Here is a 57,671-nt window from a genome sequence, read left to right as displayed (position 1 = left end):
TGTCCCCGGTCCGGGACCGCATGTCCCCGGTTCGGCACCGCACCTTCCCGGCTCGGCCCCGCACCCCACCGGCTCAGGAACGGAATTCCCCCATCCCGCCCCGGACCGCACCGTCCGGAACGCTCATCCCCGCCTCATGGGCGACGACGGCCGCGGCCGCCCGGTTGTCCACCCCCAGCCGGGCCAGGATGGAGCTGACATGCGCCTTGACGGTGCCTTCCACCACGCGCAGCCGCCGGGCGATCTGCCCGTTGGACAGCCCGGCGCCCAGGTGGGCCAGCACGTCCCGTTCCCGGGCGGTCAGGGCGGCCACCCGTTCCCGGGCGGCGGCGCGCCGGCCGGCGGCGGCCCCGGCACCGCCGCCGGCGAGGTGGGCGACCACCCGGGCGGCCACCTTCGGTGACAGGTAGGCGGCGCCCTCGGCCACGGCGCGCACCCCCGCGATCAGCTCCTCGGGTGCGCCGGACTTGACGAGGAAGCCGGTGGCGCCGCCGGACAGCGCCCGCAGGATGTAGTCGTCCTCGCCGAACGTCGTCAGCATCACGACCCCGGTGCCCGGTACGGCCTCGCGGATCAGGGCCGCCGCCTCGATGCCGCCCGTGCCCGGCATCCGGATGTCGAGGACGGCCACGTCGGGGCGGTGCCGGCGGACCAGCTCCACCGCCTCGCGCCCGTCCGCCGCCTCCGCGACGACGTCGAGCCCGGGGTCGGTGGAGAGGACGGCCCGGACCCCGTATCGGATCATCGGCTCGTCATCGGCGATCAGTACACGGATCGTCTCGTCCGTCTCGTTCATCCCGCGCTCACCCCCGGAGCACCGCGAAGGACGCCAGCCGGCCGTCCCGGAAGCAGAGTTGGTACGCGTCGCCCGAGGCGTCCACGAAACGGTCGGCCGTCACCGCGTAGTACTCGCACTCGACCCCCGGTCCCTTGGGCTCGGCCGCCCGTGGCCGGTAGGGCAGCTGACGCTTCGGCAGCAGCGCCGCCACATCGGAACGATTCTGTCCCACGCGCAACGCCGCGTAGGCGCCGGGGTCGAGCACCGAGTCCGTGACCGTCAGCGAGCCCCACACCGTCAGACCACCGCTCAGCACGGCCAGGGCCAGCACCGGCACGGTGACCGCGGCGGCCAGGGTGCGGCCCGCCCGGCGACGGGCCCGCCGGTGCTCCGGGGGCAGCGGGACCGCCGCCGGAAGCTCCGCGGCCGGCTGCGGCGGCGCCGCGTGCGGCAGCCGGGCCGTCACCGTGAAACCGCCGGCACCGTCCGGGCCGTGGCGGAGCTCACCACCCGTCAGCCGGACCCGCTCGTCCAGCCCGATGAGCCCCCGGCCCCCGGTGGTGAGCCCCTCCGCGGCCGCCGGCGGCGCGGTGTTCCGCACCGACACCACCGTCTCACCGGTCCCGTGCACCACCCGCACCTCCGCCGTCGCGCCCGGCGCGTGCTTCACCACGTTCGTCAGCGCCTCCTGGACGACCCGGTGGGCCGCCCGCTCGACCGGGCCCGGCACCCCGTCCGCGCCGTCCCCGCCCCCCTCGACCCGCGAGGTCACCGCGAGCCCCGAGGCGGCGGCGTTCGCCACCAGCCGCTCGACGCCGTAGTCCGCGGGCCCGGTCGGGGCCCGGTCCGCGTCCTCCCGCAGGATGCCGATGACCTCGCCCAGCCGCTCCACCGCGGCCGCCGCCCGGGCCCGGACGTCCTCGGCCGCCGCCCGGTGCGCCTCCGCCAGCCCGGGCGCCAGCTTCAGCGCCCCCGCCGACAGGGCGACGAGACTCAGGTCGTGCCCCAGCGCGTCGTGCATGTCCTGCGCGATCCGGGCCCGTTCCCGCAACCGGGCCTGCTCGGCGACCAGCCGCCGCTCGCGCGCCAGTTGCTCGGCCCGCGACCAGCCCGCCCGGGCCAGCTCCTGGTACTGGCGCCACACCCGCCCCGCGAACCACGGCAGCAGCGCCGCCCCCACGACCAGCGTGATGAACACGCTCCCCAGCGGAAACAGGGCCGGTACCGCCAGCACCGCCACGGCCCCCGCCGCCACCAGCCCGCCGAGCGCGGCGGCCATCGGCCACGTCCGCCCCGAACGGTGCCCCGCCAGAAAGGCGCACACCGCCCCCGGCAGCGCCCACCACAGGGAGTCGGCCCCCATCCCGGCCGCCAGCACGGCGGCCGGAGCGAGCACCGTTCCCGGGTCGCGGAGCAGCGGGGGCTTGTCGATCGTCGTCGTTCCGTACACCCGACGCACCGTACGCGGCCGGCGGAGCGCGCCGGAACTGCCGGAAGTCGTATGGACAGGCGCGCTTCGGGAGGCTGTGGGGGTGGACGGGTCGGGGGCCGGCCGCGCCGTCGGAGCCGGAGCATGAGCCGGGAGCCGGGAGCCGGGAGCCGGGAGCCGGGAGCCGGGAGCCGGCGAGTGGCGCCCTCACGCCGCCGGGTACCGCGGCGGCAGCGGCAGGAGACCACCCGTCAGGGCGTCAGGACCAGTCGCCCGCGCAGCCCGCCCTCGGCCAGCCGGTGATGGGCCCGCGCCGCCTCGGCGAGCGGGAGGACGCCGGCGACGCGGGGGGTGAGCCGGCCGGTGTCGGCGAGGGCGGACAGCCGGGCGAGGCCGGCGGCGTCGGCCGCGACCCAGAGCTCGGTGACGGCGATGCCGCGCAGCGGGGTCGGCGCCGCGCCGCCGACGACGGACACGAAGGCGCCGCGGTTGCGGACCGCCCCCAGGGCGGCCACGCCGAGTACGGCGGCGTCGAGGACGGCGTCCGCGCCGCCGGGGACGAGGGCGCGGACCGCCTCCGCCGGGTCGGCCGAGCGCGGGACGAACCACTCGGCGCCCACCGAGCGGACGAACGCCTCGTCCTCCTCCCCGGCGGAGGCCACCACGCGCAGCCCGCGCCCGGCCGCCAGTTCCACGGCGTAGCCGCCCACCGCGCCGGCCGCCCCGGTGACCAGCAGGGTGGCCCCCGCGGCCAGGCCGAGGGCGTCCAGGGCCTGGTCGGCCGTCAGGCCGTTCAGCGGCAGGGTGGCCGCCTCGGCGGCCGGGAGGCGGGCGGGGGCCGGTGCGACGGCGGCCGCGTCCAGGACGACCTGGTCGGCGTAGGTGCCGAGCGAGAGGTCGAGCCGGTCCCGCAGGCCGATGACCCGGTCGCCCGGGGCGAACTCCGTGACGCCCGGGCCGACTTCGTTCACGCGCCCGGCGACGTCCCATCCGATGCCGGTGACCTCTCGCGGTGCCACCAGCCCCGCCGCCGCCAGGGTCCCGGCGCGGGTCAGCGCGTCCACCGGGTTGACCGCGGCGGCCTCGACCCGCACCCGCACCTGCCCGGCACCCGGCCGGGGCATCGGCACCTCGACGAGTTCCAGGGCCTCCGGTCCACCCGCCGTCCGTACGACGATCGCCCGCATCCTCGAACACCTTCCGTTCCGTTCTCGCGTTCGGCTGAACGGTCACGACCCTAGGGAGAGTTACTCTCTCTGAGGAAGAAGGCACTTCACAGTGGCCACCGCACCCGAAGGAGAGCCATGGGGACCACGACCACGAGCACGGCCACGACCACGAACGCGGCCGTCGAGGCGCGGGCCGCGTACGACGCCTACCTGGCCGAGTGCCCCGCCCGGCAGCTGCTGGACCGCATCGGGGACAAGTGGGTCAGCCTGGTCGTCAACGCGCTCGCCGAAGGCCCGCAGCGCTACTCCGACCTCGCCCGCCGCCTGGTGAGCGTCAGTCAGAAGATGCTGACGCAGACCCTGCGGAACCTCGAACGGGACGGCCTGCTCACCCGGACGGTCACCCCGGCGGTGCCGGTCCGGGTCGACTACGCCCTGACGCCGCTCGGCGAGACCCTGGTGCCGCTGATGCGGGCCATCAAGGCGTGGGCCGAGAGCAACATGGACGACGTCCTGGCGGCGCGCGCCCGTTTCGACGGAGCCGCGGACTGACCCGCGCGGACGAGGGCGGCATGCCGGGAACAAGATCACCGAGGCGGCTGTTCAAACCGGTCATGACAACGCATACGCAGTGGGTGGCCGGTTTCCGTTCCGCCGTGGTCAGCCCGTACGAGAGCTACGTCCTCTTCCCGTCCCGCGCCTTCGCCGACCAGACGGTCCGTCAGGTCATCCGGCTGAACGGCGGCGGCGAGGCCGTCCGCGTCCGCCTCAGCAACAGGTTCGGAAAGGAGCCGCTGACCGTCGGCGCCGCGCGCTGGGCGAGACACACGGGCGGCTCCGGCGCCGATCCGGGAACGTCCGTGCCCCTCACCTTCGGCGGCCGGGAGACGTTCACCCTCGCGGCCGGCGAGGAGGCCGTCAGCGACCCGGTGGCCGGCGCGGTGGCCGCGGGCGACCGGTTCGCGCTCAGCCTGTACTTCCCCGACGACACCGGGCTCGCCACCTTCTCCGTGGTCGCCTCCGAGACGGGTTTCGCGGCACCGGGCGACGTGACCGCGGCCGCCGCCCTGGAAGGCGCGGAGTCCCTGGAGCCGTCCCGGTACTTCGTCTCCGGCGTCGACGTCCTCGCCCCCGCGGGCACCGCGATAGCCGTGGCCTTCGGCGACTCCTGGCTGGAGGGCGCCGGCACCACCCCGGGCGCCGACGCGCGCTTCCCCGACCACCTCAACCGCCGGCTGTCCCACGGCTGGGTGGTCAACCAGGGCATCTCGGGGAACCGGCTGCTGACGGACGAGATCGGCGAGCACGGCCTCGCCCGGCTGCGGCGCGACGTCCTCGACGTCCCCGGCGTCACCCACGTCATCCTCAACTTCGGCCTCAACGACCTCGGCACCCCCGGCAACCTCGACCCGGCCGCACCGCTGCCGCTGCCCACCGCCGACGACCTCATCGCCGGTTACACGGAACTGGCCCGCAGGTCGCACGAGGCCGGCCTGCGGGTCATCGCCCATACGATCGGCCCCTACGCCGGCACGGTCTACGAGGGCTACGACTCGGAGGAGGGCCAGGCCGTACGCCGCCAGGTCAACGACTGGATCCGGACGACCGACGTCTTCGACGCCGTGACGGACGTGGCGGCGGCCGTCGCGGACCCGTCCCACCCCGAACGGATCCTCCCGGCCTACGACTCCGGCGACCATCTGCAACTCAACGACGAGGGGGCCCGGGTGATGGCCGAGGCGGCAGACCCGGCCCACCTGCGACTCTGACGGGCCACCGGCCCTGAGGCGACGACAGCCCCGCGCCCTGCCGAGCCCGAGGCCCGGTAGGGCCGGGGGAGGGGGCGGTGTGGATCGCGGCCAAGGCCGCGTCCCGCGGGGCGGCTCCTGGCGAGTACGGCCGGCGGCAAGCGCCCTTCCGGTGAGAATGCCCTTCCGCAAGGGCCGCTCCCCGCAAGGGCCGCTCCCCGCAAGGGCCGCTCCCCGCAAGGGCCGCTCCCCGCGAGGACCGTTCCCCGCCAGGACGGCCCCCTCCAAAACGGCCCCCGCCAGGACCGCTCCCCGGCGCGAGCGGCCGCCCCCACAGCCGGCGTCGCCGTGCGGCCGGGGAGGGCGGGCGGCCCGGCGGGTCACCCCTCCGCGGCCGCCGCCTCCTCCAGCTTCGCCACGTCGATCTTCGTCATCTCCAGCATCGCCCGCATCACCCGCCCCGCCCGCTCGGCGTCCGCATCGCTCAGCAGATCGGTCAGCCGACGCGGAATGATCTGCCAGGAGAGGCCGTAGCGGTCCTTCAGCCAGCCGCACGGCCCCTCCTCGCCGCCCTCGGCGAGCCTGGCCCACAGCTCGTCGACCTCCTCCTGCGAGGTGCAGTCGACGTAGAGGGACACGGCCTCGTTGAAGGTGAAGCGGGGGCCGCCGTTCAGGGCGATGAACTGCTGTCCGGCGAGCTCGAAGGTCACCGTCATCACCGAACCGGGCTCCCCGGGCCCCGCCTCGCCGTAGCGCTGGACGTGCACGATCCGGGAGTCGTCGAAGACGGACGTGTAGTGCGCGGCCGCCTCCTCCGCCTGGTCGTCGAACCACAGGAACGACGTGATCTTCTGCATGGCGCTCTCCTGACCGCTTCGCGAACACGGTGTTCTCGGGGCACATCGGTCATGGCCCGGCGCTACTCTGCCGTGCGCCCCGGGGAGCCCACAATGTGTACGTCACCCGAACGGCCGCGCGGCATAACCTGATGGTCCGTCAGAGAACCTGCCGCAGCGCGTTGGTGGCGCAGTGGATCTCGCCGCCGCCGAGGTGGGCCCAGGAGAAGTCCTCCACCCAGTGCACCCGTACCCCCTGGGCGCGGAGCCGCCGTTCGGCCTCGTCCCGGAACAGGTCCCGGCCGCCGACCCGGGGACCGTGCGGCGCCGGCGGGGCGAAGTCCCGTGCGGTGAGGGAGAGTCCGTTGGCGAGCGCGGGGGAGAGGGCGAGGTGGCGGCGTACCCCGCCGCCCGCGTCCTCCTTGGCGTACAGCACGGGCAGCGGCACGAGTTCGTCCTTCCGCAGCCCGGTGGCGCGCGTCAGCACCGCCAGCTGCCCGTCGATGTGCCGCGCGGCGTCCGCGTTGTCGCCGGTCCGCCGCTCGTAGTCGAGCATCTGGTCGACGGTCGGCTTGTCCCGGGCGTCCGTGTCCGCGAACAGCCGCTGCCCGCCCTCCCCGGCGCGGTGCGCGCGGCGCAGCAGGTCCAGTGCCAGCCGGGGGTCGGAGTAGGCGAGCGTCCAGCCGCGCGCGTTGTCGGCCCGGACGACGTGGACGGTCTCGTCGACGTGGCCGACCAGCAGCCAGGACGTGTCGAGGGTCAGCGGTTCCTGCTTCCCCTGGGACCGCAGCATGGTCACGAACGACGGGTCGGGGTGGCGCTCGGGGGTGCTGCCGTAGAGGATCCGGCCCTGCGGATGGCCGGGGTACGGCGGCAGGGACTCCAGGTTGCCGGTGAAGTTCAGCAGCTCGTCCACGCCCGCGTCGCGCCGGGTCGTGTACTGCTGGACGATCCCCACACCGGGCCCGCGCAGATCGCGGAAGAGCAGCCGGCCGGCCCGGCGCAGGCTGTCGGCGCGGCCGTCGGCGGACGTCCAGTGGTTGGGGGAGCGCAGCAGGATTCGCATGGTGCGGCGGCCCTCGGGGGTCCGTTTGGTGACGTAGCCGGGCTCGGCGATGTCCTGCCGCCACACGTCCCGCCACCACTCGGCCGTCCCCGGCTGGAAGCGCAGGGCGCGGGCGGGCAGGCCGGAGTCCCGGGCCGCCTCGCGCAGCGAGCCGGCGAAGGCGTCCCAGCCGCCCGGGCGCCGGCCGGAGACCGGCACCTCGGCGGGCTGCCCGGTGCCGGGCCCGGGGGCGGCGGCGAAGACGTGCCGGGCCGGCTGGAGGTCGTGCTGGAGGAGGACGGGTGCCACGCGCAGCCGTACGGACGCGGCGCGGGTGGCGCCCCGGTCGGTGACGGTCAGGGTGACGTCGACGCGGCCGTCCCAGCGGGCCCGGTCCCGGACGACGTCGCGGCCCTCGACGGCCAGCCGGACGCCGTGCCGCAGCTCGTCGGCCCGGAGCGGGCCGCCGGCGCCCAGCGAGACGTACCGTCCGCCGCGCTCGACGAAGATCCGGGCGTAGCGGGCCTGCGCGGCCGGGACGGACACCCGGGCGGTCGCCCGCGGGCCGGCGGCGGCCGGCGGCACCCGCAGCGGGGTGAGGTCGTCCAGGTCGGCCGCGCCGTTCACGACCTCGTCGGCGGCGTCGTTGCAGGCGGCGAGGCGCTCGTCCACGGCCACGTCCAGCCGGTCCAGGTCGCCGGGGCGCAGGGTGCAGCGGCGGGCGTCGTCGTCGAGGTTCGGCAGCAGCCCGGTGCCCTGGGGTGCCAGCAGCCGGGGCGCGGCGGGGACGGGCGCGGCCTGCGCGCCGGCGGCGGGGACGAGAGCGGCGAGCACCGCCGCGCAGGCCAGCGGGGAGACGAGGGACACCCTCGTGACGGGTCGGTGTGTCATGGACGACACTCTTCCGGCGGGGGACCGGCCCGGCGTCGTCCGGCGGGGCGATCGGCCGCTGCATCCTTCGGACCGGTCCCGGCAGGAATCCGTCCTCTTCCCGGGGGAGGCCGGGAAAACGGCGGCGGATGCGCCTTACCGCCGGAAACGTTGCGCATGGTAGTCGAACGCCCTCCGTGCCCTGCTCGTGACCTGCAATCTTGCCGTTCGTGGGTTACTTAGCGTGAGTTTTCAAAAATGTCAATTCTCCGCAAACTCTTGACGGCACCTTCACGCGCCTCACACCATTCCCGCATGGACTCGTCAGACACCCAGGAGATCGCCGCGGCGTACCCGCGCCGGCAGCACGGCGTCCTCCGACATCGCCCCACGGGGCGACGGCACCCCTCGGGGCGCTGACGTCCGACGTCCGGCGGGAGGAGTCCACCCCCCACTTCCGTATGTCCCGGACTCCCGATCCATCCCATCCCGCTCACACCTTCTGCATCACCAGGACCGGCGTCGCCAGCCGGAGCCCGGGCGGTGTCCCCTGCCGGGACGCCCTCCGGTCCTGCCCCCACGAACGAAGGCGAAGACATACATGAGCGACCGCACTCTCACTGCGGCCGACACGCCCACCGGTGTGTCCGCCCCGGTCACGACGTCCACGCACGTGGACGCCGGTGACGCGGGCTACAGCAAGGACCTCAAGTCCCGCCACGTCAACATGATCGCGATCGGCGGAGCCATCGGCACCGGCCTCTTCCTGGGCGCCGGCGGCCGGCTCGCGAGCGCGGGACCCTCCCTCTTCATCGCATACGCGATCTGCGGCGTCTTCGCCTTCTTCGTCGTCCGGGCCCTCGGCGAGCTCGTCCTCTACCGCCCGTCCTCCGGCGCGTTCGTCTCGTACGCCCGTGAGTTCATGGGGGAGAAGGGCGCCTTCGCCGCCGGCTGGCTGTACTTCCTCAACTGGGCCACCACCGGCATCGCCGACATCACGGCCGTCGCCACGTACACCCACTACTGGCACCTGTTCAGCGACATCCCGCAGTGGGTCCTCGCGCTGATCGCCCTCGCGGTCGTCCTCACCGTGAACCTCATCTCCGTGAAGTACTTCGGCGAGATGGAGTTCTGGTTCGCGATCATCAAGGTCGGCGCCCTCATCACCTTCATGGCGATCGGCATCTTCCTGCTGGCCAGCCAGCACGATGTCGGCGGGCACGCCCCGGGCCTGTCCAACATGCTCGACCACGGCGGCCTCTTCCCGTCCGGCCTGATGCCGATGCTGCTGATCATCCAGGGCGTCGTCTTCGCCTACGCCTCGGTCGAGCTGTGCGGCGTCGCCGCGGGCGAGACCAAGAACCCCGAGAAGATCATGCCCAAGGCGATCAACTCGATCATGTGGCGTGTCGGCCTGTTCTACGTCGGCTCGGTCGTGCTCCTCACGCTCCTGCTGCCGTACAACGCCTTCACCGGCGGCGAGAGCCCGTTCGTCACCGTGCTGTCCAAGATCGGTGTGCCGTACGCGGCCGGCGTGATGAACCTGGTGGTCCTCACCGCCGCGCTCTCCAGCCTGAACTCCGGCCTCTACTCCACCGGCCGCATCCTGCGCTCGATGGCCATGTCCGGCTCCGCCCCGAAGTTCACCGGCCGCATGAACAAGGGCCAGGTCCCCTACGGCGGCATCCTGCTCACCGCGTTCTTCTGTGTCCTGGGCGTCGGCCTCAACTTCGTCGTCCCGGACAACGCCTTCGAGATCGTGCTGAACTTCGCCGCGATCGGCATCATCGGCACCTGGGGCATGATCATGCTCTGCTCGCTGCTCTTCTGGCGGCGCGCCAAGGCGGGCCTGGTCTCCCGTCCCGCCTACCGGCTGCCCTGGGCGCCCTACACGCAGATCGTCACGCTGGTCTTCCTCGCCGGTGTCCTGGGCCTGATGGCGGCCGACAAGGGCGCCAGCCGTGACACCATCCTCTGCCTGCCGCTGATCGCGGCGGCCCTGGTCGGCGGCTGGTTCCTGGTCCGCGGCCGGGTCGCCCGCACCCAGCGCGAGGCGGAGCTGCGCGAGGCGGCGACGCCGAAGGCGTAACGGCGACGCGCCGACGGCACCGGGCCGCGCTCCCCGCGAAGGGGGCGCGGCCCGACGCGTTCTCGGTCGCGGGTCGTGGCGGGACGTGGCGGGACGTCAACGGGGAGCAGCGGCCGCTGTGAGGCCGCGCATAGGGCCCCGGTCACATACGGATTTCTTTAGTGCTGTGCGTTCCCGAAGTCGCGGGGATTTCCCGGCCTTTCGGGGCTGGATGAACGATGCGGGGGAGTAGGTCACAGTGCTTGTCGGGGTTTTCGGCCGCCGCTAAGAATGGTGGGACCGCACGGCGCCGTCCGACCGAGAACGGCGCTTTTCTTTGCGCCGGTCCAGGCCCGTCGCGGTTCCCCGATCCGAAAGGTTCACCCTTCTCATGCGTTCCACTCACTCCGGCTATACCCGTCTGACCAAGGCCCACAAGTTCTCCGCCGCGGCGCTGACCGCCGCCGGTGCCGCCGCCGTCGCGTTCGGTGCCGCCTCGCACGCCGTGGCCGCCCCGGCGCCGGTCAAGCCGGTGGCCTGGAACGCGGAGACCTTCGCCCAGACGCAGGACGCCGAGCGGGCGGACGCCGCCGAGAAGGCGGCCGAGCAGGCCCGGACCGAGGCCGCCGCGGCCAAGCACGCCGCCAAGGCCAAGGCCGACGCCGACGCCAAGGCGAAGGCGGACGCCAAGGCCAAGGCCGCCGCGGACAAGGACCGTGCGCAGAAGCAGGCCGCGAACCGCTCCACCGCCCGCAAGCCGATGCGGAAGCCGGCCGCCCCCGCCGCTCCCGCCCCGAAGGCGTACGGCAACGACCTGGAGGGCTGGATCTCCCAGGCTCTGGACATCATGAAGGCCAAGGGCATCCCGGCCTCCTATGAGGGTGTGAAGCGGAACATCATGCGGGAGTCGACCGGTAACCCGCACGCGATCAACGACTGGGACGTCAACGCGGTCAACGGTGTGCCGTCGAAGGGTCTGCTGCAGATCATCGACCCCACCTTCAAGGCGTACCACGTCGAGGGCACGTCCTGGGACATCTACGACCCGGTCGCCAACATCGTCGCGTCCTGCAATTACGCGGCCGACAAGTACGGCTCGATGGACAACGTGAACTCCGCCTACTGACGGAGAACGCGAAAACAAAACGCCGGAGGGCGGTGGCACCGGAAATCCGGGTGCCGCCGCCCTCCGGCATGTCCCCGCTCACCCGGGCCGTGTCAGATCCGGCCGCAGCCGGTGCCAGATGGGGTGGCGGAGGTGCCCGGCCGGGGTCCAGCCGGTAAGGGTGATCTCGGCGACCAGCCGCGGCTCCACCCAGTGGACGCCGGTCGCGTCCACCGGCCCCGCGAACGGCGAGCCGTCCCGGGCCATCGCTTCCAGGTAGCGGGCCAGGTCGCGGCGCTCCTGCCCGGAGAGGCCCGAGCCGACGGAACCGACGTACCGCAGGCCGGACGGCTCCTCCACACCGGCCAGTACGGCCCCGGGCAGCCCGGCGATCACTCCCCGGCCCTCCGTCCAGCCGCCGATGACCACGTCGAGCGTGAGCAGGTGCTTCACCTTCCGCCAGTCGGGTGACCGCACGCCCGGCAGATAGAGGGAGGCCAGCCGCTTGGCGATGACGCCCTCGTAGCCGTGGCGCAGCGTGGCGTCCCAGGCCCGCCGCGCATGCCCCTCCAGGTGGGTGGGGACGGACCAGCTGCGGCCGGTCAGCCCCATGCCGTAGAGGATGGCGCGGCGCTCCCCGTAGGTCGCGCCGAGCAAGGAGCGGCCGCTCAGGTGCATGACGTCGAAGATCATGAGGTGGACGGGGTACTCCATCGCCAGGTGGGCCGCGCGGCGCGGGTTGGCGATGCCCATCCGGCGCTGGAGCAGCCCGAAGTCCGGCCGGCCCCGCTCGTCCAGCGCCACCAGCTCCCCGTCGAGCACCGCGGACCGGCCCTGGAGCTGCGCGCCCAGCTCCAGCAGCTCCGGGTAGGTGGCCGTCACGTCGTTCCCGGCCCGGCTCATCAGCCGTACGGTCCCGTCCCCCGCGGTGCTGACCACGCACCGCACCCCGTCCCACTTCACCTCGAACCCCCAGCCCGCGTCCTCGCCGTCGGCCGGCAGCGGGCCGGGGACGGTCAGCATGGGCCGGATCTCGGGGAGCCGGGCGACGGGCAGCGCCATACCTCCGATGATCAGGGCAATGGCGGCTTTTCGCAGGTCATTCACCCGTGCGGGGCAGCGGCCGCGCGCCCGTCTCCGTCAGGTCCGGGCCCCGCTGTCCGAGGGGCCCGATAACCTCGCATGACCAGTGACTCCCTGTGTCCGCGCCTGTCGGCGCGCCGGAAAACGATCGAGGTCGTCGTAGGTGCTGTGTGCGATATGTCAGAGAACGCCGGCTGTGGGGGCGACAGGGTGCTGCGCCGCCTGCGCGGTCCCCGGTACCCCGCCGGCCGGCGGGCCGGGGTACGGCGGCGGGCCTGAGGCCGCGCCGGGGGCCGGGCCGCTCCTCGCCGGGCCGCCGCCCCCATACCCCGGGCCCCTGCCCGGCCCCGTGCCGCGCCTCGCGTCCCCGGTCGGGCTCGGCCGGGCGGTCGCCGCGCTGCTGGGGCTGTGCGTCCTGACCGACGTCTTGGCGCTCTTCGCCGGCACCAATATGTACGGGGTGGCGGACAAGGCGATCGGCGAGGGCGTCGGCACGCTGTCCGACCGTGAGGTCGACCGGGCCGACCTCCTCCAGTTCGTCTCCGGCGCCACGCAGACGGCCGCGCTGCTGGCCTGTGCCGTCGTGTTCCTCGTCTGGTTCCACCGCGTGCGCTCCAACGCGGAGGCGTTCCGGCCGGACGGACACCGGATGAGCCGGGGCTGGAGCATCGGGGGCTGGTTCGTGCCGGTGGTCAACCTCTGGTTCCCGAAGAAGATCGCCAACGACGTCTGGGCGGCGAGCCTGCCGTATCAGCCCGACGGTTCGCCGGTCCGCGCCCCGCGCACGGTCATGAACTGGTGGTGGGGCCTGTGGATCGCCACCCTCGTCCTGGGGCGCGCGGGCGGCCGGATGTACGCCCGGGCCGACAGCTTCGAGGAGATCCGCCGCGCCACCGGGGTGCTGATCGCCGCCGATGCCGTCGACATCGTGGCGGCCGTCCTCGCCTTCCTCTTCGTCCGCCGGCTCACCGCCCTCCAGGACGCGAAGGCGCACCAAGGGCCCGTCCTTCCGGTCGCCGTCACCCCGTGACGCGCCGGCCGGACGCCCGGGCCCTCGGTCGTCCGGCCTCCGGTCGTCCGAACCTCCGGTCGTCCGAACCTCCGGTCGTCCGGCTCCCGCGCGCGGGCCCGCGGTGGTCGTCGTCGGGGCGGGCGAGGGCGGAGCCCCGCCGGGCCTCCGCCGGCCCCGCCGGGCCTCCGCCGGCCCCGCCGGGCCTCCGCCGGCCCCGCCGGGCCTCCGCCGGCCCCCGCGCCTCCGCCAGCCCTGGCGTGCCGCCTCCGCCTCCGCCTCCGGCCCCGCGCCCCGCCTCCCGCAACCCCGGCGGACCGGGCAGCGCCCCCGTCCGACCTGGGGAAAACCCCACCGCCCGAGCCCGGCTGCCTCCATGGCCCGCCCCCGTCCCCGATCCGTAGCGTCGACGGCGTCGACAGCACCGGCGGAGAAAGGGACACCATGGCGTTGCGCCGCGACCGCACACCCACCGAGGAGCGCCAGGGCACGGCCCCGGCGGTCGAGCTACGGGCCGTGCGGCGCCGGTACGGGCGGGGTGAGGGGGCCGTCGAGGCGCTGCGCGGGGTGGACCTCGCCCTGCCCGGCGGGAGCTTCACCGCGGTGATGGGCCCCTCCGGCTCGGGCAAGAGCACCTTTCTGCAGTGTGCCGCCGGGCTGGACCGGCCCAGCTCCGGCGAGGTGCTGCTCGGTGGCGAGGCGATCACCGGGCTGAGCGAGGACCGGCTGACGAAGCTGCGGCGCAGCCGCGTCGGCTTCGTCTTCCAGTCGTTCAATCTGCTCCCCTCGCTCACCGTGCAGCAGAACGTCCTCCTGCCGCAGCGCCTCGCCGGGGAGCGCCAGGACCGGCACCGGGCCCAGCAGCTGCTGGCCGAGGTGGGCCTGGACCGGCACGGCCGGCGCCGTCCCGGCCAGCTCTCCGGCGGCCAGCAGCAGCGGGTGGCCATCGCGCGGGCGCTGATCACCCGGCCCGAGGTGGTGTTCGCCGACGAACCGACCGGCGCCCTCGACACTCGGTCCGCCCACGAGGTCCTGGGCCTGCTCCGGCGGGCGGTCGACGCGCTCGGCGCGACGGTCGTCATGGTCACCCACGACCCGGTGGCCGCCGCCCACGCCGACCGGGTGCTCTTCCTCGCCGACGGCCTGCTCGCCGGTGAGCTGACCCGCCCGGACCCGCAGGCGGTCGCCGACCGGATGGTCGCCCTGACCGCCGCGGCCGACCGCCGCCCGGCCCCGGCACCGGCTCCGACCCCGACGGCGACGGTGTGAGCCGCATGCCGAACGGACTCGCGCGGGCCTCCGTCCGCTTCAGGCCCGCCTCCTTCGCGGGCAGCCTCGTCGCGCTGCTGTTCGCCTCGGCGATCATCACCGCCTGCGGGGTGCTCCTCCAGACGGGCATCACCGCCCACGTCGTACCCCAGCGCTACGCCCACACCCCGGTCGTCGTCACCGCCGACCCGTACGTCCGCATCACCACCGGCCACGGCGAGAACCGGTCGACCAGCGAGTCCGCGCTGCCCGGGCGCGGCCGGGTGCCCGCGGCGCTCGCCGCACGTATCGCGGCCCGGCCCGGCGTGGCCGCCGCCGTGCCCGAGCAGGCGTTCCCGGTACGGGCCGGGGGCGCGGCGCTCCCCGACCTCACCGGACGGCCCTACGGAAGCGCCGGCGTCGCCCTCGCCCCGGGCGCCCGCCCGCTGTCCGACGGCCGGGCGCCGCGCTCCGGCGAGGTGGTCCTGGACGCGGCCTCGGCGCGCGCCGCCCGCCTGGCGACCGGCGACCGCGTCACGCTCACCGGTCCCGGCGGCACGGCGGCGTACCGGGTCGCCGGCCTGGCCCGGGAGGGCGCGGGCCGGGCGACCGCCTGGTTCGCGGACGCCACCGCCGACCGGCTCTCCGGCCACCCGGGCGCCGTGGACGCCATCGCCGTACGCCCCCGGCCGGGCACCGCCGCGCCCGCCCTCGCCCGCCAGGTCCGGCAGGCCGTCGGCGACGGACCCGAGGTGCTGACGGGCGACGCGCGCGGCGCGGCCGAGGAGCCCGGGCTGACCGACGCCCGGGAGCTGTTCACCGGCATCGGCGGCTCCTTCGGCGGTATCGCCGCCTTCACGGCCGTCTTCGTCGTCATGGGCACGGTGGCCCTGGCCACCGGCCAGCGGGCCCGCGAGTTCGCCCTGCTGCGCGCCATCGGCGCCACCCCGCGGCAGATCCGCCGCACCATCGCCACCGAGGCGGTGATCATCGCGCCGGTCGCCGGCACCCTGGGCATCCTGCCCGGGCTCGCCCTCGCCCACTGGTGGTTCGGCGAGCTGGACGAGCGCGGGGCCGTCCCCGACGGCGTGCGCCTGGACGTCGGCTTCATACCGCTGACCGTCGCCGTCGGCGCCACCCTGCTGTCCGCGCTCGTCGCCGGGTACGCCGCCGCCCGCCGCTCCGCGCGGCTGCGCCCGAGCCAGGCCCTCGGCGAGGCGTCCGCCCCACCCGTCCGGCCCGGCTGGATACGCACCCCGCTCGGCCTGGCCGCCCTCGTCGGCGGCACGGTCCTCGCCGGCCTCGCCGCCGACCAGAACGGCGAGACCGCCGCCAACACCGCCCTCGGCGTCGTCCTGTGCTTCCTGCTGGCCATCGCCCTGCTCGGCCCGCTGGTGGCTTGGCTCTGCGCGACCCTGCTCGGACTGCCCCTGCGCGTCCGCGCCGCGGGCGCCGCCGGGTCGCTGGCCGCCGACAACTCCCGGGCCCAGGCGCACCGCCTCGCCTCCGCCATCACCCCCATCGTGATGGTCACCGCCTTCTGCGGAACCCTCCTCTTCCTCCAGGGCACCATCCGCCACGTCGCCGACCGGAACGTCCGCGACGCCGTCGTGGCCGACCGCGTCCTCACCACCACCGGCCCCGGGCTGCCCGCCGCCACCGCGGAACGCGCCGACCGCGTCCCCGGCGTGGACACCGCCGTCGGCGTCCTGCGCACCGGAACCCTCCACAAGGCCGGGGACGGGCTGTCGTCCGCGACCGCCCTCGGCGTCTCCGGCGACCCGGCCCGGCTCCCCGCCGTCCTCGACCTCGGCGTCCGGACCGGCTCCCTGGCCGGGCTCGGCACCTCGTCCGACACCGTCGCCGTCGCCACCACCCTGGCCGACAGCCTGCACGTCACACCCGGCGACCGGGTCCCGCTCTGGCTCGCCGACGGCACCCGGGTCCGGCCCCGGCTCGTCGCCACCTACGAGCGGGGGCTCGGCCTCGGCGAGGTGCTGCTGCCCCGGGCCACCGTCGCCGCCCACGCGGCCACCGCCCTCGACAGCCACGTCCTGGTCAAGGAGGCCCGCGGCGCGGACCGGGCGGCCGTCGCCCGGCGGCTCGCCGCACTGGCCCCGCCCGGCACCACCGTCACCGACGCGGCCGGCTTCGCGGCCGCGGCCGACCGCGACCAGGAGCTCAACGCCTGGGCGAACACCGTGATGGCGGCCGTGCTCGGCGGTTTCGCGGCCGTCGCCGCCGCCAACACCCTCGTCATGACCGTCCTCGACCGCCGCCGCGAGGTCGCCCTGCTCCGCCTGACCGGCACCACCCGCCGCCAGGTGCGCGACATGATGCGCTGGGAGGCCCTCCTGGTGGCCGCCAGCGGCCTGACCCTCGGCGCCGTCATCGTCTGGATCACGCTGGTCCCCATCGCCCGGGGCGTCACAGGCTCCGCCCCCTACGTCTCACCCGTCACCGTCCTCACCCTGACGGCCGGCGCCGTCCTCCTCACCGTCACCGCCACCGCCCTCCCCACCCGCGCCCTCCTCCGCCGGGCACCCCTGGCGGCGGGGGCGGAACGGGGGTGAGACGGGCGGGCGGACGGCGGGTCCCGCCCGTCGGAGTCGGGCGGGCCTCGCCGCCAGGGCCCGCCCCCGACGCCCCGGCGCCCGCGGACCCCGATTAGGGTGATCAAGGAATTGGGGGCGGGGAATGAACACCGGCGGAGAAGCGCACCAGGTACGCCAGGGCGGGAGCGGCGCTCGCCCGCCCGCCGCCGGGCAGGCGGGCGAGGACCCGGGTATGTCCGCGGGGAAGCGTCCGGTCACGCCCGGCACGCTGCTCGCCGCACTGTCCGTGCCGGTCATGACCGTTCTCGGGGTGGCAAGTGCCCTGCACTCGGAGGACATTCAGGACGACTGGTCCTTTCGGCAGCAGAGCGCGTGCCGGCACATGCCGTTCCCGATGACGGAGTACCTCGCCGCCTGGGGTGGGGTGGCCCTCGGCGTGGCAGCGGTGATCGTCGGCGTCCTGACGGTGACACGGCTCCGCCGACGGCACGGCACCCGGCTCGGGGGCCGGTGGCCGGCGCTGCTGGTCTCCGTCGGAGTGCAACTCTTCATGTGGCTCAACGTGCTGGCGATTCCGATGGAGTCGATCACCCTCTACGAGACGTACTCGAACGCCGGATCGCCGGTGGTCCTGGGCGACTGCGCCTAACGCCCGCCGGTTCGGCTCCTCCGGGGGACAACCCCACCCGTCACCGGAGGCGTTCCGGATGGCCGCCGGTACGACCCGCCGCCGATGCTGAACGGCATGACACGACATCAGATCACGGCTCTGCTGGGCCTCGTCCTCTGCCTGGGCACGGCCGCCGCCACGACCCCCGCCCTCGCCTCCCCACCCGCCCCATCCGCCACCGCCACCGACCGCGCCGACGCCGCCGTCGTGCAAGCGATCGAGCGCGCCGCGCACCCCCTGCGGACCACCGAACCCGGCGGGCCGGACGGCGATCTGCGCGCCCTGGACCGCGTGGTGGGGGACGCGCGCGTGGTGGGGATCGGGGAGGCGACGCACGGGTCGCACGAGTTCTTCGCGCTCAAGCAGCGCGTCTTCCGGCACCTGGTACGCGACCGGGGATTCCGCACCTACGCCCTGGAAGGGCCGTGGAGCACCGGACTCCGGCTGAACGACTATGTGCTGCACGGGAAAGGCGACCCGCGCCGCATTATGCGCGAGGACTTCCAGGACTCCTACCTCCTCTGGAACACCCGGGAATACCTCTCGCTGATCCAGTGGATGCGCTCCTGGAACCTCGCCCACCCCGGCGACCCCGTCCGCTTCATGGGCAATGACGTCGCCTACGCCGGCCCGGACCTCTACGACCGCGTCCTCGACTACGTACGGCGCGCCCACCCGGCCGTCCTGCCCGAACTGACCGCGCTCTACCGGGACCTGCGGCCCACCGGACCCTCCGGCCCCTACCTGCGCGACTACCTCACCCGGCCGCTCGCCGAGCGCAAGGAACGCGCGGCCCGGGCCGCGCGCGCCCTCGACCTCCTGCGGAAGCAGCGGCCCGCGCCCGGCCGGACGGCGGGGGAGGCGCACCGGTGGGCCGTACGGAACGCGCTCGCGATACGGCAGACCGCCGACCAGTACGCCTTCGACTTCTCCAGCCAGGGGGGCGTCACGGCGGGCATGCGCTACCGCGACCGGGTGATGGCCGACAACACCGTCTGGTGGCAGGAGAACACCGGCGGCAAAGTCCTGCTCTCCGCCCACAACGGCCACATCGGCTACCGCAGCGGCGACCCGGTGAACTACCCCAAGACGCAAGGCGCGTTCCTCCGCGACCTGCTCGGCACGCGCTATGTCTCCGTCGGACTCACCTTCCACCACGGGACGTTCAACGGCGTCGGAGCCGACGACGCCATGCTGGACGCCAACGTCCGGCGGTTCACCGTGGCCGCGGCACCCGGCGGCAACGAGGACACCCTCGACCGCGTCCGCCACCGTGACTACCTGCTCGACCTGCGCACGGTCCCCGCCCCCGCCCGCGACTGGCTGCGCGCGCCGCGCCCCGCGCTCGACTACGGCACCGCCTACCCCGCGCCGCGGAAGCCGGTCGCCCTGGCCCGGGCCTACGACGCGCTGGTCCACCTGCACTCCGTACGGGCCTCGGACCGCCTCCCGGCGGGTGAGGGCGGCTGAGCCGCGAGCCTCTTGACCGCGCCCGGCGCCCGGCCGCGCCCCCGCGCGCCCGGGAACGCCACGGCTCCCCACCCACGGGTGGTTTGAACGCACCCGGCCCGTCGCGCGCCGCCCCGCGCGCCAGACTGGTCGGAGGACGACCCGATGATCCGATCGGGATCCGGGCGGACCGCGCGCAAGGGGGACGAGATGGCCGTCGGCACCGTGCTGTTCGCGCTCGACCAGGACCCGCGGGACCAGGGCGCGCGCGGCGGGCAACTGCGCAGGATCCGCGCCGCCCTGGAAGCCGACGGGCTGGAGGTGCGCTGGGCCGGCACCGCGGCCGACGCCCGCGCCGTGCTGCGCACCGAGGCGGGCCTCGTCGCCGCCGTGGTGGCCTGGGACCTGCCCGCGGGCGGCCACGCCGGGGACGAGCCGGGCGGCGCGTCCGTCCTCCGTGGCGCCGGCCGGCGGTTCAAGGACCTGCCCGTCTTCCTCGTCCTCACGGACGAGGCCGACGAGGACCTCGACCGGCTGCCGCTGTGGGTCGCGGAGAGCGTCGTCGGCTACGTCTGGCCGCTGGAGGACACCCCCGGGTTCATCGCCGGCCGGATCTCCGGCGCCGCCCGCGCCTACCGGGAAGCCGTGCTCCCGCCCTTCTTCAAGGCACTGCGCCGCTTCGACGACGCGCACGAGTACTCCTGGCACACCCCGGCGCACGCCGGCGGCGTCGCCTTCCTCAAATCCCCGGTCGGACGCGCCTTCTTCGACCACTACGGGGAACGGCTGCTCCGCAGCGACCTCTCCATCTCCGTCGAGGAGCTCGGCTCCCTCTTCGAGCACACGGGCCCCATCGGCGACGCCGAGCGCAACGCCGCCCGCATCTTCGGCGCCGACCGCACCTACTTCGTCCTCCACGGCAACTCCACGGCCGACCGCATGGTCGGCCACTTCTGCGTCTCCCGGGACGAGATCGCCCTCGTCGACCGCAACTGCCACAAGTCCGTCCTCCACGGACTCGTCCTCTCCGGCGCCCGGCCCGTCTACCTCGTCCCCACCCGCAACGGCTACGGGCTCGCCGGGCCGGTGCCGCCGGCCGAGACCGCGGCGGACGCGGTGGCCGGCCACGTCGCCCGCAACCCGCTGGCCGCCGACGCCGCGCACCCCCGCGCCGAGTACGCCGTCATCACCAACTCCACCTACGACGGCCTCTGTTACGACGCCGTCCGGGTCGCCCGGCAGCTCGCGCCCAGCACCCCCCGGGTGCACTTCGACGAAGCCTGGTTCGCCTACGCCCGCTTCCACCCGCTCTACGCCGGCCGCTACGCCATGTCCGTCGGCCCCGACACATTCCCCGGCCCCGACCGCCCCACGGTCTTCTCCACCCAGTCCACGCACAAACTCCTCGCCGCGCTCTCGCAGAGCGCGATGGTCCACGTCAGGGACGCACCCCGGGCGCCCGTGGACCACGAGCTGTTCAACGAGGCGTTCATGATGCACGGCACCACCTCGCCCCTCTACCCCGCCCTCGCCTCCCTCGACGTCGCCGCCGGGATGATGGACGGCCCCCAGGGCCGCTGGCTGATCGACGAAGGGATCACCGAGGCCGTCCGGTTCCGGCAGGCCGTCGTCCGCACCGGACGGCGCATCACGGCCGCGGGCGACCGGCCCGACTGGTTCTTCGGCGTCTGGCAGCCCGACACCGTCACCGACCCCCGCACCGGAGCGCCCCACGACTTCGCCGACGCCCCGCCCGACCTGCTGCGCACCGAACCATCCTGCTGGGAGCTGGCCCCTGACGCCGACTGGCACGGCTTCCCCGGCCTCACCGAGGGCCACTGCATGCTGGACCCCGTCAAGGTCACCCTGACCTGCCCCGGCATCGACGCCACCGGCCACTGGTCCGACACCGGCATCCCCGCCCGCGTCCTGACCGCCTACCTCGCCACCCGGGGCATCGTCGTCGAGAAGACCGACAGCTACACCACCCTCGTCCTGTTCTCCATGGGCATCACCAAAGGCAAATGGGGAACGCTCCTCGACGCCCTCATGGACTTCAAAGCGCTCTACGACACCGACGCGCCCCTCGACCGCGTCCTGCCCGGCGTCGTCGACCGCCACCCCCGCCGCTACGCCGGCACCACCCTCGCCGAGCTGTGCCACTCCATGCACCGGCACCTGCGCGACACCGACCTGGTCACCCTGCTGGACACGGCCTTCCAGGAACTCCCCGAGCCCGTCGCGCCGCCGCAGCACTGCTACCAGCGGCTGATCCGCGGCGGCACGGAACGCGTACGCCTCGCCGACGCGGCCGGCCGCGTCGCGGCCGCCATGGTCACCGTCACCCCGCCCGGCATCCCCGTCCTGATGCCCGGCGAGTCGACCGGCGCCGCCGACGGCCCGCTGCTGCGCTACCTGCGCGCCCTGGAGTCCTTCGACCGGGCCTTCCCTGGCTTCCGGAGCGAGACCCACGGCGTCACGGTGGACGAGGAGACGGGCGACTACGGCATCGCCTGCCTGCGGGCCGGCGAGGAGGACCCGAGCCGGGCGTCGGCGCCCGGCCGGCCGGTCACCAGGTGACGGGGTCTCCTCGACGCCGCGGACCGTCGAGCCCGGGCGGAGGCGGAGGGCGGGTCCGGGGACGGAGAGCCGGAGGGCGGGGAAGCGGCGATGTCCTCTCCCGCGGGGCGGCCCCCGGCGTTCCCGGTGCGTGGAGCGCGCGCTGTGCGCCGGGGGTTTCACGACCGGTGGCCGTTTCCGGCACTGTCCCGGATCGCGGATCGGATCCGGTCCGGGGGCCCCGCCGGTCCGCGGCCGCCGGCCGGCGGCGGTAGGGTCGGCGCATGGACCTCGTAGCCCATTTCCGCCGCGAGACACGGGCGTTCGAGGACGCCGTCCGGCGTGCGGCCCGCGCCGGGGACGCGCCCCTGGTCCCCTCCTGCCCCGGCTGGACGGTCGCCGACCTGACCGGGCACCTGGGCTGGGTGCACCGGTTCGTGGCCCGGATCGTCCGCGACCGCCTCCAGGACGCTCCCGAACACCTGGACACGACCTTCCTCGACCTGCCCGCCGACCGCGCCGGCTGGCCCGACCCCGAACGCCCGCCGACGCACGGGCCGGTGCCGGCCTCTCTCGTCGACTGGTACGCGGCCGGCGCCGCCGCGCTGGCGTCCCGCTTCGCCGAACGGGACCCCGCCGACTCCGTGTGGACCTGGTCGGCGGACCGCACCACCGGCTTCTGGCTGTGGGCGCAGACCTTCGAAGCGGCCGTGCACCGCTGGGACGCGGAGAACGCCCTCGGCGCGGCGGAGCCGTTCGACGCGGAGCTCGCGGCGGGCGGTGTCGGGTGGTTCCTCGGCACGGTCGTCCCGGCCTGGCGGGCCCGCGGCCGGGCGGCGCCCGGCGCCGGCGAGCGGTTCGGCTTCCGGCGCACCGACGGCGAGGGCCACTGGACCGTCCACTTCGACGGCGACACCGTCCGCTACGCGCCGGGCCCCGGCCCCAGCGACGTCGAACTGTCCGGAAGCGCCTCGGACTTGACGCTCTTCCTCTGGCGCCGCATCGCCGCGAAGGGGCTGGCGGGCGTGGAGGGCGACCTAGCCCTCCTGGACCGGTGGGCGGCGCTGGTGCCGACGGTCTGACCGTCGTCAGGTGTGCCCCGGCCCCCTTCCAGAGGGGGCACCCCCGTTCACCGTTTCTCGCGAAGGCGGGCCCCCGTACCCCCCCAATCGCGCTGCGCGCGAGGGGCTTCGACAGGGGCGCCAGGGCGGTCGTGGCCTCGCACGGCGCCGTGCCTCCGGCGGCGGCCGTACCCCCGCGGCGCCTCGCGCGCCCTGTCGCCGGAGGCCGCGCGCGGGCCCTCGGCGGACGCCGCCACCGCCAAGGGCCGGCGCCGCGCGGGCCGCCACCGCCCAGGCCCGTCGGCCCGCCACCGTTCTCGTACGTCCGCCGTCACCGCCGCCGTCACCCCGCCAGCGGCCCCGGCAGCGGCCGGCCGTGGAGGATGTCCAGGCGGGAGACGGCCCGCGTCAGTACGACGTACAGGCGGTGCAGGCCGCGCGGTTCCGCTTCGGTGATGGCGGTCGGCTCGACCACGATGACGTGGTCGTATTCCAGGCCCTTGACCAGGGTCGCCGGCAGGACGGTGACGCGGGTCGCCGGGCCCGTTTCCTCGTCCTCCGCTGTCGCCGTCGTGATGCCGGCGGCGCGCAACGCCGCTTCCGTCCGGGGCAGATCGGCGGCCGCGGTGATCACCGCGATCGCTCCGTCCCGCCTCAGTGCGGCCCGGACCGTCGGTGCCACGGCGGCCATCGGATCGGCGACATGACGGATCGTCAGTTCGCCGTCCGCGCGCAGGGAGCGGGCCCGCGGTACGTTCACGCCGAGTGCGGGGACGAGCCGGCCGGCCAGTTCCATGACGGGGGCCGGGACGCGGAAGCCGGTCGTCAGCGGCACCACCGCGGCGTGCGGCTTGCCCAGCCGGTCCAGCTGGGCCGCCCAGTCGCGCGGCGCCCAGGGCTCGGTGGCCTGGGCGAGGTCGCCGAGTACGGTCAGCGATCCGAACCTGCTGCGCCGGGCGACGGCCCGGCACTGCATCGGCGACAGGTCCTGGGCCTCGTCCACCACCACGTGCCCGTAGCCCTCGGGGTGTTCGATCAGCCCGGCGACCTCGTCCAGCAGGAGCAGGTCCGCCGCCGACCAGCGGGCGTCGCGGTACGAGCGCGGGGGGCGGGCCCAGCGCAGGGCGGCCTGCTCGGCGGCGGTGAACAGCCCGTCCGCCGCCGCCGCGAGCGTTCCGGCGTCGCCCAGGAGGGCGGCGACCACTTCCTCCGGGCGGGTCACCGGCCACACCGTGTCGAGGAACGAGGTCACCGGGCGGCAGCGGCCGGTCTTCCGCTCCCAGGCCGCGCCGCGCGGGCCGGCACGGCGCTCGGCCTGCCGCCGGACGAGCGCGACGACGCGGGCGCGCAGGTGCTCGCGGCCGGTCGCGTACGGCAGGCCCCGGCCGCGGACGTCGGCGAGGGCGTCGGCGAGCGCCTCCTCGGGCACCCGCCAACGGTACGAGCCGTCGGTGACGACCACCGGTTCCCGGGGAGCGGACAGCCGGGCGTACAGCGCCCGTTCGAGGGCCGTGGCCATCCGGTCGTCGTGTTTCAGTACGGCCGTGTGCTCGTCGTCGGCGGCCCGGACGGGGTGGCGGGCGACGAGGTCGGCGACGGTGAGCTGGGTGACGCCGACCTCGCCGAGTGCGGGCAGGACCTCGGAGATGTAGCGGAGGAAGGTCCGGTTGGGGCCGATGACGAGGAGGCCGCCGCGGCGGAGCCGTTCGGGGAAGGTGTAGAGCAGGTACGCGGCGCGGTGCAGGCCGACGGCCGTCTTACCGCTGCCGGGGGCGCCCTGGACGCAGACCGAGTCGGCGAGGCCGGCGCGGACCAGGTCGTCCTGTTCCGGCTGGATGGTCGCCGCGATGTCGCGCATCGGCCCGAGCCGGGGCCGTTCGATCTCGGCGGTGACCAGACCGCTCGCGGCGGCCGAAGCGACGGCTGAAACGGCGGCCGAAGCGGCGGCCGGGCCGGTGGCCCGCGCGGGGCCGAGGTGCTCGTCCTCCAGCGCGGTCAGGTCGTCGGGGGCGCCGTCGCTCCCGGGCGCCCAGCCGAACCGGCGGCGCACGGCGACGCCTTGGGGGTCGCGGGCGCTCGCCTGGTAGTAGACGCGGGCGACCGGCGCCCGCCAGTCGATCACCAGGGGCGGCGCGGCCGGGTGGACCGAGACGCGGCGCCGGCCGACGTGGTACCGCTGCCCCCGGTGGTCGCCGGCGGCCGGGCCGTCCTCGAAGTCGAGCCGTCCGAAGAACGGCGGACCGTCGGGTTCCTCAGCCAGCCGGCGGGCGCGGGTCCGCAGGTGGCGGCCGAGCGCCTCGGCGCTCGCGCCGTCGCCCGAGACGTCCTCGCCCTCGGTGACCCGGCCCCCGGCGTCGGTCACTTGGCGGCGCGCGGCCTCGCGGCACACCGCCGCGTACTCCCGTTCCTCGGCGAGCGCGGTGCCCGGAACGCCGGCGGCCGGCCGGCGTTCCCCGGATTCCTGGATGTGGGGCGGCATGGGTGAGCGCTTCCTCTCCACGGTGGAAGGTGACGCGCCCAGGATAGGTTAACTCGGTTAAGAATGTGTCCGGGTTATTCGATGGGCTCCCCTGGCGTGTGCGCCGGCCCAAGTGCCCCGCCGCCACCCGTAGGTTGAACAGGGCCGCGCCGACGGACGGCAGCCGCGCCCGTCCCGTCGGATCGGCGGCCGGCAGCCACCGGTCCGCGGCCGGGCGCACCTCCAGCCGGAACGAGCCCGGGACCGGACGGATCTCCCACGGCTGCGAGTTGTGGATCGACGGGGCCGCCGCGGCCGCCGTCAGCAGCGTCTCCAGGTCGGTGGTGCCGAGTCCCGCCGCGCCCATCGCCATCAGTCCCTCCGCAGATCAAGGGGTGTTCCGCCGCCCACGCCGCGCGGCCCGGCGGCGGCCCGCCAGGGGCCGAGAGGCCCCGGCGGGCGGGAATCCGGCCCCTGTTCCGTCCCGCCTTTGCCGGCCCCCGTACGGTCGTACGAACCGGCCGGTATCCTGGCCGCGCGCCGGAGCGGGGGAACGGCCGGAGCAGGAGGAACGGGGAGACCGGGGACGATGGACGACGTGTTCGAGGGGCAGCGGCCCCTGCTGCTGGGGATCGCCTACCGGATGCTGGGCAGCATGTGGGACGCCGAGGACGTGGTCCAGGAGGCGTACCTCCGCTGGGCCCGCACCGACCGGGAGACCGTCCGCGACCCGCGCGCCTTCCTCGCGACGGTCGTCTCCCGTCTCGCCCTGGACCAGCTGCGCTCCGCCCGCGTCACCCGCGAGGCGTACCGGGGCGAGTGGCTGCCGGAGCCCGTCGCCACGGACGCGGCCGGCCCGCTGGACACGGCGGAACTGCGCGACAGCCTCTCCTACGCCACCCTCCACATGATGGAACGGCTCACCCCGCCGGAGCGGGCGGTGTTCGTGCTGCGGGACGCCTTCGAGATGCCGTACGAGCAGATCGCCGAGGTCGTCGGCGCCTCCGCGGCGACCTGCCGGCAGATCCACCGCCGCGCCCTCGGCCACCTCACGGCCGCCCGGCCCCGGCCGCGGCCGTCGCGCGAGGAGCACGAGCGGCTGCTCACCCGGTTCCTGGAGGCGGCGGCCGGCGGCGACCTGGCCGGGCTGAAGGACCTGCTGAGCGCCGAGGTGACGGTGTGGAGCGACGGCGGCGGCAAGGTCAGCGCGGCCTTGCGGCCGATCCTCGGCCGGGACAAGGCGACGGCGTTCGTGCTGGGGCTGGCGTCCAAGTACGAGATCACCGCCCAGCGGTTCCTCGAGCTCAACGGCGAGCCCGCGCTGAGGCTCAGCGCGCGCGGCGGCGACCAGGTCGTCCTGATCGACGTACGCGACGGCCGGATCCACGCCGTCTTCGCCGTCCTCAATCCGGACAAACTCCGATACGCGGAGTGAGGGGCGGAACGGGCGCCGGGCGGCGTTCGTGTCGTTTGTCCCCGGTGGCTCGTTGGCACGGCATGAACAACCGCATCATGTCGCGCATCGCCGCCGGGTCGCTGCTCCTCCTCTCCGGCGGCCTCGCCACCGCGACCACCGCCGCGTACGCCGCCGAAGGCCCGACGGCCGCCCCCGCCCCCGCACCCGCCGCCTCGGGTGTCACCCAGCGGCTCTCCAACCTGGCCGCCACCGGTGACGCCACGGCGGGCCGGGCCGCATCCTGGGTGGAGGACGCCGTGCCGGAGGAGGTGAGCGGCCGGGTGTCCCTCAAGACACCGCTGTCCCGCGACTGAGGGACCGTACGCCGTGGGAGGCGCCGCATGCCCGAGGGCGACACCGTCTGGCGGACCGCGCGGCGCCTCCACCGCGCTCTGGCGGGGACCACTTTGACCCGCGGCGACCTGCGCGTCCCCGCCCTGGCGACGACCGATCTCGGCGGCCGGGACGTCGTCGAGGCGGTGTCGCGGGGCAAACACCTGCTCCTGCGGCTGGACGGCGGCCTCACCCTCCACTCGCACCTCGGGATGGAGGGCTCCTGGCGCGTCCACGCCGCCGGCGAGCGCCCGCGCGGCGGCCCCGGGCACCAGATCCGCGCCGTCCTCGCCAACGACCGCCACGTCGCGGTCGGTTACCGTCTCCCCGTGCTCGAACTCCTGCGCACCGCCGACGAGTCCACCGTCGTCGGCCACCTCGGGCCGGACCTCCTCGGCCCGGACTGGGACGCGGCGGAGGCGCTGCGCCGCCTCCTCGCCGACCCCGGACGGGCCGTCGGCGACGCGCTGCTCGACCAGCGCAACCTCGCCGGCGTCGGCAACGTCTACAAGTCCGAGATCTGCTACATGCTGCGGATCTCGCCGTGGCTGCCCATGGGGCGGGTGCCGTCGCCGGCCCGGCTGCCGGCCCTGGCCCGGAAGCTCCTCGACGTCAACAAGGACCGCTCCGCCCGGATCACCACCGCCGACCCCCACCCCGACCGCCGGCTCTGGGTCTACGGCCGCGCGGGCCGCCCCTGCCGCCGGTGCGGCGGGCCGGTCCGCCTCGCGGACCAGGGGGAGCCCGGCCGGGAACGGCCGACCTACTGGTGTCCGCGCTGCCAGGGCGGGACGGAGGACGTGTGAGTCGGACGAGTCAGGCGGGTCAGGTGAGTTCGTCCGCGAGCAGGTCCATGAGCAGGGCGTCCTGCCAGACCCCCGAACGGTGGTCGCGCTGGTACGCGCGCAGGATCCCGACCGGCCGGAAGCCGAGCTTGGTGTAGCAGCGGATGGCCGCCGTGTTGGCGGCCAGCGGGTCGAGGGTGAGCCGGTGGTGGCCGCGTTCGCCGATCAGCCACCGGGCGAGCGTGCGGAGGGCGTCGGCGCCGAGCCCCTCGCCGTGGTGAGCCGTCGTCAGGAAGATGTCCATGCCGGCGCTCCGGAACTCCGGGTCGGTCTCCTCGTCGTACCGGACCGCTCCGACGACCTCGCCGCCGGGCGTGCCGAGGGTGACGGCGAGCATGTCCGTGTAGTCGTCCGGCGGCGACCACCAGCGCGCGACGGCCGGCTCCCGGACGATCCTGTCGAGGATCACGGCGTCCCCGTTCCCGGCGGGCCGCAGTACGACCCTCTCCCCGCGCAGTTCCATGGCCGCCATTGTCGGCGGCGGCGGGTGGCGCGGGAAACGAATTACCAGGTCACATAGTGGACTCGGTCAGTTGAGTTCCCTGGTAACGCGCGTGTTAGGGTGACCGCATGGACGGATCGACGGGTCTGCGGGAGCGCAAGAAGCAGCGGACGCGGGCGGCCATCTCCGACACGGCGATCAGGCTGTTCCTCCGGCACGGCTTCGACGGGGTGTCGGTCGCGGACGTCGCGGCGGAGGCCGAGGTCTCCAAGCCCACGCTGTTCCGGTATTTCCCGACCAAGGAGGACCTGGTCGTCCACCGGTTCGCCGACCACCAGACCGAGGCGGCCGACCTGGTCCGCGAACGCGGCCCCGGGGTCTCCGTCCTGGACGCCCTGCACCGCGACTTCCGCGCCCGGCTCGACGCCCGCGACCCCATCACCGGCCTCAACGACGCCGCCGAGGTCCTCGCCTTCCACGGCCTCATCCGCTCCACGCCGACCCTGGTGGCCCGCATGGGCGAGTACCTGGCACGCGAGGAGGAGTCCCTGGCCGAGGCCCTCCGCGAGACGCTGGACACCGAACGCCCGGAGATCACCGCCCGGCTGCTGGCCGGACAACTGGTCGCCACCCGGCGGACCCTCGCCCTGGCCAACTGGGAACGCATCGTCACGGGCCGCTCGGCCGACGAGGTCCACCCCGAGGCCGTCGCCGACGCCGACCACGCCTTCTCCCTGCTGCGCGACGGCTTCCGCGAGAACTGACGGGCATCCAGGAGAGCGGACGGGCTTCCGCGAGAGGCGACGCCCGCCGCGCCCGTCATGCCCGCCCGAGAGCCGCCTTTCACGCACGGCATATGATCGACGGCCGGTCCGGGCCGTCCGCCCGGGCCGTCGCCGTCGGAAGAGGAGACATGCGCAAGACAGCCATGGCCGTCATCACGGTCGCGACCGCCGCACTGCTGGCCGGTTGCGGTGGCGGGGACAAGGGTGACGACAAGGGCGACAAGGCCGCGTCCGCTTCGCAGGGGTCGGAGGCCCGGCCCAAGGAGGACACCGACAAGGGGACGTCCCACCAGGTGACCCTGGAGGTGCGGGGCAAGGGGACGACGCAGATCTACTACAACCTCGACGGCAACGGCGCACAGCAGGTGACCCTGCCCTGGAAGAGGACCGCCACCATCACGCCGGAGGGCGCGGAACGCACGGTCGGCCGGCTGGTGAGCGTGGTCCCCGGCTCGTCGCAGGACGAGAACGGGATGCTGCGCGCCGGGTCGTGCACCATCGTCGTCGACGGGAAGAAGGTCGCGGACAACCAGGACGGCAAGAGCAACAAGCCCTGCGAGTACAAGGTGAAGTAGCCGCCCGGCAGGCCCCTCCGGGCCGCCGGCTCACGCGCCGCCCGCGAAGGCCCGGAAGCGGAACCTGCCCTTTCCAGCGCTGACCCGGGCCTCCTCGAAGCCCGCCGCCCTGAGCCGGGCCGCCAGCGTGCCCGGCGGCACCGGCACACAGGTGTCGCCCCGGTGCACGAGGCGGAAGACGGTCCCGTCCAGGGAGTCGCAGCCCGCGAAGACCCCGCCCGGCCGCAGCACCCGGCGCGCCTCGGCGAACAGCCGGTCCTGCCGTTCGGGCGAGGGCACGTGGTGGAGCATCGTGAAGCACGTGACCGCGTCGAACCGCCCGTCCGGCAGTGGCAGTTCGGCGCCGTCCGCGTGGACGACCCCGGCCCGCCCGCCGTAGCGGCGGCGCAGCCGTTCGACGGCGGCCGGGTCGGCCTCGGCGAGCGTCAGCCGGTCCACCCGGCACAGCAGCCCGTCCGTCGTGACGCCGTACCCCGGGCCGATCTCCAGCGCGTCGGAACCGAGCGGCACACCGTCCAGCGCCCAGGGCAGCACCTGCTCCTCGACGGTCCGGGCCCAGCGCCGGGACCGGCAGTAGAGGCGGTGGTAGCGGTTCATCGCCATACGGCGAGGCTAGGACGGGCCGCGGGCGCCGCCTACCGGGCGGGCCGCGCACCCGGCCCGTATCCGCCACCGCCGCGGCCCGCTCCGGCCCGGGTCTCCCCGCCGTGCGCCGGCGTTCGGCCACGTCGGCGCACGGGGAAGTTCGGCCGGACTTCGGCCGTCAGGAGCAGCTCGCGTCCGCGCACAGCCGCCACGGCCCCCAAGCCAGGAGGGGGTCTCGCTCGGTGACCGTCCAGAAGCGGTCGCGGTTCCACTCCCGGGCGACCAGCCGCAGCCGGCCGTCGGGGAGCTGGGTGACGGACGAGGGCGCGCTCAGCCCCACGTTGCTCTCCGGCACCGGGCCCGTGGCGCGGACCGCGCCCCAGCGGTCGTCGGCGGTCGCGTCCTGGCTGCGCACCTCCATGGCCGCGCCGGTGGACCGGCTCGCGGCGAAGGCGTGCAGCCGGCCGGCACGGTCCTTGAAGAGGGTCAGACCGCCGTGGTACGGAGGCGGCGCCAGCTCGAAGCTCTCCGCCGGGGGCCATGGGTCGTCGGGCGTGCGCAGCACGGTGTGGCAGAAGCCGCCGTAGGAGGAGAAGAACACCTCCAGCCCGCCGGCGGAGTTCTCCACCGCGTCCACCTCGTACAGCTTGGGTCCGACGGGCGTCGCGCTCACCCGCTCCCAGTCGCCGTACGCGCCGCCCGGCTCGTCCTGCGACCGGTGCCAGACGAAGGGCAGTCCGCCCATCGTCGAGGTGTCGTAGAACTGCTGGAACTGCTCGGTCCTGCCGTCGGCGCGGACGGCCGACACCAGTGACCCGGCCACGGGCCGGTCGGGCCGGCCGAGGGCCGTGGTGTCCGCGCCACACGCCCGCGCCACGGTCCTGGCGTTCGCGGGCGACGCCGCCGCGACGCCGCCCGCGAACGCGGGCAGCAGCGCCAGGACGCCGCACAGCAGCCCGCGGACTAAGCGGTGGCGAAAGGCCGTTCTTCGGTGCATATCGGAACCTCCGGTCGGGGAAGGGGACTTCAGGAGACCGCGTCCCGCGGCGGTGCGCCCTCGAAGTACTCCAGGACGTTCTGCACGGCGGCGAGCGCGATGCGCACCAGCGTCTCCCGGGTGACGCCCGCGACGTGCGGGGAGAGGACCACGTTGGGGGCGCGCAGCAGCCGCAGCGACGCCGGGGGCGGCTCCGGGTCGAAGACGTCCAGCCCGGCGCCGGCCAGCGCGCCCGCCTCCAGGGCGTCGGCGAGCGCCTCCTGGTCGATCAGGGCGCCGCGGGCCGTGTTCACCACGAAGGCGGTGGGCTTGAGCAGGGCCAGCCGCCCGGCGTCCAGCAGGTGCCGGGTGGCGGCGGTGAGCGGCGCGTGCAGCGTCACGTAGTCGGACGTGCGGAGCAGCTCCTCCAGCTCGACGCGGCGGGCGCCGAGCCGGGCCTCGGTCTCCGGCGGGGCCGCCTCCGGCCCGCTGTAGACGATCCGCATGTCGAACGCGGCCGCCCGGCGGGCGACTTCGGTGCCGATCGTGCCCAGACCCACGATGCCCAGCGTCTTGCCGGACAGCTCGGTGATCGACGACTGGAGGCGTGGCAGCGCCCAGTCGCCCTCGGTGAGCGCGGTGTGCGCCGGGACGAGTTGCTTGGCGAGGGCCAGCATCAGGGCGAAGGTCTGCTCGGCCACGTTCTGCCGCTCCGCTGTGCTGGAGCCGATGGTGCAGACCGGGACCGAGTGCGCGCGGGCGGCGTCCAGGTCCACGTAGTCGTAGCCGTGGCTGGCGCACTGGACGAGCTCCAGGGCGGGCGCGGCGGCGAAGTGCGCGGCCGTCACCGGCCCGAGACCGGTGATGACGACGTGTGCCTCGCGCAGCGCGGCCGGGTCCTCGTCGGCCGTCTCCACGACGGTGACCCGGGCCCGGCCCGGGAACAGCCCGGCGAGCGCGGCGCCGGCCGCCCGCCCGCCGACGTGCGGGGAGACCACGGCCAGGACGTTCTTCGGCTCGCTCACAGCGCCTCCCGGACGAGGTCGGCGGGGCCCGGCGAGGCGGGGTCCGCGTGCCCGGACAGGGCCAGGGTGAGGTCCAACTCGGCCAGCACGGACCGGACGACGTGGTCCACGCCCGCCTGCCCGTCCAGGGCCAGCCCGTACACGTACGGCCGGCCCAGCAGCACCGCCCGCGCGCCCAGCGCGAGGGCCTTGAACACGTCGTCGCCCGTGCGCACCCCGCTGTCGAACAGGACGGTCAGCCGGTCGCCGGCCGCCGCCACCACGCCGGGCAGCGCGTCGGCGGCGGCCACCGCGCCCGCCACCTGCCGGCCGCCGTGGTTGGAGACGACGACGCCGTCCATGCCCGCGTCGGCGGCGGCCCGCGCGTCGTCCGGGTGCAGCACGCCCTTGAGCACGATCGGGCCGTCCCAGTGCTCGCGGAGGAACGCCAGGTCGGGCCAGGTCTTCCCGGCGTCGGAGAACATTCCGAGGAAGTGCCGGACCGCCGCCTCGCGGTCCTCCTCCACGGGCTTGGCCAGCCCGGCCCGGAACGCCGGGTCGCTGAAGTAGTTGGCCGTGCCGACGCCGTGCAGGAACGGCAGGTACGCCTGGTCCAGGTCGCGCGGGCGCCAGGACAGCAGCGGGGTGTCCAGGGTGACGAACAGGGCCGTGTAGCCCGCCTCCCGGGCCCGGGTCAGGAAACTCCGGGCCACCTCGCGGTCCTTCGGCCAGTACAGCTGGAACCACCGCTCGGCGTCGCCCATCGCCTCCGCGACCCGCTCCATCGGGGTGCTCGACGCCGACGACAGGACGTACGGGACGCCGAGCGCGGCGGCGGCGCGGGCCGCGGCCGGCTCGGCGTCCGGGTGCGCGATCTTCAGGATGCCGACCGGCGCCAGCGCGAGCGGCGCCGGCAGCCGGCGGCCGAACAGCTCGACGGACAGGTCGCGTTCGGCCACGTCCCGCAGCATCCGCGGCACGATCCGCCAGCGGTCGAGGGCGGCGCGGTTGGCGCGGGCGGTGCTCCCGGTGCCCGCCGCGCCGATCATGTACCCCGCCGGGCCGGCGCCGAGCCGCCGTTCGACCAGCTCCTCCAGCCGGCTCGGGTCGGCCGGCAGCCGGGGGACCGCCCCCGACAGGCCGTTCAGGTAGATCTCGTACTGGTAGTCCGCCCAGCGCGGCGTGGTGCTCATGGGTCCGTCCCGCCTCCCGTCCGTGGAACCGCTGCGTTCCGGCAGCGATCCTCACGGCGGTGACGTGCCCCGTCCACGGTGGTGCGCACGGGGTGAGTACTGCGACCATCACGGGGTGACGAACGAACGCGAGCGGATCCGCCGGGAGCTGGTCACCGACCCGCGCGTCGTCGAGGCCGTCGTCGACGCGGTGCACGAACGGGTCCCCGCCTACGCGGACCTGGACGACGGGCGCCGCGGGGAGGTCCGGGCCATAGCGGGCTGGGCGCTGGAGCGCTTCCTGCACCTGTGGGCCGTCGACGGCGACATCGGCCCCGCAGACCTGCGCCGCTTCCGCGGCATCGCGGCCGCCCGGGCGGCCGACGGCCGCCCGCTGCCGGCCGTGCTGCGGGCCTACCGGGTCGCCGCCGCCGTACTGGTGGACGAGATCGCGGCCCGCGCCGCCCCCTCCGCCGCCGCCGACGCGTTCGCCCTCACCCGGCAGCTCCTCACCACCCTCGACACCCTGTGCGAGGTGATGGCCGGTTCCTACACCGCCACCAGCGAACGGCTGGCGGGCGACCGGGCGCAGGCGCTGCGCCTGCTGCTGGACGACCTGATCGCCGGCCGGCACGCGTCCGTCGGCGCCGTGACGGACCGCGCGGCCCGCCTCGGCGTCGAACTGCCGTACCCCTACTGCCTGCTGGTCGTCGGACCGGGCGAGGGCGACCGCCCGGCGGACCCGGCGGAGCTGCTCGCCGTGCTCACCGGCCCGGCCACCGGCACCCCGCTGGCCACCGCGCAGGGGCCGCGCACGGTGCTGCTGCTCCCGGCGGACGCCGTCGCGGCGGCCCCGGGGGTGCTGGCGGAACGCGGGCTGCGCGGCTGCGCGATCACCGGTGAGGGCCTGGACCGGATCGCCGTCGCCCACCGCCTCGCCGCCGGCGCCCTCGCCACCGCGCCGGAGCACGCCCACCGCCCCGGGCGGCTCCTCACCGACGCCGACGCGCACGTCCTCGCCCTGCTCGCCGGGCACCCGGCCACGGACGCGGAGCACATCGGCCGCCTGGTCCTCGGCCTGCTCGCCCGGTCCGCCCAGCGGCACCTGCTGGAGGCCCTGACCGCGTACCTCGACACGGGCTCCGCCACCGCCGCCGCCCGCGGCCTGCGGCTGCACCCGCAGTCCCTGCGCTACCGGCTGCGCCGGGTCCGCGAACTGACCGGCCGCGACCCGCGCGACCCCTGGCAGCGGCTCACCCTCGACATCGCGCGGACGGTGGCGGGCCCGCCGCCCGGGTAGGACGACGGGCCCGGGGGAGGGGCGTTCCGGGTCAGCAGCCCTTGAGGACCGCCGCCAGCTTGTTCTTCTCGGCGCTGTCCACCGTGAGCTTGTAGTCGTGCTTGACGGTGACCCACATGCGCACGTACGTACAGGCGTAGTCGGCGCGCGAGGGCATCCACTTCGCCGGGTCCTTGTCGCCCTTCGCCTGGTTGACGCGGTCGGTCACGGCGATGAGCTGGGGGCGCGTCAGGTCGTTGGCGAACTTCTGCCGGTCCGCCTTGGTCCACGTGTTGGCCCCGGAGCGCCACGCCTCGGCGAGCGGGACGACGTGGTCGATGTCGATGTCGGAGGCGTCGTGCCAGGTGGCGCCGTCGTAGGGGGAGTACCAGGTGCCCTCGACGGCGGCGCAGCGGTCGTCCTGCTCGACGTCCTGGCCGTCGCGCTGGAGGACGACCTCGCGGGTGTTGCACTCCCCGTGCTGGGTGATCCAGTGCGGGAACTGGGCCCGGCTGTAGCCGTCGAGGGTGCCCTCGGGGCGGACGGTCAGCGCGTCCACGTACGAACGCGCGGTGGCGGCGTCCACCGGGGCCGGCGGCGCGGCCTGGGCGCTGGGTGCGTTGAGGACGATCGCGCCGGTCAGGGCGGCGAGGCCGGCGGTGACGGATATTCGACGCGCGTAGAGACGCATGGATGACGCTCCCGAGAGGTGGGTGGAGTGGGAATCGCGGATCAGGCTGATGGCACGGGGTGTCCGGGGGGTGAGTGCCGGGCAACACAATGGCGGCGTGCGCATGTCAAAACAAGTGTTCTGAAAGTGATCTCACTCTCGAAAACCGGATCCGGCCAGGAGCGGGGCGGGCGCGCGGTCATGCGGAAGGCCCGCACGCGGTGGGTGCGTGCGGGCCTTGTGCCGGCCTCCGGCCGGGGTCAGTGGCGTTGATGGTGCGTCAGGAAGTGCCGGGAGTCAGGGCGTGCCGGTCGGCGCGCCCGTGTCCGCGCTCGCGGCCGTGAGCGGGGTGGCGATGTCCTCCAGCGAACGGCGCTCGGCGGGCAGCGCGAGGAAGCCCGCCACCACACCCGCGACCGTCATCAGGGTGGCGCCGATCTGGAACGCCAACACCGTGTCACCGACCACTCCGGAGCCCGTCAGCTTGGCGAACAGCAGCGGGCCGGTGATGCCGCCGGCGGCCGTGCCGACCGCGTAGAAGAACGCGATGGCCAGCGCGCGCGTCTCCATCGGGAAGATCTCGCTGACCGTCAGATAGGCGCTGCTCGCGCCCGCCGAGGCGAAGAACAGCACCGCGCACCAGCAGGCCGTCATCGTGGCCGCCGTCAGCGAACCCCGGCCGAACAGCCAGGCGGTGCCGAACAGCAGCAGACCGCTCAGCACATACGTGCCCGTGATCATCGGCCGCCGGCCGACGGTGTCGAAGAGGCGCCCCAGCAGCAGCGGGCCGAGGAAGTTCACGAAGGCGATGACCGCGAAGTAGTAGCCGGTGTGACCGGAGGGCACCGAGAAGAAGTCGGTGAGGATCGAGCCGAAGCCGAAGGTGATCGCGTTGTAGAGGAACGCCTGGCCGATGAAGAGCGCCAGCCCCAGCGCGGACCTGCGGGGATAGTCGCGGAAGACGGTCCGCGCGATGGTCAGGAAGCCGACGCTGCCGCGCCGGTGGATGGTGATCTTCCGGTCCACCGGCTCGCAGGGGCGGCCCGTGTCGGCGGCGACCTGCCGCTCGATGGAGCCGACGAGTTCCTCCGCCTCCTCGCCGCGGCCGTGGATGAACAGCCAGCGGGGCGACTCGGGGACGTTCCGCCGGACCAGCAGGATCACCAGACCCAGCACCACGCCGAGCCCGAAGGTGAGCCGCCAGCCGAGCCAGGCCGGGAACAGGGCGGTGTCGAGCATGAGGACCGACAGCAGCGACCCGCCCACGGCACCGATCCAGAAGCTGCCGTTGATGATGAGGTCGACGCGCCCGCGGTACGGGGCCGGTATCAGCTCGTCCACCGCGGAGTTGATGGCCGCGTACTCACCGCCGATGCCGCAGCCGGTGAGGAAGCGGAAGAGGAAGAACCACCAGGAGTGGAAGGAGAGCCCGGTCATCGCGGTCGCGGCCAGGTACACCGCGAGCGTCAGCATGAAGAGCCTTTTGCGGCCGAGCCGGTCGGTCAGCCAGCCGAAGAAAAGGGCGCCCACGCAGGCGCCCGCCACGTACAGCGCGGCGGCGAGGCCGGTCACCTGGGCGGAGGAGATGTCGAGGCCGCTGCCGTGCTCGGAGAGCCGGGAGGCGATGTTGCCGACGACGGTCACTTCGAGGCCGTCGAGTATCCACACCGTGCCGAGGCCGATCACCACCATCCAGTGCCACCGCGACCACGGCAGCCGGTCCAGCCGTGCCGGGACGGACGTGGTCACCGTCCCCGAGTCACCCCCCGCGCCGTCGGAACGTTGTTCGACCGTTGCCATGACGCACCTCCCGGACAGCTCGGCCGGAAACCCCGCGCCCCCGGCCGGACGTCCCGGCGTCTGCCCCCGGTGGTCGGCGGCACACCCGGTGACCTGGGTCGCGTGAGGCTCACGGGACGCGCGCGGCGAGTGCCGCACGAGCGGGTGAGGCAAGGAACGTGCGTGGTGTTGTCGGGGCCGGCCCGGGAGCACGACAGGTGCCCCGGACCCCGGTCCGGACGGAGCCGGTCCTTCCAGTTTCCCTCGGAACCGGCCGGCGGCCCACCCGAGCCGCCGGAGGCGGTGCCCGGCCGGGCACACCGGGGTCACCGGACGAGCAGGTCCCCGTCCGGCACGTCCGCCACCGCGACCACGGCACGCGGCTGCCCCAGCGCCCGGGCCACGGCCCGCGCGACGCCCTCGGCGTCGGGGCCCGAGGGCACCGGAACCCGCTCGTCCGGGCCGTACGCCTCGATGGCCTTGGTCAGATAGCCCGGGTGCCAGGCGCCGAGCGCGCCCTTCACCTCCACGGACCGCACCGGCCGGTGGCCGACCCGCGCCCGCAGGGCGGGCAGGATCGCGTCCGAGCGCAGCTCGCCGGGCACCTGGAACAGACTGGCGTGGGCGCCCACCAGCCCGCCGCCCGCGAGCCGCACGGTCACCGTCAGACAGCTGGTGACGCTCGGGTAGAGCAGCGGCGTGCCGGGGGCGGCCTCGCGCACCTGGCCCTCGGTGATCCGGACGGCGTCCCCGGGCACGGCGTGCGCGGCCGCGACGCGCGCCCCTGTAGCCGGCCGGGTCTCGGCGGCGGTCGCGGTCGCGGCCGGCAGGGCCAGGGCGAGGAGGGCGGCGGTCACGGCGGTGGAGGCGAGGCGCACAGGGGTCCTTTCACGGGTACGGAGGGGGCATCGAGCACAATAGTTCGAGTGCGGGTGCCGCCTGGCCCGTACCCCCGGCACGAGCGAGAGAGCACAGCGCATGGGCATCACGGTCGAATACGTTGCGTACCAGGACGACACGGATGCCGACGTCCGCCTGTACGAGGAGCTCTGCGCCGGACTGCAGATGCCCGTCCCCGACCTGGGCCGCGCCGCCGCCGACCGCCCGGCGTGGACCGTCGTCGCCCGCCGCCCCGACGGCCGCCTGCTCGGCTGGGCCGAGATCCACCCGCCGGCCGCCGGGGGAGACGCCGCCGACGTTCAGTGGCTGCTGGTCTCCCGGGAGCGCGAACGCCTCACCACCGGCGTCCACGCCCGGCGCGCCCCCACCGCCGAGGAGCGGGAGACGGCCGGCCGGCTGCTGCGCGGCGCGGCCCGCAGGGCGGCGGCCGACGGGATCCCGGCCCTCGAGTGGACCGGCACGGACGGCTACGGCGTCGCGGCGGACCTGGGCGCCGGCGCGAAGGAGGAGCCGGGCGGCCGCTGGACGACGCCCGTCCCCCTGGCCGACTGGCAACGGCCCGCCGGACTCCCGAGGGTGACGGTCCGTCAGGTCACTGTGCCGGCCGCCGCCGGCCTGCTCGCGGAGCACGCTCGCCTCTACGCCGAGGTCACCGGACGCCCCTACACCCCGCGCGACGCCGCCGAGGTGCTGCGCGACCTCCCGCCGCTCCCGCACCTCACCCTGGACCTCCTCACCCCCGCCGGCCGCACGGCCGCCCAGGTCACGGCCGTGATCGCCGGCACGGACGCGCTGGTCGACGTCGTCTTCCGGGGCGCCGCGGCCGACGGGCCAGCCGTCGCCGGACTGATCGCCGAACTCGCCGCCCGCCTCCGCCGCGACCACCCGCGGGCCACCCTGCTGGAGGTCCAGGAGCACGGCGACCCGGTCACCGCTGAGGCCCTGGCCGCGGCGGGCCTGCGCCCGGCCGAGCGCTGGTACCGGTACCGGCTGGAGCTCTGAGCCGACCGTCCGGCGCCGGGTGCCCGCTCCGCCGGGCGGGTGCAGCCCGTTCGACGCGCCAGGCGGGCGCTTGCCAGCGTCCGCCGCACTCCGGAGCATGCGGCGCATGGCAGAGTGCGAAGTTTGCGGCAACGACTACGACATGGCGTTCTTCGTCGAGACCCAGGACGGCTCCCGGCACGCCTTCGACTCCTTCTCCTGCGCCATCCACCGTATGGCCCCGATCTGCGAGCACTGCCGCGTCCGGGTCATCGGGCACGGCGTGGAGGCCGACGGGCAGTGGTACTGCTGCGCCCACTGTGCGCGGGAGGCCGGGAAGGCGGGCATCGTGGACCGGGTGTGAACCGGCGGCGGGGGCGGGACGGCGCCGACGGCCGCGTCCCGCCCCCGCCGCCGGTCAGCGAGCGGCCCCCCAGGGGACGGCGGGCAGGAACGCGGACGGCTCCGCCGCCGGAAGGAAACGGAAGTTCCGCTCCAGGTCCTCCTGGCGGTACCTCCGGCACCCCCGGTGCCAGTTGAGGATCCCCGCCAGCCAGTTCTCCAGCTGCTTCACATAGCCCTCCAGCGCCTCCCGCGCCTCCGGCCCCAGCCCGGCGTCCTCGTACAGCACCGGCAGCTCGTGCGTGGCCACGTGCCGGAACTGGCTCATCCGGCCGCGCATCAGATCGTCGACGATGGCGAGCGCCGCCCGCCGGTCGCAGCCGAAGAACGTCTGCACCACCAGGACGGAGTTGTGCACCTCGCCCTCGTACTCGATCTCCTTCTGGTACGAGAACACGTCGTTGAGCAGCGTGGCGTAGTCGATCGCCGCGTTCTCCAGGGAGCGGACCGTGCCGCTGCGGTAGACCTTGTCCGGCACCGCGCGCCCGTGCCCGACGCGGCACAGCGCGATGGTGAGGTCGGAGCCGAAGGTGGCGCGGCGCATCTCGATGTAGTCGACGGGCTCGGGGACGCGGTGCTCGGCCTGGTTCTGCAGCTCCCACAGCCAGCTCTCGCACATCACCTCGACGGCGTCCCGCAGTTGGGAGCGGCCCGCGGCGTCCATCGGCCCGGTCGTGCGCTCCCACAGGTCGGCGAGGCCGCGCTCCAGGGCGGTCAGCGGTACGGGCGCGGGAGCTCCCGTCAGGTCGAGGGGCATGAAGGTCAGCAGCCGGGCGTGGGTCAGCTTGGCGCCGGTCAGGTCGCGGGGCCGGCCGTAGACCACGGGGTAGTAGTCGTCGCCGTAGGTGCCCCAGGTCAGCCACTGCGAGGCCAGGTCGAGTTCCTCGGGGGTGGCGTCCGGGTGGAGGCCCGCGGCGCACAGCGGGAAGTCGTACCCGTACAGCTTGCGCTCGTCCCAGATGTACGACGCCGGCACCCCCGGCTGCGGGGCGAGCATGCCCATTTTCCGCGCCCACTCGACGGCGTTCGGCCGGGCGCGGTCCAGGTACGGGCTCAGCCGCAGGGTGAACGGCATGTCGAAGTCCGGCAGTTCGGACGGGCCGACGTGCTGGTGGGGGACGTGGGTGAGGGAGCGGAGGCGCTGGGCGCCCGCCGCCGCGAACAGGTGCTTGAGGCCGAGGCCGGACGTCCCGGGGCCGGTGGGGCCGGGCAGCCCGGGCAGCCCGGACGGGGCCGCCTCCTTGTTCATGTAGCGGCTGGAGCGCATGTGCCACTCATGGCCGCCCGACTGCCAGTCCTGGAGGCCCTTGGCGTAGGTGAGCACCGCCCGGCAGTCCTCCGGGCCGAGCGCGTGGTCGACGAAGAGCTGGGGGAGTTCGGTGACGACCGTGTGCTCGAACTGCTGCATCCGCGACGTCAGCAGGTCGTTGACGGACTCGGCGGCCTCCTGCGTCCCGCAGCCGAGGAAGGTCTCCAACACCAGGATGCCGTTGGAGAGTTCGCCCTCGTCCTCGACCTCGCGCTGGTACGAGAAGATGTCGTTGCGCAGGTGCACCGCGTCGGCGAACGTGTCGGACAGCACCCGCATCGGGCGCGTACCCGCCACCGACGCCGGCACCTCGGCGCCGGCCGCGTACTCCACCAGTCCGGCCGACCAGGGCGCGCCGCCCACCTTGCGGCGCATCTCGATGTACTCGACCGGGTTGGCGATCCTCCCCTCGTTGATGTTGGACAGCTCCCAGAGCGACTCGTCGAGCAGGTTCCGGGTGCTCTCCGCGAACCGGACCCGCCAGTCGGCGGACATGTGCGGGACCGTGCGCGCCCACAGGTCCGCCAGGCCCGCCTCCACCGGATGCGTCGGCTCGGGCACGGCGGCGCCGGGGTCCATGGGCATGAACGCCGGGAGCCGGTCCAGGTAGGCGCGGCCGCCCTCGCGGTCCTGCGTCCGCTTGAACAGCTCCAGGAAGTGGTCGTCGAAGAAGAACACCCACACGTACCAGTCGGTGACCAGCGACAGCGCCGGGCCGTCGCAGTCGGGGTGCGTGTAGGCGCAGAGCAGCGCGTAGTCGTGCGCGTCGAGGTCCGCCTGGTCCCACACGCCCGACCCCTCCAGCATGCCCATCCCGCGGGCCCACTCCCGTGCGTGGGCGCGTGCCTCCTCCAGGTGGGGGTTGAGCCGGGCGGGGTGGTTCAGGTAGAAGGCGGGCAGGGTGAAGGGCTGGGTCACTGCGAGACTCCTCGTCCGGTCCGCGCCGTGGCGGCGGCCGGCGCGTTCCTGATGCCGACGGGCCGGGCGGCCGCCGGCGACTCCTCGGCCGGAGCGGCGGCGGGACCGGCGGCGCGCGGTCCGGCACGTCACCGGGCGGTGCCCGGGGGCTCCCGCCGGCCCCGGGTCCCCGTCGGGGCCGGGACCGGGGCCGGCTCGGTCAGCGCCACCGGCCGATCTCGACGTTCTCCAGCACCCCGAGCGCGTCCGGCACCAGCACGGCAGCCGAGTAGTACGCCGTCACCAGGTACGACATGACCGCCTGCTCGTTGATGCCCATGAACCGCACCGACAGGCTCGGCTCGATCTCGTCCGGGATGCCGGCCTGCCGCAGCCCGATCACGCCCTGCTCGGCCTCGCCGGTACGCATGCAGATGATCGAGGTCGTCCGCGCCTCGGTGACCGGGATCTTGTTGCACGGGAAGATCGGCACCCCGCGCCAGGTCGGGATGCGGTGGCCGCCCATGTCGATCGTCTCGGGCACCAGCCCGCGCTTGTTGAACTCCCGCCCGATCGCCGCGATGGCCCGCGGGTGCGCCAGGAACAGCTTCGAACCCCGGCGGCGGCTGAGCAGTTCGTCCAGGTCGTCCGGGCTGGGGACGCCGTCGTGCGGCTGGAGCCGCTGGTCGTACTCGCAGTTGTTGAGGAGCCCGAACTCCCGGTTGTTGATCAGCTCGTGCTCCTGGCGCTCCTTGAGCGCCTCGACCGTGAGCCGCAGCTGCTGCTCCATCTGGTTCATCGGGTGGTTGTACAGGTCGGCGACGCGGGTGTGGACGCGCAGGATCGTCTGCGCCACGCTCAGCTCGTACTCGCGCGGGCGCTCCTCGTAGTCGACGAACGTCGCCGGGATGTCGGCCTCGCCGTGGTGGCCGGCGCGGAGTTCGATCTCCTTCTCGCCGTACTTGTTGGTCCGCTGGGCCGGCAGCGAGCGGATCCGCTCGACATGCCCGCGCAGCGACTCCGAGCGCTCCACCGCCTGGTCGAAGGCCAGCTTCGGCAGCACCAGGACCGTACAGGCCGTCGCGGCGCGGGTCGTGTACTCCCAGGTGGCGCCCGAGGCGAGCAGGGTGTCCCCGCCGAAGTGGTCGCCGTCCGCGAGCACGCCGAGCACCGCGTCGTCCCCGTAGGGACCCTCGCCGATCTTCTCCACCCGGCCGTGCGCGAGCAGCACGACCCCGTCGACGGGCTCGCCCTTCGTCGCCAGGACGTCGCCCGGCCCGTACTCGCGCTGCTCGCAACGGCGGGCGAGCTCGGTGAGCACGTCGGCGTCCTCGTACCCGTGCAGCGCCGCCAGCTCGCCGAGTTCGGCCGGGATGACCTCGACGCGGTCTCCCGTCTTGACGAACGTGACCCGGCCGTCGCCGACCGTGTACGTGAGCCGCCGGTTCACCCGGTAGGTACCGCCCTGGATGTGGCTCCACGGCAGCATCTTCAGGAGCCACCGGGAGGTGATCTCCTGCATCTGGGGTTCGGACTTGGTGGTCGTCGCCAGATTCCGCGCCGCGGCCGTTCCGAGGCTCTGCTGCGGACGGTCCTGCTCTTCGGTGCGGTTCTCTTCGGCTACGGACATGTGCGTGCCTTCCCGGGTTGCATGGCGGAGTGCGCTGTCGGCATGGGTGTGCCTCGGGAAGACTTACCAACGCGGAGTGTGGTCGTATCCTCACACAAGTGAGTGAGATTACGGTGGGGGTTTCGAGGGGGGTGTTCGAGGTTACGGTGCGTGGTCGGGGAGTTGGGCCCCTGTCCCGCCCTTTCTCCGTTTCCTGGGGCTGCGCCCCAGACCCCCTTTTTCGCGGCTTCGCCGCTCGTCCTCAAACGCCGGACGGGCTGGATCCGGGCTGAGCCGCACTTCAGCCCGTCCGGCGTTTGAGGACAACCGCGCGGAGCGCGGCTTCTTCTGCGTCAGCCCCGCACCATGGAGGCCAACACCTCCCGCCAGCCCTCTCCGGCCCGCGGCACGAGCAACTCCGCCAAGGCCTCCGCGCGATACCGGTGCCGATGACGCAGCCCGGGAGCGGACGTGTCCGCGGGAACGACGGGACCCGAGGTGCCCAGGAGACGGACGAGCTCCTCGGCGAACTCGGCCCACGCCACATGCCCACCGATCGCGTTGACGACCCCGTCCACCGGCCGCTCCACACAGTGCGTCAGCACCCGCGCCAGCGCGGCCGCGTGGATCCACGGCGCCCCCGCCCACGGATCACCCGAAGCGGGGACGGCCCCGGCGGCCGGCAGGACGACCGGGTCGCCCGCCCGCGCCGCCTGGTAGAGGTCACCGGTCGCGCCCCAGCGCAACTGGTCGCGCAGCCGCGGGTGATCGCCCCAGACGATGGGCGCCCGGACCACACTGGCCTCACCGCCGGCCGCCTCCAGCAGCAGGCGTTCGCAGTCGAGCTTGCCGCGCCCGTACGCGCTCACCGGCTCCTCGGAGGGCGCGCCCTCCGGGACCTCGGCCACCGACGGCGAGCCGTAGGCGTCGACGCTGCTGACGAAGACGAACGGCCCGGGACGCCGCCCCGCGAGGAGCGCCCGCATCGCGGCCACGTCCACCTCGGGGGAGGTGAAGGTGCAGGCGGAGTGGATGACGGCGGCCACGCCGCGCACGGCGGCGCGCAGGCTGTCCGGGTCGGTCAGGTCGCCCTCGGCGATCTCGACGTCGGGACCGTCCGGCACCAGGTGCGCCGATTCGGGCCGGACGAGCGCCCGCACCGGGCGCCCGCGCGCGGCGAGTTCGCGCAGGACGAACGCGCCCACGCCGCCCGTACCGCCGGTGACCAGGACCGTACCGGCCCGGGCGGACGTACGCCGCCCGCCCCCGGCCCCGGCGGCCGGGCGGGCCGCCGCGCGCCGCGCCGTCCGCTCGTCGAGCAGCGCGGCGAGCGCCCGCGGTGTGCGGTGCTCCAGTACGTCGAGGCCGGTGAGCGGCGCCCGGAAGCGCTCCCGCAGCCGTTCGGCGACCCGTACCGCGAGCAGCGAATGGCCGCCGAGGAGGAAGAAGTCGCCGTCGGGGCCCGGCCGTTCGCCGAGCAGGTCCGCGAAGACCGCCTCGACCTCGGGCGTCGGGCCGGGGAGGTGCTCGGCCGGCCGGGCCGGCGCGTCCTCCGGCACGGCCTGGGGGGGCGACGGCCGGCCGCCGCAGCGCGGCGTTCCCGGACCCGGCTACGCCCGTCAGCAGGCCCGCGAAGCCGTCCAGCAGGGCCCGCGCGGCCCCGCCGTCCAGCCGCCCGGCGTCGTACTGCACCAGGCACCGGGCCGGACGCCCGTCCGCCGCCTCCTCCAGGAAGAAGCCGAGGCCGAACTTGGCCGTGCCCAGCGGGACGTCGACCGGGACGCACTCCGCGTCCGGCAGTCGCAGCCCGACGGGACCGGACACGACGTCCGCCGTGACACCCACCAGGGCGCCGCCGTCCGTGTCGCGGGCGGACGGGTCCAGCCGCCGCACGATCGCGTCGAACGGGACGTGCCGGTACCGCTGCGCCCGCAGCAGCTCGTCGCGGACCCGGTCCAGCAGGCCGGCGAAGTCCTCGGTGCCGGTGAGGTCGGGGCGGACGGGGAGGGTGTTGACGCAGAGGCCGACCAGGCCCCGGTCGGCGGCCCGGTCGCGGTGACCGCTCGCGCAGCCGACGACCAGGTCCTCCCGGCCGGTCGCCTCCAGCAGGGCGCCGAAGGCGGCCGCGAGGACCACCGTGAACAGCGTGGCCCGGTGCGCGCGGCCGGCCTCGCGCAGGCCCTCGACGGTGCCGGCGGGAAGGAGGGCGGTGATGAGGTGGCCCTCGCCGCGCGAGCCGCGCGAGCCGCCGTCCGCCGGACCCGGCAGCGCGGGCGGGCGTGCCCCCGCGAGCCGCCGGGTCCAGTAGGCGGTGCCCTCCTCGTCCTCCGGCGCCGACCGCTCGCGCCGGGCGAAGTCGGTGTAGCGCGGCGCCGGGTCCTCAGGACCGTCCGGGCGGCCCTCCACGACCGCCCGGTACCGGTCGCTGAGCTCCCGCGCGACGATCTCCAACCCACCGCCGTCGACGGCGATATGATGCATCGTCAGGAGAACGGTGTGGTCGTCCGGCGCGTGCCGGAGCAGCAGGGCCCGCAGGACCGGTCCCTCGGCGAGGTCGAAGGGGCGTTCCGCCTCCGCCCGCAGCAGCGGACCGGCCGCGTCGGCGGTGGCCTCCACCACCGGCACCGGCACCGGCGCGGGCGGCAGCACCTCCTGGTACGGCTCGCCGTCGGCCTGTCGGTAGCGGGTGCGCAGCACCTCGTGCCGGCGCACCAGCCACTTCAGCGCCTGTCCGAACGCCTCGCGGTCGAAGGGGCCGCGGACGCGGGTGGCGAACGGCACGTTGTACAGCGCGCCCGTGTGCCCCAGGCGTTCCATCAGCCACATGCGGTGCTGGGCGTGCGAGAGGGGGGCCGGGCCGGCGTCCTCCCGCTCCGGGGCGGCGGCCGTACGGGCGCCCGCGGCGCGGCGGCGGGCCCTGCGGAGCAGCTCCTCCTGGCGCGCCACGTCCTGTGCGGCGGTCATCGGCCGGCCTCCGTCTCGTCCTCGTCCTGGCCGAAGGCGGCGGCCAGTTCCCGTTCCACCAGCTCGGCCTGGCCCGCCACCGTCGGAGCGGCGAAGAACGCGGCGAGCGACAGCTCGACCCCCAGGTCCTCGCGGAGGTCGTCCACGATGCCCAGCGCGAGCAGCGAATGGCCGCCCAGCGCCAGGAAGTCGGCGTCCGGGTCGGTGACCTCGCGGTCCAGGGCACGCGCCCAGGCCGCCGCCACCGCCTGCTGGAGCGGCGTCAGTTCGCGGGATGGGACGTCCGCCGTGTCCGGTGCGGTCAGGGGCAGACCGGCGAGCGCCGCGCGGTCGACCTTGCCGTTGGCGGTCACCGGCAGCCGGTCCGTCAGCGACCAGGCCGAGGGCAGCATGTGCGCGGGCAGCAGCCCGGCCAGGTGCTCGCGGAGCGCCGCCGGCGACGGGCGCGCGCCCTCCGCCGGGACGACGAAGGCGGCGAGCCGCGCGTCCACGCTGCCCGCGCCGTCGGACGCGTCCGGCCGCAGGACCGTCACCGCCGCGTCCGCGACCCCGGCGTGCGAGCGCAGCGCGTGCTCGATCTCGCCCGGCTCGATGCGGTAGCCGCGCACCTTCACCTGGTCGTCCAGCCGCCCGTGGAAGTCCAGCGTGCCGTCGGGGCGGGCCGAGACCAGGTCGCCGGTCCGGTAGAGCCGGCCGTGCGCGGGATCGGCGGGGTCGACGGCGAACGCCTCGGCGGTGCGCTCCGGCTGTCCCAGGTAGCCCAGGGCCAGCCGGGAGCCGCCGATCCACAGCTCGCCCCGGACGCCGGCGGGCACCGGCGCGCCGTGCTCGTCGCGGACGTGCGCCGTCGCCCCGGCGATCGGCCGGCCGATGGGCGGCGGCTCCTCGCCGTCCGCCGGGAGCACCCGGTGGGCGGTGGCGAAGCTGGTGGCCTCGGTGGGCCCATAGCCGTTGACCAGCTCCAGCCAGGGGTGGCGGCGCAGCACGGCGTGGGCGAGCCGGCCGGACAGCGCCTCGCCGCCGACGATCACGCCGCGGAGCACGCCGAAGACCGCCGAGCCGCGGGCCGCGAGATGGTGGAAGAGGGCCGTGGTGAACAGGGCCACCGTGGCCCCGAGCCGTTCCACGTCCCGGGCCAGGTTCTCCAGCGACTCCCGGTCCGCGGTGGACACCACGGCGGCGGCGCCGTTGGCCAGGGCCGTCCACAGCTCGAACGGCGAGGCGTCGAAGGCGAGCGGGGAGTGGAAGAGGACCCGGTCGCGCGGGGTGACCGTGAGGAACTCCGGCTCGGTGACGAGTTCGGCCACGGCCCGGTGCGGGATCGCGACGGCCTTGGGCCGGCCCGTCGAGCCGGAGGTGAACATCGTGTACGCGACGGCTTCCGCGTCGTACGCGCACGGCTCCGGCAGCTCCCGCTCACCGAGCGGCGCGCCCTCGTCCGCCGTACCGCCCGCCGCCGACACGGCCAGCGCGCGGGCGGCCGGCACCCCGGCCGCCTCCAGCAGGTCCTTGCCGCCCACCGTGAGGACCACCCCGGCGTCCGCCAGCATGGCCGCGATCCGGGCGCGCGGGTAGGCGGCGTCCAGCGGCACGTAGTGGCCGCCGGCCCACCAGACGGCGAGCTGGGCCACGACGACGCCGGTCGAGTGCGGCAGCAGGACGCCGACCGCGTCCCCCCGGCCGACGCCCCGGGCGCGCAGCACGCCCGCCAGACGCCGTGCGGCGTCGGTCAGTTCGGCGTAGGTGAGGGTGTCGTCGGCGTCCCGCACGGCGAGGGCGCCGGGCGTGGCGGCGGCGTGGGTGAGCACGCGTCCCAGGACGCCGCCGGGGCGGGACGCCGCCTTCGCGGGACGGCTCGCAGCCTTGGCCGGGCGGTCCGTGGACTCGGCCGGGCGGCTCGCAGCTTCAGCCCGGGGGCCCGCGGCGACGGCCGTACCGTCAGCCGCCCCTGCCACCGGCTCCCGTCGCGCGTCCAGCAGCGCGGCCAGTGCCCGCAGGTCGGGCTGGCGGAGTACCTCCGGCGCCCGCAGCCGGACGCCGCAGTGCTCCTCCAGGGCCGTCAGTAGCCGGGCCGCCGACAGCGAATCGCCGCCGGATCCGAGGAAGTTGGCGTCCGCTTCGAGGTCCGGGCGGCCCAGGAGCTCGCGGCACAGGCCGACGACCAGGTCCTCGGTCGAACGGTCCGCCGTCGGTTCCGCACCCGGCGCCGCCGCCGGCCCCCGCCGGGCGTCCAGCAGCGCGGCCAGTGCCCGCAGGTCGGGCTGGCGGAGTACCTCCGGCGCCCGCAGCCGGACGCCGCAGTGCTCCTCCAGGGCCGTCAGCAGGCGGGCGGCGGACAGCGAATCGCCGCCGGAGCCGAGGAAGTTGGCGTCCGCGCCGAGGTCCGGGCGGCCCAGCAGGTCCCGGCACAGGCCGACGACCAGGTCCTCGGTGAGGGACGACGCCTGAGCGGCCGTGGCTCCCTCGGGCCGGTCGGCGGGCGGGGCCGTGGTCTCGGTGGTCCGGCCGGCCCGCGGCGCCGTGGCCTCTTCGCGGCGTCCGGCGAGCAGCGCCTCGCGGTCCACCTTGCCGTTCGCGTCCACCGGGAAGGCGTCCACGAGGCGGACCGCCGACGGCACCGCCTGTTCCGGCAGCCAGCCGCGCACCGCGGCCAGCAGCTCGTCCACCGTGGGTGCGGTCACGCCGGGCGCCGGGCGGACGAACGCGACGAGCCGGACGCCGCCCCCGGCGGCGGTGTCCGCCGCGACGACCGTGCGCAGCACGCGCGGGTCCCGCTCGAACGCGGCCTCGACCTCGGCCGGTTCGACGCGCACCCCGCGCACCTTCAGCTGGGCGTCCAGCCGGCCCAGGAACTCCAGCACCCCGTCCGGCCGCATCCGCACCCGGTCGCCGGTGCGGTACACCCGGTCGGTGCCCGTCACCCCGGCCGGCGGCGGTACGAAGCGCCGGGCGGTCAGTTCGGGGTCCAGGTAGCCGATCGCCAGGCCGTCGCCGCCGATCCGCAGCTCGCCCGGCTCGCCGTGCGGCACCAGCCGTCCGTCGGCGTCGGTCACGCAGGCGACGACGCCCGGTAGCGGGGTGCCGATGGGCGGCGGGGCGGACGCGTCGGTGCCGTTCAGGGCGTGGGCCGTCACCAGGACGGTCGCCTCGGCCGGGCCGTAGTTGTTGTCCACGCGCGCGGTGACGTCCGGGCCCGGGACGCGGCGCAGCCGGTCGCCGCCGGTGCTCAGGTGGCGCAGCGGCAGGTCGCGCGGCCAGGGGCGCTCCAGGACGAGCTCGGCCAGCGGGGTGGGGAGGATCGCCACCGTCACCCCGGCGCGGCGCCACCAGTCGGTGAGCGCCTGCGGGTCCCAGCGGACGTCGTCGGGCGCGACGCTCAGCGCGGCCCCGGACGTCAGGCCTGCCCACAGCTCCATCAGGTGCGGGTCGAAGGCCACGCCGACCAGCAGGTTGTGCCGGTCGCCCGGCCCGCAGCCGGTCCGCCCGGTGTACCAGTCCAGCCGGGCGGCCAGCGCCGCGGAGCTCACCGCCACGGCCTTCGGCACGCCGGTGGTGCCGGAGGTGAGGACCGCGTACAGGGTCCCCTCCGGCGCGCCGCGCCGGGTCCCCGCGGGGGTCTCGGGGAACGCCGCGACGGGCTCCCCGGTGATGTTGGCCCCGGCCGCCGGGAGCGGCAGCGGGAGCGTGCCGCCGACGCGAGCCGCCTCGGGCAGCGCGTCGGCCGTGCCGACCAGGCAGGTCACCCGGAGCACGTCCGCGACGGCGGCCAGTCGGCGCTCGCCGGGGCGCGGCCCCAGCGGCAGGTAGACGGCGCCGAGCCGGGCCAGCGCGACGGCCGTCGCGACGAGGGCGGCGGAGCGGTCCAGGCAGACGCCGACCAGGTCGCCCGGCCGCACCCGGTCGCGCAGCGCGTCGGCGGTGCGGTCGGCCAAGGCGTCCAACTCGGCGTAGGTCCAGGTCAGTTCGCCGTCCTCGACGGCGGGGGCGGACGGGTCGCGCCGGACCCGGTCCGCGAAGCGGGCCAGGACGTCGTCCGGCCCGCGCTCGGCGCGCTCGGCGCCGTACGCGACAGATGCAGTGGTCATGATGTCCTCGATCGAGACGAAGAGTGTGACGCGAAGTGCGAACGGGCGGGCGGCGGTCAGCCCAGCCCCATGGCCCGGGCGACGATCACCTTCTGGATCTCCGAGGTCCCCTCGATGATCGTCATCATCCGGACGTACCGGTACAGGAACTCCAGCGGGTGCCCGCGCACCCAGCCCGTGGCGCCGTGCACCCGCAGCGCGCGGTCGACCACGCGGACGGCCGTCTCGGAGGCGGTGAGCTTGGCCAGTGCCGCGTTCTCCGGGGCCTCGGTCCCGTCGTCCACCAGCCGGGCGCAGGCGAGCGTCAGCAGCTTGGCCGCCTCGACCTCGGCGCGGCTGGTCACCAGGTGCTCCTGGACGTGCTGGTACGCGCCGATGCGCTCGCCGAACGCCCGCCGCTCGCGGGCGTACTCGACGCCGAGCCGCAGCGCGTACTCGGCGATGCCGTTGCACATCGCGGCCACCACCAGCCGGCCCCGGGACAGGCTGTCGATGCCGTGGCCCAGCGCCGCGCCGATCCCCGGCTCGCCGCCGACGACCGCGTCGGCCGGCAACTCCACACCGTCGAGGATCAGTTCGTACAGTTCCTCGCCGGACATGCCGGCGTAGCACTGGCCGATGCGGAGCCGGGGGTCGTCCATCCCCACGATGAACGCCGTGGGCCCCGCCTCCGCCTGGGCCACGACGATCGCGAAGTCCGCGTGCCCCGCGTTGCTGACGAACGTCTTGCGGCCGGACAGCACCCAGCCGCCGTCGTCCCGCCGGGTGGCCGTGCTGGTCAGCCGGAAGGCGTCGGACCCGGCGTTGGGCTCGGTCAGCGCCAGGCAGCGGGTCGCCTCGCCGCGCACCAGCGGCATCAGGTACCGCTCGATCTGCTCGGGCGTGCCCTGCCGCAGCAGCGGGCTGGGCCCGTCCGAGCCGGCCAGCGCGTACGGTGCCAGCGGGCAGCCGCTGCTCCCGGCCGCGTGGTGCAGCTGGACGACGGCGGTGAACGGCATGCCGGAGCCGCCCAGTTCCTCCGCGTGGTCGGCGGCGTAGAAGCCCAGCTTCGCCGACCGCTGCCGGACGTAGGCCCGCAGGTCGGCCGGGGGCAGGTCGCCGCCCTCGGGCAGCTCGGCGGCCAGCGGCACCAGCTCCCGGCGGACGAACGAGGTGAACGAGTCGACGATCTCGCGGTGGTCGGCCTCCAGGACCGACGACGGGGAGGTGCTCATCGGACCGCCTCCGCCACCGCGTGCGCCTGCTCGGACAGGACGGGGTTCTGGAACAGCACGCGCAGCGGCGGGCGTCCGCCGAGCCGCGGCTCCAGCCACGCGGCGAGCTGCGCCGCCAGCAGCGAGTGGCCGCCGACCTGGAAGAAGTGGGACGACGGGGTGAACCGGTCGTGGCCCAGCACCTCCCGCCAGCCCTCGGCGAGCAGTTCGACGGCCGGGTCGGCCGCGGTCTCCGGCTGCTCCGGGGCCGTCTCCTCGGCGGTCTCGGCGATCCGGGCCAGCGCCGTCCGGTCCGGCTTGCCGCCGGACAGCAGCGGCATGGACTCCAGCCGGATCCAGCGGGACGGGACCAGCGCGGCGGGCAGCCGCCCGGACAGCGCCCGGTGCAGGGCCACCTGGTCCGGCTCCGCGCCGCCGTCGAGGAATCCGACGAGGCAGGGGCCGGCCGCCGAACGGCCCAGCACCACCGCGCAGGACCGGCCACCGAGCTCGGCCGAGGCCGCGGCCTCGATCTCCTCCAGCTCGATGCGGTAGCCGCGCAGCTTGATCTGGTTGTCGTGCCGGCCGAGGAACCGCACCAGCCCGTCCCGGCCCAGGAAGCCCAGGTCGCCGGTCAGGTAGACGCGCTCGCCGCCGAGGGCGGGCACGCGGACGAACCGGGACTCCGTCGCCTCCTTGTTGCCCAGGTACCCCTCCGCCAGGCAGGCGCCGGACACGGCCAGCTGGCCGACCGCCCCCGCCGGCAGCGGGCGCAGCCCCGCACCCAGCACGTGCACCCCGACGCCCGGCAGCGCGGCGCCCAGCGGCACCTCCGCCGCCTCGTCGAAGCCCTCGCGGACCACCTCGTGCACGGTGGACGTGATCGTCGCCTCGGTCACCCCGTAGGCGTTGAGCACCGTCGCGTCCGTCGCGTCCAGCACCTCGCGCAGCGCCGCCGCCGGCAGCCGCTCGCCACCGGCCACCAGCAGCCGCGGCGCCCACATGCCGTCGCGCAGCGCCTCCGTCAACTTGGCGCGCGTGGCGAGGAGATAGCTCGTCGGCAGGTTCGCCACCGTCACCCGCCGCGAGGCGAGGACGGCGACCAGCTCCGCCGCCGTCGGCACCTCGCGCTGCGGCAGCACCAGGCAGCTGCCTGCCAGCAGCGACGGCAGCACCTCCTCCAGCGCCACGTCGAACGACGGCTGCGCGAAGACGAGCACCCGGTCCTCGGGCGACAGCGCGTACCGCTCCGCCGTCACCCGCGCGTGGTGCGCCAGCGCGGCCCGGCCGACCACCACGGCCTTCGGCAGGCCCGTCGAGCCCGAGGTGTGGATGACGTACGCCGCGTCCGCCAGCGGCTCGGCCGGCTCGGCGGCCGGGAAGTCCGGGCCGTCCAGCAGGGCCAGCGGCAGTCCCTCGGCGGGCAGCGACAGGGCGCTCTCGCGGTCGGTCAGCACCAGCGCGGGGCGCAGCCGGCGCAGCAGCGTCTCCAGCCGGTCCGCCGGGTCGTTGGGGGAGAGCGGGCAGTACACCGTGCCCGTGCGCAGGCAGGCCAGGAGCGTCACCACGCTGTGCACACCGCGCGGCAGGACCGCCGCCACCGGCTGTCCGCGCCGCACCCCGGCGGCCGTCAGCCGGCCCGCCAACTCGTCGGCCATGCTGTGGAGTTCGCCGTAGGTGAGTTTGCGGGCGCCGCTCAGCAGGGCGACGCGGCCGGCGCCGTGCCGGGCGAGCGGGTCCAGGACGTCCTCGGCGTCGTTCGCGGGGACGGCCGCGGCCTCGGGCGCCGGCTCCGGGTCGAGGGCGGCGGCCGGTGCCGACGGCGCGTCCAGGTAGGCGCGGACCAGGCGCAGGAAGCGGTCGGCGAGGAGCCGGGCGGTCTCCTCGTCGAACAGGTCCCGGTCGTAGTCCCACACCAGCGTCATCCCGCCGGCCCCCGACCGCGGCCCGACCATGCGCCGGTCGTCCGGGATCAGCACCAGGTCGAGGTCGAACCGGGTCGTCCCGGTGTTGAAGCCCTCGAACAGCGAGACGTCGAGACCCGGCACCTCGGTCTCCGGCAGCACCGCGTCGTGCGCGCTGAACATCACGTCGAACAGCGGGTTGTCCGCCCCCGAGGTGTGCAGGCCCAGCTCCCGCGTCAGCACCTGCACCGGCATGTCCTGGTGCGGCAGCGCCCGGATCAGCCCGTCGGTGACGTCGTCGACCAGGGCGTCGGCGCCCGCCTCCGGGTCCAGGCGCAGCCGCAGCGGGATCGTGTTCACGAACATGCCGACGGTCTCCTCGAAGCCCGCCGGCCGGTTGCCGACCGCCGTGCCGACCACCAGGTCCGTCCGCCCGGCGTACCGCCGCAGCAGCTCCGCGAAGAGGGCCAGCAGGGTGGAGAACGGGGTGTGGCCCTGGGAGCGGCTGTGCTCCCGCAGCCGCTCGGCCAGTTCGGGCTCGACGGTCTGCCGCAGCTGCGCCCCCGCGTGCCGGCGGCGGGCGCCCGGCCGGGTGAGGCCCGGCAGCGGCAGGTCGAACGTGGCGCCGTCCAGCTCGCCCCGCCAGTGCGCCAGCCCGGCCGCCCGCCGCTCCTCGCGGCCCGGCCCGCTGGCCGCCGCGATGTGCTCGGCGTACGAGGGGGCCTCGGGCAGGTCGACGGGCTCGCCCGTCAGGTGCGCCCGGTAGACGGTGAACAGGTCGCGGAGCAGGATCGCGAACGAGTGCCCGTCGTGGACGAGGTGGTGCTCGACGTGGACCAGCCGGTGGTGCCCGTCGGCCAGCCGGGCCAGCGTCCAGCGCAGCAGCGGCGCCTCGTGCACGTCCAGCGGCGTCTCCGCCTCGGTGCGCAGCAGCCGGGCGAACGCGGCCTCGGGATCGTCCTCGGCGCTCAGGTCGACGGTCCTCAGGCGTGGCGGACAGCTCTCGCGGATCCGCTGCCCGGGCAGGCCCCCGGACGTCTCCACGAGTTCGAGCCGGAGCCCGGGGTGCCGGTCCAGGACGGCGGCGAGGCCGGCCCGCAGGGCGTCCTCGTCGAGGTCACCGCGCAGGTCGAGGGTGGCGGTGAAGTTGTAGGCGCGGCTGCCGGGGAGCATCTGCTCGTGCAGCCACACGATCTCCTGCGAGGTGGAGAGCGGGAACACGTTCTGCCTTTCCGTAGGGGTGGGGGATGAGGCGGGTTTTCCGGAGGTCCCGGCGCGGTCCCGTCGGGTGGGACGGGGGCGCGCCGGGGCGGCGGCCGGCCGGTGGGCCGGGGCGCCGGAGTCGGTGGTGGGGGAGCGGGTGGGTCAGGCGGTGGCGAGGACGGAGACGAGCGCCGCGAAGGCGTCCTCGGCCCGGTCGTCGTCGACGTCCGAACGCCGCCACGCCATCCGGACGAGCAGGTCGTCGCCGTACGAGACGGACACCGCGAACGGCGCCTGGAGCGGCCGGTCGTCGAGGTGCGTCTCGCGCCCGGTGGCGCCGCCGAGCCGCAGCGGTGGGCGGCGGGCGAGGTCCTCGAAGGTCAGCAGCCCGTCGAACCGCCCGGACCAGGGCACGCCGGCGCCGCGGGCCGCGTGGACCACCTCGTCGAAGGGCGCGTCGGCGTGGTCCAGGTCGTCCCACCAGGCGGCGGTGCGTTCCTCCGGGCCGTCGGCGTCGGCCGGGTGGGCGACTGTGTTGAGGAAGCAGCCCAGCACCGGCTCGGCGGCGGCCGGTCTGCCGCCCCACGGGTAGCCGAGCGCCGGGACGTGCTCCGCGCCGTACAGCATGCGGGCGGCACGGGCGCAGGCGTCGAGCGCGGCGGGGAAGGCCGCCGCCCGGCCGTCGCCGGCCGGGAGCGGAAGCCGCAGCCGGGTGCTCCCGGTGCCGGCCGCCTCCGGGCGCTCCGGGAGCGGGGGCGGCGGGCGCAGACCGGCCAGCCGGCGGGCCCAGTAGGCGCGGGCGGCGGGCGCGGACGCCCGTTCCTCCGCGGCGAGTTGGAGCTCCACGGCCTCGCGGTAGGCGGCCGCCCCTTCCGTCGCCTGTGCGTCCGGGACGTCGTCGGGGCCGAGCCCCTCGGCGTAGGCGCGGGTGAGGCCGTCGGTGATGCCGCCGAGCGACTGCTCGTCGCAGACGGCGTGGTCGAGGACGAGGGCCAGGACGTCCTCGCCCTCTCCCGATCCCGACGTGAGGAAGAACCGCAGCGGCGGCCCCTCCGACGGCCAGTCGGCCAGGGCCCGCGGCAGCACCTCCTCCGCCGTCGCCCCGGGCGGCACCGGGACCTCGCGGACCCATCCCTCGGGCGCGCCGACCCGCTGCACGGGCACACCCCGGCTCACCTCCGGGCGCACCCGCAGCGCCGGGTGCAGCGCGGCCAGGTGGCCGGCGGCGGCGCGCAGCCGCGCCACGTCCACGGACCCGGAGGGGAAGGCGAAGAACAGGGGGACGAGCGCGGGCCGCCCGGCCGGGTCCAGCCGGCGGGCGAGGAGGAACCTCCGCTGAGCGCCGGTGACGGGCAGCGGGGCGCCGGCGCCCTCGGAGCCGGTGAGCCGGCGGTAGCGGTCGAGGTAGGAGGAAGTGATGCTGGGGGACTGCACGGTGACCTCCCGCGCGCCGGGAGCGGCGCGGCGGTTCGAAGGACCAGAGAAGCGTGGGTAAGGAGCTCAGCCCGCGACGGGGACGGCCGGCAGGTCGCGCAGCCGGCGGAGGGGCGAGAGCAGCAGGGGCAGCGGCACCAGCAGGAAGCCCGCGGCGCACAGCCAGACGGCGGCACGGGCGCCGTACGCGCCGGCGACGGCCCCGCCGACCAGAGCGCCGAAGGGCATCGTGCCCCACACGAGGAAGCGCAGGGTGGCGTTCATCCGGCCCAGCAGCGCGTCGGGGCAGAGGAGTTGGCGGAAGCTGACCTGGGCGACGTTGTAGACCACGGCGCCGAAGAAGACCACGGCCTCGCCGACGGCGAACCAGGCCGCGGCGGCGCCGCGCCCGGCCAGCGGCCAGAGCAGGGCGAACGGCCCGGTGAGGAGCGGGGCGAGCCAGATGACGCGGGCTCTGCCGACGGCCCGGCCGAGGACGTCCGCACAGAGGGCTCCGCCCAGTCCGCCGACGGCCGCCGCCGACAGCATCAGCCCGACGGCGCTCGCCGGCAGGTCCAGGACCCGGACCAGGAACACCGTCTGCACGGCCGTCAGCATGGCGGCGAAGAAGTTCGCGATCGCCGTCGAGCAGGCGATCATGCGCAGGGCGGGGTTGCGGAAGACGAAGGCGAGCCCTTCCAGCACCTGGGCGCGCAGCGGCTCGCCGTTGGAGGGGGCGGGCGGGGGCTCGGGGGTGCGGATGCCGCGCAGGCAGAGGGCGGAGAGGAGGTAGCCGACCGCGTTCGCCAGCAGGGCGAAGGGCGCTCCGGCGACCTGCACCAGGACGCCGCCCACCCCCGGCCCCGCCATCTGGGCGGAGGAACGGACCGTCTCCAGGGCGCCGTTGCCCGCGACCAGCTTCTCGCGGGGGAGGAGGGACGGGAGGTAGCTCTGGTGCGCGATGTCGAAGAAGACCGTGGCGACGCCGGTGATCAGGGCGACCACGTAGAGCTGGGTCATCGTCAGGACGCCGGCCCAGGCGGCCAGGGGCAGTGCCGCCATGGCGAGGGCGCGGACGAGGTCGGCGCGGATCAGCACCGGGAGCCGGCGCATCCGGTCCACCCAGGCCCCCGCCGGCAGGCCCACCAGCAGGAACGCGGCGGTCTCGGCGGCGGTCAGGATGCCGGTCTGCAGCGGCGAGGCGTCGAGCTCCACCACGGCGACCAGCGGCAGGGCCACCAGGGTCACCTGCGCGCCCAACTGCCCCGCCGCGGCGCCGGACAGCAGCAGCCGGAAGTCCCGGAAATCCCTGCCGCGTAAGAGGCCGCCGCCACTCTCGGACGTCATTGACAACATTTGACAGAGATTTGGCTACGTCGACTGGTTCAGTCAAAAACTGCGGCTATTTCCGGTCAGTTGTGTTCGGATTGCGGACAGTGACGGTAGGCCGATCGGCATGGGGTCGGTGAACGACTTCGGTCCGTCAGGCGAACGACACACGACGTAACGCCTGGTGCGCTGCGTGACCAGCGGGGAGAGCGGCCCGGAGCGGTCCGAAAAGGGGCGGGTCGTGCGGATGTCCGGATTTCGGTGGCCGGGCCGGCGTTTGGACCCGGATGCGACCACCCTCCTGGCGTCTCCTCAGCCGCTCTGTACCTCGTGCACCCAGGCGGTGAGCCCGGCCACGAACCCGGCGCGCTCCGCCGGACCGAGCGTGTCCAGCGCGCGCAGCAGCGGCCCGCCGCGCCGGACCATGAACGCTTCCAGCGG

General features: G+C 75.1%; 43 protein-coding genes and 1 pseudogene (1 of these 44 only partly in view). 19 read left to right on the top strand and 25 right to left on the bottom strand.

Features of this window, described 5'->3' with window-relative positions; all coding sequences use genetic code 11:
- Positions 1–73: 73 nt before the first annotated feature.
- The 3 genes from K7I03_RS01145 to K7I03_RS01135 all read right to left on the bottom strand — a co-directional run bounded on the left by K7I03_RS01145 (position 74) and on the right by K7I03_RS01135 (position 3,394).
- Positions 74–796 (bottom strand): response regulator, encoded by a 723-nt coding sequence (locus K7I03_RS01145; RefSeq protein ID WP_185944998.1) that lies wholly within the window; start codon positions 794–796, stop codon positions 74–76.
- 7 nt (positions 797–803) lie between these two features.
- A complete protein-coding gene (locus tag K7I03_RS01140; protein ID WP_185944997.1) occupies positions 804–2,228 on the bottom strand; it encodes a sensor histidine kinase in 1,425 nt (474 codons plus the stop codon).
- Between the two features lie 230 nt (positions 2,229–2,458).
- Positions 2,459–3,394 carry an NADP-dependent oxidoreductase gene (locus K7I03_RS01135; RefSeq protein WP_185944996.1) on the bottom strand — a complete coding sequence of 312 codons (936 nt, stop codon included), beginning with the start codon at positions 3,392–3,394 and terminating at the stop codon, positions 2,459–2,461.
- A gap of 117 nt (positions 3,395–3,511) precedes the next feature.
- Between K7I03_RS01135 and K7I03_RS01130 the strand changes: the two genes are divergently transcribed.
- Both K7I03_RS01130 and K7I03_RS01125 read left to right on the top strand, forming a co-directional pair.
- Complete coding sequence (locus K7I03_RS01130) at positions 3,512–3,928, top strand: winged helix-turn-helix transcriptional regulator (RefSeq protein ID WP_185944995.1); 417 nt, start codon at positions 3,512–3,514, stop codon at positions 3,926–3,928.
- Between the two features lie 62 nt (positions 3,929–3,990).
- Positions 3,991–5,145, top strand: coding sequence for a GDSL-type esterase/lipase family protein (locus K7I03_RS01125; RefSeq protein WP_185944994.1), 1,155 nt, complete (start codon positions 3,991–3,993; stop codon positions 5,143–5,145).
- 359 nt (positions 5,146–5,504) lie between these two features.
- Here K7I03_RS01125 and K7I03_RS01120 read toward each other — a convergent pair whose 3' ends face one another.
- Both K7I03_RS01120 and K7I03_RS01115 read right to left on the bottom strand, forming a co-directional pair.
- On the bottom strand, positions 5,505–5,981 hold the full coding sequence (locus K7I03_RS01120; protein ID WP_185944993.1) for a VOC family protein: 477 nt from the start codon (positions 5,979–5,981) through the stop codon (positions 5,505–5,507).
- Positions 5,982–6,120: 139 nt separating this feature from the next.
- A complete protein-coding gene (locus K7I03_RS01115; protein WP_185944992.1) occupies positions 6,121–7,896 on the bottom strand; it encodes a protein-arginine deiminase family protein in 1,776 nt (591 codons plus the stop codon).
- 580 nt (positions 7,897–8,476) lie between these two features.
- On the opposite strand from K7I03_RS01115, the gene K7I03_RS01110 reads away from it, so the two are divergent.
- Positions 8,477–9,964 (top strand): amino acid permease, encoded by a 1,488-nt coding sequence (locus tag K7I03_RS01110; RefSeq protein ID WP_185944991.1) that lies wholly within the window; start codon positions 8,477–8,479, stop codon positions 9,962–9,964.
- Positions 9,965–10,334: 370 nt separating this feature from the next.
- Positions 10,335–11,069, top strand: a complete 735-nt coding sequence (locus K7I03_RS01105) for a transglycosylase SLT domain-containing protein (protein ID WP_224346803.1) — start codon at positions 10,335–10,337, stop codon at positions 11,067–11,069.
- Positions 11,070–11,147: 78 nt separating this feature from the next.
- Here the strand turns inward: K7I03_RS01105 and ligD are convergent, their stop codons facing one another.
- A complete protein-coding gene (gene ligD / locus K7I03_RS01100) occupies positions 11,148–12,110 on the bottom strand; it encodes a non-homologous end-joining DNA ligase (protein WP_185945202.1) in 963 nt (320 codons plus the stop codon).
- Positions 12,111–12,480: 370 nt separating this feature from the next.
- Between ligD and K7I03_RS01095 the strand changes: the two genes are divergently transcribed.
- From K7I03_RS01095 to K7I03_RS01065, 7 genes are all read left to right on the top strand, one after another.
- Positions 12,481–13,161: a DUF4328 domain-containing protein gene (locus tag K7I03_RS01095; RefSeq protein ID WP_224346802.1), complete on the top strand. Its 681-nt coding sequence runs from the start codon at positions 12,481–12,483 to the stop codon at positions 13,159–13,161.
- Positions 13,162–13,584: 423 nt separating this feature from the next.
- Positions 13,585–14,409, top strand: coding sequence for an ABC transporter ATP-binding protein (locus K7I03_RS01090; RefSeq protein WP_185945201.1), 825 nt, complete (start codon positions 13,585–13,587; stop codon positions 14,407–14,409).
- Between the two features lie 5 nt (positions 14,410–14,414).
- Positions 14,415–16,961 (top strand): ABC transporter permease, encoded by a 2,547-nt coding sequence (locus tag K7I03_RS01085; protein WP_185945200.1) that lies wholly within the window; start codon positions 14,415–14,417, stop codon positions 16,959–16,961.
- Positions 16,962–17,085: 124 nt separating this feature from the next.
- Entirely contained in the window at positions 17,086–17,592 is a 507-nt protein-coding gene (locus tag K7I03_RS01080) for a hypothetical protein (protein WP_185945199.1), read from the top strand.
- Between the two features lie 96 nt (positions 17,593–17,688).
- Entirely contained in the window at positions 17,689–19,083 is a 1,395-nt protein-coding gene (locus K7I03_RS01075; RefSeq protein ID WP_185945198.1) for an erythromycin esterase family protein, read from the top strand.
- A 189-nt stretch (positions 19,084–19,272) separates the two neighbouring features.
- Entirely contained in the window at positions 19,273–21,642 is a 2,370-nt protein-coding gene (locus K7I03_RS01070) for an Orn/Lys/Arg family decarboxylase (protein WP_185945205.1), read from the top strand.
- 263 nt (positions 21,643–21,905) lie between these two features.
- Positions 21,906–22,703 (top strand): maleylpyruvate isomerase family mycothiol-dependent enzyme, encoded by a 798-nt coding sequence (locus tag K7I03_RS01065; protein ID WP_185945197.1) that lies wholly within the window; start codon positions 21,906–21,908, stop codon positions 22,701–22,703.
- Positions 22,704–23,025: 322 nt separating this feature from the next.
- Here K7I03_RS01065 and K7I03_RS01060 read toward each other — a convergent pair whose 3' ends face one another.
- Entirely contained in the window at positions 23,026–25,161 is a 2,136-nt protein-coding gene (locus K7I03_RS01060) for a HelD family protein (protein ID WP_221903494.1), read from the bottom strand.
- Positions 25,162–25,729: 568 nt separating this feature from the next.
- Between K7I03_RS01060 and K7I03_RS01055 the strand changes: the two genes are divergently transcribed.
- The 3 genes from K7I03_RS01055 to K7I03_RS01045 all read left to right on the top strand — a co-directional run bounded on the left by K7I03_RS01055 (position 25,730) and on the right by K7I03_RS01045 (position 27,735).
- On the top strand, positions 25,730–26,575 hold the full coding sequence (locus K7I03_RS01055; RefSeq protein WP_185945196.1) for an RNA polymerase sigma-70 factor: 846 nt from the start codon (positions 25,730–25,732) through the stop codon (positions 26,573–26,575).
- 62 nt (positions 26,576–26,637) lie between these two features.
- Positions 26,638–26,910 carry a hypothetical protein gene (locus tag K7I03_RS01050; protein WP_221903493.1) on the top strand — a complete coding sequence of 91 codons (273 nt, stop codon included), beginning with the start codon at positions 26,638–26,640 and terminating at the stop codon, positions 26,908–26,910.
- Between the two features lie 27 nt (positions 26,911–26,937).
- Entirely contained in the window at positions 26,938–27,735 is a 798-nt protein-coding gene (locus K7I03_RS01045; protein ID WP_185945194.1) for an Fpg/Nei family DNA glycosylase, read from the top strand.
- 19 nt (positions 27,736–27,754) lie between these two features.
- On the opposite strand, the gene aac(6') is transcribed toward K7I03_RS01045, so the two are convergent.
- The gene (gene aac(6'), locus K7I03_RS01040; protein WP_185945193.1) at positions 27,755–28,237 is read right to left on the bottom strand and encodes an aminoglycoside 6'-N-acetyltransferase; all 483 of its coding nucleotides are present in this window, start codon (positions 28,235–28,237) and stop codon (positions 27,755–27,757) included.
- A gap of 107 nt (positions 28,238–28,344) precedes the next feature.
- Between aac(6') and K7I03_RS01035 the strand changes: the two genes are divergently transcribed.
- Positions 28,345–28,980, top strand: a complete 636-nt coding sequence (locus tag K7I03_RS01035) for a TetR/AcrR family transcriptional regulator (protein ID WP_185945192.1) — start codon at positions 28,345–28,347, stop codon at positions 28,978–28,980.
- A 149-nt stretch (positions 28,981–29,129) separates the two neighbouring features.
- Positions 29,130–29,576 (top strand): hypothetical protein, encoded by a 447-nt coding sequence (locus tag K7I03_RS01030; RefSeq protein ID WP_185945191.1) that lies wholly within the window; start codon positions 29,130–29,132, stop codon positions 29,574–29,576.
- 30 nt (positions 29,577–29,606) lie between these two features.
- On the opposite strand, the gene K7I03_RS01025 is transcribed toward K7I03_RS01030, so the two are convergent.
- The 4 genes from K7I03_RS01025 to K7I03_RS01010 all read right to left on the bottom strand — a co-directional run bounded on the left by K7I03_RS01025 (position 29,607) and on the right by K7I03_RS01010 (position 33,334).
- Complete coding sequence (locus tag K7I03_RS01025; RefSeq protein ID WP_185945190.1) at positions 29,607–30,179, bottom strand: class I SAM-dependent methyltransferase; 573 nt, start codon at positions 30,177–30,179, stop codon at positions 29,607–29,609.
- Positions 30,180–30,339: 160 nt separating this feature from the next.
- Positions 30,340–31,158: a hypothetical protein gene (locus K7I03_RS01020; RefSeq protein WP_185945189.1), complete on the bottom strand. Its 819-nt coding sequence runs from the start codon at positions 31,156–31,158 to the stop codon at positions 30,340–30,342.
- Positions 31,159–31,187: 29 nt separating this feature from the next.
- On the bottom strand, positions 31,188–32,162 hold the full coding sequence (locus K7I03_RS01015; RefSeq protein ID WP_185945188.1) for a 2-hydroxyacid dehydrogenase: 975 nt from the start codon (positions 32,160–32,162) through the stop codon (positions 31,188–31,190).
- Positions 32,159–33,334, bottom strand: coding sequence for a lactate 2-monooxygenase (locus K7I03_RS01010; protein ID WP_185945187.1), 1,176 nt, complete (start codon positions 33,332–33,334; stop codon positions 32,159–32,161). Before K7I03_RS01010 ends, K7I03_RS01015 begins: the two co-directional genes overlap by 4 nt.
- A 115-nt stretch (positions 33,335–33,449) precedes the next feature.
- On the opposite strand from K7I03_RS01010, the gene K7I03_RS01005 reads away from it, so the two are divergent.
- On the top strand, positions 33,450–34,613 hold the full coding sequence (locus K7I03_RS01005; protein ID WP_185945186.1) for a PucR family transcriptional regulator: 1,164 nt from the start codon (positions 33,450–33,452) through the stop codon (positions 34,611–34,613).
- Between the two features lie 31 nt (positions 34,614–34,644).
- Here K7I03_RS01005 and K7I03_RS01000 read toward each other — a convergent pair whose 3' ends face one another.
- From K7I03_RS01000 to K7I03_RS00990, 3 genes are all read right to left on the bottom strand, one after another.
- Positions 34,645–35,283: an HNH endonuclease family protein gene (locus tag K7I03_RS01000; protein ID WP_185945185.1), complete on the bottom strand. Its 639-nt coding sequence runs from the start codon at positions 35,281–35,283 to the stop codon at positions 34,645–34,647.
- Positions 35,284–35,559: 276 nt separating this feature from the next.
- On the bottom strand, positions 35,560–37,062 hold the full coding sequence (locus tag K7I03_RS00995) for an MFS transporter (RefSeq protein ID WP_185945184.1): 1,503 nt from the start codon (positions 37,060–37,062) through the stop codon (positions 35,560–35,562).
- Between the two features lie 305 nt (positions 37,063–37,367).
- Entirely contained in the window at positions 37,368–37,919 is a 552-nt protein-coding gene (locus K7I03_RS00990) for a hypothetical protein (RefSeq protein WP_185945183.1), read from the bottom strand.
- A 100-nt stretch (positions 37,920–38,019) separates the two neighbouring features.
- On the opposite strand from K7I03_RS00990, the gene K7I03_RS00985 reads away from it, so the two are divergent.
- On the top strand, positions 38,020–38,943 hold the full coding sequence (locus K7I03_RS00985; protein ID WP_185945182.1) for a hypothetical protein: 924 nt from the start codon (positions 38,020–38,022) through the stop codon (positions 38,941–38,943).
- 106 nt (positions 38,944–39,049) lie between these two features.
- Positions 39,050–39,286 (top strand): hypothetical protein, encoded by a 237-nt coding sequence (locus K7I03_RS00980; RefSeq protein ID WP_185945181.1) that lies wholly within the window; start codon positions 39,050–39,052, stop codon positions 39,284–39,286.
- Positions 39,287–39,340: 54 nt separating this feature from the next.
- On the opposite strand, the gene K7I03_RS00975 is transcribed toward K7I03_RS00980, so the two are convergent.
- The 10 genes and pseudogenes from K7I03_RS00975 to K7I03_RS00930 form a co-directional block, all read right to left on the bottom strand.
- On the bottom strand, positions 39,341–41,551 hold the full coding sequence (locus K7I03_RS00975) for a terpene synthase family protein (RefSeq protein WP_185945171.1): 2,211 nt from the start codon (positions 41,549–41,551) through the stop codon (positions 39,341–39,343).
- 199 nt (positions 41,552–41,750) lie between these two features.
- On the bottom strand, positions 41,751–43,160 hold the full coding sequence (locus K7I03_RS00970) for a family 2B encapsulin nanocompartment shell protein (RefSeq protein ID WP_185945170.1): 1,410 nt from the start codon (positions 43,158–43,160) through the stop codon (positions 41,751–41,753).
- Between the two features lie 332 nt (positions 43,161–43,492).
- Positions 43,493–44,698: an NAD-dependent epimerase/dehydratase family protein gene (locus tag K7I03_RS00965; protein ID WP_224346801.1), complete on the bottom strand. Its 1,206-nt coding sequence runs from the start codon at positions 44,696–44,698 to the stop codon at positions 43,493–43,495.
- Between the two features lie 373 nt (positions 44,699–45,071).
- Positions 45,072–45,956, bottom strand: a pseudogene (locus K7I03_RS00960) (condensation domain-containing protein); the annotation flags it as partial.
- A 143-nt stretch (positions 45,957–46,099) separates the two neighbouring features.
- Positions 46,100–50,188, bottom strand: coding sequence for an amino acid adenylation domain-containing protein (locus K7I03_RS00955; protein WP_224346800.1), 4,089 nt, complete (start codon positions 50,186–50,188; stop codon positions 46,100–46,102).
- 56 nt (positions 50,189–50,244) lie between these two features.
- Complete coding sequence (locus tag K7I03_RS00950; RefSeq protein WP_185945168.1) at positions 50,245–51,402, bottom strand: acyl-CoA dehydrogenase family protein; 1,158 nt, start codon at positions 51,400–51,402, stop codon at positions 50,245–50,247.
- Positions 51,399–54,506, bottom strand: coding sequence for a non-ribosomal peptide synthetase (locus K7I03_RS00945; RefSeq protein WP_185945167.1), 3,108 nt, complete (start codon positions 54,504–54,506; stop codon positions 51,399–51,401). The genes K7I03_RS00950 and K7I03_RS00945 overlap by 4 nt, the downstream gene beginning before the upstream one ends.
- Before the next feature lie 144 nt (positions 54,507–54,650).
- Positions 54,651–55,922 (bottom strand): condensation domain-containing protein, encoded by a 1,272-nt coding sequence (locus tag K7I03_RS00940; protein ID WP_185945166.1) that lies wholly within the window; start codon positions 55,920–55,922, stop codon positions 54,651–54,653.
- A gap of 66 nt (positions 55,923–55,988) precedes the next feature.
- Positions 55,989–57,248 (bottom strand): MFS transporter, encoded by a 1,260-nt coding sequence (locus K7I03_RS00935; RefSeq protein WP_185945165.1) that lies wholly within the window; start codon positions 57,246–57,248, stop codon positions 55,989–55,991.
- Positions 57,249–57,542: 294 nt separating this feature from the next.
- Positions 57,543–57,671, bottom strand: partial view of a MarR family winged helix-turn-helix transcriptional regulator gene (locus K7I03_RS00930; RefSeq protein ID WP_185945164.1) — the end only. 387 nt of this gene lie beyond the right edge of the window; the window shows 129 of its 516 coding nt (coding positions 388–516); its start codon lies off the right edge, out of view; it ends in the stop codon at positions 57,543–57,545.

Source organism: Streptomyces mobaraensis (assembly GCF_020099395.1).
Taxonomy (GTDB): domain Bacteria; phylum Actinomycetota; class Actinomycetes; order Streptomycetales; family Streptomycetaceae; genus Streptomyces.
Note: the sequence above shows the minus strand (reverse complement) of the source record. Positions and strands in the feature narration are given on the sequence as shown.

Coding starts and splice junctions, on each gene's coding strand:
- K7I03_RS01070 (WP_185945205.1), top strand. CDS start 19,273: ATGGCCGTCGGCACCGTGCTGTTCGCGCTCGACCAGGACCCGCGGGAC.
- K7I03_RS01025 (WP_185945190.1), bottom strand. CDS start 30,179: ATGGCGATGAACCGCTACCACCGCCTCTACTGCCGGTCCCGGCGCTGG.
- K7I03_RS01075 (WP_185945198.1), top strand. CDS start 17,689: ATGACACGACATCAGATCACGGCTCTGCTGGGCCTCGTCCTCTGCCTG.
- K7I03_RS00935 (WP_185945165.1), bottom strand. CDS start 57,248: ATGACGTCCGAGAGTGGCGGCGGCCTCTTACGCGGCAGGGATTTCCGG.
- K7I03_RS01105 (WP_224346803.1), top strand. CDS start 10,335: ATGCGTTCCACTCACTCCGGCTATACCCGTCTGACCAAGGCCCACAAG.
- K7I03_RS01120 (WP_185944993.1), bottom strand. CDS start 5,981: ATGCAGAAGATCACGTCGTTCCTGTGGTTCGACGACCAGGCGGAGGAG.
- K7I03_RS00950 (WP_185945168.1), bottom strand. CDS start 51,402: ATGAGCACCTCCCCGTCGTCGGTCCTGGAGGCCGACCACCGCGAGATC.
- K7I03_RS01060 (WP_221903494.1), bottom strand. CDS start 25,161: ATGCCGCCCCACATCCAGGAATCCGGGGAACGCCGGCCGGCCGCCGGC.
- K7I03_RS00995 (WP_185945184.1), bottom strand. CDS start 37,062: ATGGCAACGGTCGAACAACGTTCCGACGGCGCGGGGGGTGACTCGGGG.
- K7I03_RS01030 (WP_185945191.1), top strand. CDS start 29,130: ATGCGCAAGACAGCCATGGCCGTCATCACGGTCGCGACCGCCGCACTG.
- K7I03_RS01135 (WP_185944996.1), bottom strand. CDS start 3,394: ATGCGGGCGATCGTCGTACGGACGGCGGGTGGACCGGAGGCCCTGGAA.
- K7I03_RS01080 (WP_185945199.1), top strand. CDS start 17,086: ATGAACACCGGCGGAGAAGCGCACCAGGTACGCCAGGGCGGGAGCGGC.
- K7I03_RS01000 (WP_185945185.1), bottom strand. CDS start 35,283: ATGCGTCTCTACGCGCGTCGAATATCCGTCACCGCCGGCCTCGCCGCC.
- K7I03_RS01035 (WP_185945192.1), top strand. CDS start 28,345: ATGGACGGATCGACGGGTCTGCGGGAGCGCAAGAAGCAGCGGACGCGG.
- K7I03_RS01085 (WP_185945200.1), top strand. CDS start 14,415: ATGCCGAACGGACTCGCGCGGGCCTCCGTCCGCTTCAGGCCCGCCTCC.
- K7I03_RS01010 (WP_185945187.1), bottom strand. CDS start 33,334: ATGAGCACCACGCCGCGCTGGGCGGACTACCAGTACGAGATCTACCTG.
- K7I03_RS01050 (WP_221903493.1), top strand. CDS start 26,638: ATGAACAACCGCATCATGTCGCGCATCGCCGCCGGGTCGCTGCTCCTC.
- K7I03_RS01090 (WP_185945201.1), top strand. CDS start 13,585: ATGGCGTTGCGCCGCGACCGCACACCCACCGAGGAGCGCCAGGGCACG.
- K7I03_RS01020 (WP_185945189.1), bottom strand. CDS start 31,158: ATGCACCGAAGAACGGCCTTTCGCCACCGCTTAGTCCGCGGGCTGCTG.
- K7I03_RS01110 (WP_185944991.1), top strand. CDS start 8,477: ATGAGCGACCGCACTCTCACTGCGGCCGACACGCCCACCGGTGTGTCC.
- K7I03_RS01125 (WP_185944994.1), top strand. CDS start 3,991: ATGACAACGCATACGCAGTGGGTGGCCGGTTTCCGTTCCGCCGTGGTC.
- K7I03_RS01130 (WP_185944995.1), top strand. CDS start 3,512: ATGGGGACCACGACCACGAGCACGGCCACGACCACGAACGCGGCCGTC.
- K7I03_RS00980 (WP_185945181.1), top strand. CDS start 39,050: ATGGCAGAGTGCGAAGTTTGCGGCAACGACTACGACATGGCGTTCTTC.
- K7I03_RS00985 (WP_185945182.1), top strand. CDS start 38,020: ATGGGCATCACGGTCGAATACGTTGCGTACCAGGACGACACGGATGCC.
- K7I03_RS01045 (WP_185945194.1), top strand. CDS start 26,938: ATGCCCGAGGGCGACACCGTCTGGCGGACCGCGCGGCGCCTCCACCGC.
- K7I03_RS01055 (WP_185945196.1), top strand. CDS start 25,730: ATGGACGACGTGTTCGAGGGGCAGCGGCCCCTGCTGCTGGGGATCGCC.
- K7I03_RS01145 (WP_185944998.1), bottom strand. CDS start 796: ATGAACGAGACGGACGAGACGATCCGTGTACTGATCGCCGATGACGAG.
- ligD (WP_185945202.1), bottom strand. CDS start 12,110: ATGGCGCTGCCCGTCGCCCGGCTCCCCGAGATCCGGCCCATGCTGACC.
- K7I03_RS01115 (WP_185944992.1), bottom strand. CDS start 7,896: ATGACACACCGACCCGTCACGAGGGTGTCCCTCGTCTCCCCGCTGGCC.
- K7I03_RS00955 (WP_224346800.1), bottom strand. CDS start 50,188: ATGACCACTGCATCTGTCGCGTACGGCGCCGAGCGCGCCGAGCGCGGG.
- K7I03_RS00970 (WP_185945170.1), bottom strand. CDS start 43,160: ATGTCCGTAGCCGAAGAGAACCGCACCGAAGAGCAGGACCGTCCGCAG.
- K7I03_RS01065 (WP_185945197.1), top strand. CDS start 21,906: ATGGACCTCGTAGCCCATTTCCGCCGCGAGACACGGGCGTTCGAGGAC.